This is a genomic window from Rummeliibacillus pycnus (assembly GCF_050459865.1).
GTDB lineage: Bacteria > Bacillota > Bacilli > Bacillales_A > Planococcaceae > Rummeliibacillus > Rummeliibacillus pycnus_B.
In genome coordinates, this window is the sequence record NZ_JBCMNM010000021.1 from 1 (window position 1) to 57,671 (window position 57,671).

Annotated in this window: 59 protein-coding genes (1 of these 59 running past the window's edge); 41 read left to right on the forward strand and 18 right to left on the reverse strand. The window is 34.6% G+C overall.

Features of this window, described 5'->3' with window-relative positions; genetic code table 11:
* Positions 1 to 545 precede the first annotated feature (545 nt).
* From ABE048_RS05370 to ABE048_RS05390, 5 genes are all read right to left on the reverse strand, one after another.
* Positions 546 to 2,072 carry a tripartite tricarboxylate transporter permease gene (locus tag ABE048_RS05370; RefSeq protein WP_430309690.1) on the reverse strand — a complete coding sequence of 509 codons (1,527 nt, stop codon included), beginning with the start codon at positions 2,070 to 2,072 and terminating at the stop codon, positions 546 to 548.
* A 17-nt stretch (positions 2,073 to 2,089) separates the two neighbouring features.
* Positions 2,090 to 2,551 carry a tripartite tricarboxylate transporter TctB family protein gene (locus tag ABE048_RS05375; RefSeq protein WP_430309691.1) on the reverse strand — a complete coding sequence of 154 codons (462 nt, stop codon included), beginning with the start codon at positions 2,549 to 2,551 and terminating at the stop codon, positions 2,090 to 2,092.
* 53 nt (positions 2,552 to 2,604) lie between these two features.
* A complete protein-coding gene (locus ABE048_RS05380; RefSeq protein ID WP_430309808.1) occupies positions 2,605 to 3,573 on the reverse strand; it encodes a tripartite tricarboxylate transporter substrate binding protein in 969 nt (322 codons plus the stop codon).
* Between the two features lie 190 nt (positions 3,574 to 3,763).
* Positions 3,764 to 4,459 carry a response regulator gene (locus ABE048_RS05385; RefSeq protein ID WP_430309692.1) on the reverse strand — a complete coding sequence of 232 codons (696 nt, stop codon included), beginning with the start codon at positions 4,457 to 4,459 and terminating at the stop codon, positions 3,764 to 3,766.
* Complete coding sequence (locus ABE048_RS05390) at positions 4,452 to 6,059, reverse strand: ATP-binding protein (RefSeq protein ID WP_430309694.1); 1,608 nt, start codon at positions 6,057 to 6,059, stop codon at positions 4,452 to 4,454. The genes ABE048_RS05385 and ABE048_RS05390 overlap by 8 nt, the downstream gene beginning before the upstream one ends.
* 144 nt (positions 6,060 to 6,203) lie before the next feature.
* Between ABE048_RS05390 and ABE048_RS05395 the strand changes: the two genes are divergently transcribed.
* The 5 genes from ABE048_RS05395 (at position 6,204) to qoxD (ending at position 11,400) form a co-directional block, all read left to right on the forward strand.
* Positions 6,204 to 6,986 (forward strand): SDR family NAD(P)-dependent oxidoreductase, encoded by a 783-nt coding sequence (locus tag ABE048_RS05395; RefSeq protein WP_430309695.1) that lies wholly within the window; start codon positions 6,204 to 6,206, stop codon positions 6,984 to 6,986.
* A 630-nt stretch (positions 6,987 to 7,616) separates the two neighbouring features.
* The gene (gene qoxA / locus ABE048_RS05400) at positions 7,617 to 8,537 is read left to right on the forward strand and encodes a cytochrome aa3 quinol oxidase subunit II (protein WP_430309697.1); all 921 of its coding nucleotides are present in this window, start codon (positions 7,617 to 7,619) and stop codon (positions 8,535 to 8,537) included.
* Positions 8,538 to 8,567: 30 nt separating this feature from the next.
* A complete protein-coding gene (gene qoxB / locus ABE048_RS05405) occupies positions 8,568 to 10,511 on the forward strand; it encodes a cytochrome aa3 quinol oxidase subunit I (protein ID WP_430309699.1) in 1,944 nt (647 codons plus the stop codon).
* Positions 10,511 to 11,110 carry a cytochrome aa3 quinol oxidase subunit III gene (gene qoxC, locus ABE048_RS05410; RefSeq protein WP_430309700.1) on the forward strand — a complete coding sequence of 200 codons (600 nt, stop codon included), beginning with the start codon at positions 10,511 to 10,513 and terminating at the stop codon, positions 11,108 to 11,110. Before qoxB ends, qoxC begins: the two co-directional genes overlap by 1 nt.
* A gap of 2 nt (positions 11,111 to 11,112) precedes the next feature.
* Entirely contained in the window at positions 11,113 to 11,400 is a 288-nt protein-coding gene (gene qoxD, locus ABE048_RS05415; RefSeq protein WP_430309702.1) for a cytochrome aa3 quinol oxidase subunit IV, read from the forward strand.
* A gap of 42 nt (positions 11,401 to 11,442) precedes the next feature.
* Here qoxD and ABE048_RS05420 read toward each other — a convergent pair whose 3' ends face one another.
* A complete protein-coding gene (locus ABE048_RS05420) occupies positions 11,443 to 12,279 on the reverse strand; it encodes a TetR/AcrR family transcriptional regulator (RefSeq protein WP_430309703.1) in 837 nt (278 codons plus the stop codon).
* Between the two features lie 107 nt (positions 12,280 to 12,386).
* Here ABE048_RS05420 and ABE048_RS05425 point away from each other — a divergent pair, with 107 nt between their 5' ends.
* From ABE048_RS05425 to ABE048_RS05440, 4 genes are all read left to right on the forward strand, one after another.
* The gene (locus ABE048_RS05425) at positions 12,387 to 15,548 is read left to right on the forward strand and encodes an efflux RND transporter permease subunit (RefSeq protein ID WP_430309705.1); all 3,162 of its coding nucleotides are present in this window, start codon (positions 12,387 to 12,389) and stop codon (positions 15,546 to 15,548) included.
* A gap of 208 nt (positions 15,549 to 15,756) precedes the next feature.
* A complete protein-coding gene (locus ABE048_RS05430) occupies positions 15,757 to 16,188 on the forward strand; it encodes a CidA/LrgA family protein (RefSeq protein ID WP_430309706.1) in 432 nt (143 codons plus the stop codon).
* Between the two features lie 12 nt (positions 16,189 to 16,200).
* A complete protein-coding gene (locus ABE048_RS05435; protein WP_430309707.1) occupies positions 16,201 to 16,878 on the forward strand; it encodes an LrgB family protein in 678 nt (225 codons plus the stop codon).
* 127 nt (positions 16,879 to 17,005) lie between these two features.
* Positions 17,006 to 17,293, forward strand: a complete 288-nt coding sequence (locus ABE048_RS05440; RefSeq protein ID WP_430309708.1) for a UPF0223 family protein — start codon at positions 17,006 to 17,008, stop codon at positions 17,291 to 17,293.
* Between the two features lie 59 nt (positions 17,294 to 17,352).
* On the opposite strand, the gene ABE048_RS05445 is transcribed toward ABE048_RS05440, so the two are convergent.
* Positions 17,353 to 17,982, reverse strand: coding sequence for a YktB family protein (locus ABE048_RS05445; RefSeq protein ID WP_430309810.1), 630 nt, complete (start codon positions 17,980 to 17,982; stop codon positions 17,353 to 17,355).
* A 160-nt stretch (positions 17,983 to 18,142) separates the two neighbouring features.
* Between ABE048_RS05445 and ABE048_RS05450 the strand changes: the two genes are divergently transcribed.
* Positions 18,143 to 18,340 (forward strand): hypothetical protein, encoded by a 198-nt coding sequence (locus tag ABE048_RS05450; protein WP_430309709.1) that lies wholly within the window; start codon positions 18,143 to 18,145, stop codon positions 18,338 to 18,340.
* 120 nt (positions 18,341 to 18,460) lie between these two features.
* Positions 18,461 to 19,264, forward strand: a complete 804-nt coding sequence (locus ABE048_RS05455) for an inositol monophosphatase family protein (protein ID WP_430309710.1) — start codon at positions 18,461 to 18,463, stop codon at positions 19,262 to 19,264.
* Between the two features lie 222 nt (positions 19,265 to 19,486).
* On the opposite strand, the gene ABE048_RS05460 is transcribed toward ABE048_RS05455, so the two are convergent.
* On the reverse strand, positions 19,487 to 19,672 hold the full coding sequence (locus ABE048_RS05460) for a DUF5325 family protein (protein ID WP_430309712.1): 186 nt from the start codon (positions 19,670 to 19,672) through the stop codon (positions 19,487 to 19,489).
* Between the two features lie 179 nt (positions 19,673 to 19,851).
* On the opposite strand from ABE048_RS05460, the gene typA reads away from it, so the two are divergent.
* Both typA and ABE048_RS05470 read left to right on the forward strand, forming a co-directional pair.
* The gene (gene typA, locus ABE048_RS05465) at positions 19,852 to 21,693 is read left to right on the forward strand and encodes a translational GTPase TypA (RefSeq protein ID WP_430309713.1); all 1,842 of its coding nucleotides are present in this window, start codon (positions 19,852 to 19,854) and stop codon (positions 21,691 to 21,693) included.
* Positions 21,694 to 21,720: 27 nt separating this feature from the next.
* Positions 21,721 to 22,113 (forward strand): YlaH-like family protein, encoded by a 393-nt coding sequence (locus ABE048_RS05470; protein WP_430309812.1) that lies wholly within the window; start codon positions 21,721 to 21,723, stop codon positions 22,111 to 22,113.
* Positions 22,114 to 22,365: 252 nt separating this feature from the next.
* Here the strand turns inward: ABE048_RS05470 and ABE048_RS05475 are convergent, their stop codons facing one another.
* Entirely contained in the window at positions 22,366 to 22,569 is a 204-nt protein-coding gene (locus ABE048_RS05475) for a YlaI family protein (RefSeq protein ID WP_430309813.1), read from the reverse strand.
* A gap of 14 nt (positions 22,570 to 22,583) precedes the next feature.
* Positions 22,584 to 23,084 carry a peptidyl-prolyl cis-trans isomerase gene (locus tag ABE048_RS05480; RefSeq protein WP_430309714.1) on the reverse strand — a complete coding sequence of 167 codons (501 nt, stop codon included), beginning with the start codon at positions 23,082 to 23,084 and terminating at the stop codon, positions 22,584 to 22,586.
* A 179-nt stretch (positions 23,085 to 23,263) separates the two neighbouring features.
* On the opposite strand from ABE048_RS05480, the gene ABE048_RS05485 reads away from it, so the two are divergent.
* The 3 genes from ABE048_RS05485 (at position 23,264) to pyc (ending at position 28,222) form a co-directional block, all read left to right on the forward strand.
* Positions 23,264 to 23,545: a DUF1507 family protein gene (locus ABE048_RS05485; RefSeq protein ID WP_430309715.1), complete on the forward strand. Its 282-nt coding sequence runs from the start codon at positions 23,264 to 23,266 to the stop codon at positions 23,543 to 23,545.
* A gap of 61 nt (positions 23,546 to 23,606) precedes the next feature.
* Positions 23,607 to 24,776: an FtsW/RodA/SpoVE family cell cycle protein gene (locus tag ABE048_RS05490; RefSeq protein ID WP_430309717.1), complete on the forward strand. Its 1,170-nt coding sequence runs from the start codon at positions 23,607 to 23,609 to the stop codon at positions 24,774 to 24,776.
* An 11-nt stretch (positions 24,777 to 24,787) separates the two neighbouring features.
* Positions 24,788 to 28,222 (forward strand): pyruvate carboxylase, encoded by a 3,435-nt coding sequence (pyc, locus tag ABE048_RS05495; RefSeq protein ID WP_430309718.1) that lies wholly within the window; start codon positions 24,788 to 24,790, stop codon positions 28,220 to 28,222.
* A gap of 91 nt (positions 28,223 to 28,313) precedes the next feature.
* Here the strand turns inward: pyc and ABE048_RS05500 are convergent, their stop codons facing one another.
* Complete coding sequence (locus tag ABE048_RS05500) at positions 28,314 to 29,234, reverse strand: COX15/CtaA family protein (protein ID WP_430309720.1); 921 nt, start codon at positions 29,232 to 29,234, stop codon at positions 28,314 to 28,316.
* Between the two features lie 328 nt (positions 29,235 to 29,562).
* Between ABE048_RS05500 and cyoE the strand changes: the two genes are divergently transcribed.
* The 7 genes from cyoE (at position 29,563) to ABE048_RS05535 (ending at position 36,141) form a co-directional block, all read left to right on the forward strand.
* Positions 29,563 to 30,480, forward strand: coding sequence for a heme o synthase (gene cyoE / locus ABE048_RS05505; protein WP_430309722.1), 918 nt, complete (start codon positions 29,563 to 29,565; stop codon positions 30,478 to 30,480).
* A gap of 94 nt (positions 30,481 to 30,574) precedes the next feature.
* Entirely contained in the window at positions 30,575 to 31,660 is a 1,086-nt protein-coding gene (gene coxB / locus ABE048_RS05510; RefSeq protein WP_430309724.1) for a cytochrome c oxidase subunit II, read from the forward strand.
* 41 nt (positions 31,661 to 31,701) lie between these two features.
* Entirely contained in the window at positions 31,702 to 33,573 is a 1,872-nt protein-coding gene (gene ctaD, locus ABE048_RS05515; protein ID WP_430309726.1) for a cytochrome c oxidase subunit I, read from the forward strand.
* Positions 33,573 to 34,199 carry a cytochrome (ubi)quinol oxidase subunit III gene (locus ABE048_RS05520; protein ID WP_430309728.1) on the forward strand — a complete coding sequence of 209 codons (627 nt, stop codon included), beginning with the start codon at positions 33,573 to 33,575 and terminating at the stop codon, positions 34,197 to 34,199. The genes ctaD and ABE048_RS05520 overlap by 1 nt, the downstream gene beginning before the upstream one ends.
* On the forward strand, positions 34,199 to 34,531 hold the full coding sequence (locus tag ABE048_RS05525; protein WP_430309730.1) for a cytochrome C oxidase subunit IV family protein: 333 nt from the start codon (positions 34,199 to 34,201) through the stop codon (positions 34,529 to 34,531). Before ABE048_RS05520 ends, ABE048_RS05525 begins: the two co-directional genes overlap by 1 nt.
* 197 nt (positions 34,532 to 34,728) lie before the next feature.
* The gene (ctaG, locus tag ABE048_RS05530) at positions 34,729 to 35,649 is read left to right on the forward strand and encodes a cytochrome c oxidase assembly factor CtaG (RefSeq protein WP_430309732.1); all 921 of its coding nucleotides are present in this window, start codon (positions 34,729 to 34,731) and stop codon (positions 35,647 to 35,649) included.
* A gap of 27 nt (positions 35,650 to 35,676) precedes the next feature.
* Positions 35,677 to 36,141 (forward strand): DUF420 domain-containing protein, encoded by a 465-nt coding sequence (locus tag ABE048_RS05535; RefSeq protein WP_430309734.1) that lies wholly within the window; start codon positions 35,677 to 35,679, stop codon positions 36,139 to 36,141.
* A gap of 33 nt (positions 36,142 to 36,174) precedes the next feature.
* Here the strand turns inward: ABE048_RS05535 and ytvI are convergent, their stop codons facing one another.
* Positions 36,175 to 37,230: a sporulation integral membrane protein YtvI gene (ytvI, locus tag ABE048_RS05540; protein WP_430309735.1), complete on the reverse strand. Its 1,056-nt coding sequence runs from the start codon at positions 37,228 to 37,230 to the stop codon at positions 36,175 to 36,177.
* Between the two features lie 205 nt (positions 37,231 to 37,435).
* Positions 37,436 to 37,801: a YugN family protein gene (locus ABE048_RS05545; RefSeq protein WP_430309736.1), complete on the reverse strand. Its 366-nt coding sequence runs from the start codon at positions 37,799 to 37,801 to the stop codon at positions 37,436 to 37,438.
* A 142-nt stretch (positions 37,802 to 37,943) separates the two neighbouring features.
* Here ABE048_RS05545 and ABE048_RS05550 point away from each other — a divergent pair, with 142 nt between their 5' ends.
* The gene (locus ABE048_RS05550; protein WP_430309738.1) at positions 37,944 to 39,005 is read left to right on the forward strand and encodes a CAP domain-containing protein; all 1,062 of its coding nucleotides are present in this window, start codon (positions 37,944 to 37,946) and stop codon (positions 39,003 to 39,005) included.
* Here ABE048_RS05550 and ABE048_RS05555 read toward each other — a convergent pair.
* Positions 39,002 to 39,742: an aspartate kinase gene (locus tag ABE048_RS05555; RefSeq protein ID WP_430309739.1), complete on the reverse strand. Its 741-nt coding sequence runs from the start codon at positions 39,740 to 39,742 to the stop codon at positions 39,002 to 39,004. The genes ABE048_RS05550 and ABE048_RS05555 overlap by 4 nt on opposite strands.
* Positions 39,743 to 39,856: 114 nt before the next feature.
* Here ABE048_RS05555 and ABE048_RS05560 point away from each other — a divergent pair, with 114 nt between their 5' ends.
* Both ABE048_RS05560 and ABE048_RS05565 read left to right on the forward strand, forming a co-directional pair.
* Complete coding sequence (locus tag ABE048_RS05560; RefSeq protein WP_430309740.1) at positions 39,857 to 41,323, forward strand: UDP-N-acetylmuramoyl-L-alanyl-D-glutamate--2,6-diaminopimelate ligase; 1,467 nt, start codon at positions 39,857 to 39,859, stop codon at positions 41,321 to 41,323.
* A 72-nt stretch (positions 41,324 to 41,395) separates the two neighbouring features.
* Positions 41,396 to 41,845, forward strand: a complete 450-nt coding sequence (locus ABE048_RS05565) for a YlbF family regulator (protein ID WP_430309742.1) — start codon at positions 41,396 to 41,398, stop codon at positions 41,843 to 41,845.
* Positions 41,846 to 42,162: 317 nt separating this feature from the next.
* Here the strand turns inward: ABE048_RS05565 and ABE048_RS05570 are convergent, their stop codons facing one another.
* Positions 42,163 to 43,062 (reverse strand): glycerophosphodiester phosphodiesterase, encoded by a 900-nt coding sequence (locus ABE048_RS05570; protein ID WP_430309743.1) that lies wholly within the window; start codon positions 43,060 to 43,062, stop codon positions 42,163 to 42,165.
* Positions 43,063 to 43,192: 130 nt separating this feature from the next.
* Between ABE048_RS05570 and ABE048_RS05575 the strand changes: the two genes are divergently transcribed.
* Positions 43,193 to 43,465 carry a YlbG family protein gene (locus ABE048_RS05575; protein ID WP_430309744.1) on the forward strand — a complete coding sequence of 91 codons (273 nt, stop codon included), beginning with the start codon at positions 43,193 to 43,195 and terminating at the stop codon, positions 43,463 to 43,465.
* A gap of 83 nt (positions 43,466 to 43,548) precedes the next feature.
* Here the strand turns inward: ABE048_RS05575 and ABE048_RS05580 are convergent, their stop codons facing one another.
* Positions 43,549 to 43,938, reverse strand: coding sequence for a DUF7147 family protein (locus tag ABE048_RS05580; protein WP_430309745.1), 390 nt, complete (start codon positions 43,936 to 43,938; stop codon positions 43,549 to 43,551).
* Positions 43,939 to 43,992: 54 nt separating this feature from the next.
* On the opposite strand from ABE048_RS05580, the gene ABE048_RS05585 reads away from it, so the two are divergent.
* From ABE048_RS05585 to coaD, 3 genes are read left to right on the forward strand one after another with little or no spacing between them, the layout of a single operon-like run.
* Positions 43,993 to 45,417, forward strand: coding sequence for a hypothetical protein (locus tag ABE048_RS05585; RefSeq protein ID WP_430309746.1), 1,425 nt, complete (start codon positions 43,993 to 43,995; stop codon positions 45,415 to 45,417).
* A 39-nt stretch (positions 45,418 to 45,456) separates the two neighbouring features.
* Positions 45,457 to 46,032, forward strand: coding sequence for a 16S rRNA (guanine(966)-N(2))-methyltransferase RsmD (gene rsmD / locus ABE048_RS05590; protein WP_430309747.1), 576 nt, complete (start codon positions 45,457 to 45,459; stop codon positions 46,030 to 46,032).
* Positions 46,022 to 46,522 carry a pantetheine-phosphate adenylyltransferase gene (gene coaD, locus ABE048_RS05595; RefSeq protein WP_430309748.1) on the forward strand — a complete coding sequence of 167 codons (501 nt, stop codon included), beginning with the start codon at positions 46,022 to 46,024 and terminating at the stop codon, positions 46,520 to 46,522. The genes rsmD and coaD overlap by 11 nt, the downstream gene beginning before the upstream one ends.
* A 416-nt stretch (positions 46,523 to 46,938) precedes the next feature.
* Here coaD and ABE048_RS05600 read toward each other — a convergent pair whose 3' ends face one another.
* Entirely contained in the window at positions 46,939 to 47,853 is a 915-nt protein-coding gene (locus ABE048_RS05600) for a hypothetical protein (protein WP_430309749.1), read from the reverse strand.
* Positions 47,854 to 47,971: 118 nt separating this feature from the next.
* On the opposite strand from ABE048_RS05600, the gene ABE048_RS05605 reads away from it, so the two are divergent.
* Positions 47,972 to 49,030: a SepM family pheromone-processing serine protease gene (locus tag ABE048_RS05605; RefSeq protein WP_430309750.1), complete on the forward strand. Its 1,059-nt coding sequence runs from the start codon at positions 47,972 to 47,974 to the stop codon at positions 49,028 to 49,030.
* Here the strand turns inward: ABE048_RS05605 and ABE048_RS05610 are convergent, their stop codons facing one another.
* On the reverse strand, positions 49,031 to 50,230 hold the full coding sequence (locus tag ABE048_RS05610) for a nucleotidyltransferase (RefSeq protein ID WP_430309751.1): 1,200 nt from the start codon (positions 50,228 to 50,230) through the stop codon (positions 49,031 to 49,033).
* A gap of 126 nt (positions 50,231 to 50,356) precedes the next feature.
* Here ABE048_RS05610 and ABE048_RS05615 point away from each other — a divergent pair, with 126 nt between their 5' ends.
* The 10 genes from ABE048_RS05615 to ftsL form a co-directional block, all read left to right on the forward strand.
* Positions 50,357 to 50,890, forward strand: coding sequence for a YceD family protein (locus ABE048_RS05615; RefSeq protein WP_430309752.1), 534 nt, complete (start codon positions 50,357 to 50,359; stop codon positions 50,888 to 50,890).
* A 24-nt stretch (positions 50,891 to 50,914) separates the two neighbouring features.
* On the forward strand, positions 50,915 to 51,088 hold the full coding sequence (gene rpmF, locus ABE048_RS05620; protein WP_102692762.1) for a 50S ribosomal protein L32: 174 nt from the start codon (positions 50,915 to 50,917) through the stop codon (positions 51,086 to 51,088).
* A gap of 157 nt (positions 51,089 to 51,245) precedes the next feature.
* Complete coding sequence (locus ABE048_RS05625; RefSeq protein WP_430309753.1) at positions 51,246 to 52,007, forward strand: enoyl-CoA hydratase/isomerase family protein; 762 nt, start codon at positions 51,246 to 51,248, stop codon at positions 52,005 to 52,007.
* 53 nt (positions 52,008 to 52,060) lie between these two features.
* Positions 52,061 to 52,450 (forward strand): transcriptional regulator, encoded by a 390-nt coding sequence (locus ABE048_RS05630; RefSeq protein WP_430309755.1) that lies wholly within the window; start codon positions 52,061 to 52,063, stop codon positions 52,448 to 52,450.
* A 326-nt stretch (positions 52,451 to 52,776) separates the two neighbouring features.
* Entirely contained in the window at positions 52,777 to 53,679 is a 903-nt protein-coding gene (locus tag ABE048_RS05635; RefSeq protein ID WP_430309756.1) for a ketopantoate reductase family protein, read from the forward strand.
* Positions 53,679 to 54,068, forward strand: coding sequence for a DUF3397 domain-containing protein (locus ABE048_RS05640; RefSeq protein WP_430309815.1), 390 nt, complete (start codon positions 53,679 to 53,681; stop codon positions 54,066 to 54,068). Before ABE048_RS05635 ends, ABE048_RS05640 begins: the two co-directional genes overlap by 1 nt.
* 76 nt (positions 54,069 to 54,144) lie before the next feature.
* On the forward strand, positions 54,145 to 55,761 hold the full coding sequence (gene bshC / locus ABE048_RS05645; protein WP_430309757.1) for a bacillithiol biosynthesis cysteine-adding enzyme BshC: 1,617 nt from the start codon (positions 54,145 to 54,147) through the stop codon (positions 55,759 to 55,761).
* 423 nt (positions 55,762 to 56,184) lie between these two features.
* Positions 56,185 to 56,616: a division/cell wall cluster transcriptional repressor MraZ gene (gene mraZ, locus ABE048_RS05650; protein ID WP_430309758.1), complete on the forward strand. Its 432-nt coding sequence runs from the start codon at positions 56,185 to 56,187 to the stop codon at positions 56,614 to 56,616.
* A gap of 22 nt (positions 56,617 to 56,638) precedes the next feature.
* Positions 56,639 to 57,577 (forward strand): 16S rRNA (cytosine(1402)-N(4))-methyltransferase RsmH, encoded by a 939-nt coding sequence (rsmH, locus tag ABE048_RS05655; protein ID WP_430309759.1) that lies wholly within the window; start codon positions 56,639 to 56,641, stop codon positions 57,575 to 57,577.
* Between the two features lie 14 nt (positions 57,578 to 57,591).
* On the forward strand, positions 57,592 to 57,671 hold the 5' portion of the coding sequence (ftsL, locus tag ABE048_RS05660) for a cell division protein FtsL (RefSeq protein WP_430309760.1). Its footprint extends 292 nt past the window's final position; only the first 80 of its 372 coding nucleotides appear in the window; its start codon is at positions 57,592 to 57,594; its stop codon lies off the right edge, out of view.

Below are 57,671 nucleotides of genomic sequence, written 5' to 3' on the forward strand. Positions count from 1 at the left end.
CTGTCTCGCTTTCCCGCAGGTAAACATTGCTCCTGCATCGCTTCGCTAGCTTCGTCGCAGAAAATTCTTCTTGCTCTTGCAGATCAAAAAGAATTTTCGCTAACTCCACATCAACAAAGATAGCTATACAAGATTTTTATTATAAATTTTTATCTATTTTTACTTTATCAGTACCCTAAACGTAGTAACAGGAGATTGAAGCCAAGCCCGTGGAAAGTACCATCTGTAGTGGAACATCCAAATCTGAATAGTTAAAAGTTAATGTGTTGAAATGTTCATATTTAAAAACTGAAAATAGATTTATGAGATTGATTCGTTTAGATATTCCAAGATTGATGTGGTAACTGATGAAAAGTTCCCAATTGAGCGGAACATCCAAATCTGATTATTGAAAAGTTAATCTGTTGAAACATACGAATTTATAAACCGAAAATGGTTTAATGAAATTAATTTATGTAACTTAGACAAAGGAGTAGATATAAAACGAATCAATTATCTACTCCTTTATTCATGCATGATTTGATTAAAAGCATAATTTTCACTGCTTATTCTTCTTCATTTATAACAACATTTTTTCCTTTCATTTTCATAAGTAAAGGAATTAATATCCATGCAGCTGCAGCAATTAAAAAAACAAGTGACAATGGTTTTGAAATAAAAATACTAAAATCACCATTTGAAATAGTAAGGGCACGACGCATATTATTTTCAATCATCGGTCCCAATACAAGTGCTAGAACAAGCGGTGCAACAGGAAAATCATTTTTAACAAGAAAATAACCAAAAATACCGAAAGCGAGAAGTAAATAGAGATCGAATGTTGTATATTGCACTGCATAAACACCAAAGAAGGAGATTGCCACAATGATTGGAAGTAAATATTTTTTTGGGGTTTGAATCACCTTAGCAAACACCCTTACTAGTGGCATGTTTAATATTAATAGCATTAAGTTTCCTATGAACATACTAGCTATTAAGCCCCAAGCAACCTGAGGATGTTCATCAAATAATAATGGACCTGGCTGAATATTGTACATGATTAAAGCGCCCATTAAAATAGCTGTCGTACCTGATCCAGGGATACCTAGAGTTAGTAGTGGAATCATTGCTCCTCCAGAGGCTGCATTATTGGCAGATTCAGGGCCAGCAACTCCAGCAATGTTGCCTTTACCAAAAGAATCAGGATTCTTGCTGAATTTCTTTTCGGTAATATATGAGAAGAAGGATGCTAGCGTTGCACCAGCACCTGGTAATACGCCAATAAAAAAGCCAAGTAATGAACCTCTAGCAATAGGTGCAGCACTATCTTTCAAATCCTGCTTTGTTGGTAAAATTCGATTGATTTTAGCAATAGCTCCATCTTCCCCGTCACGTTCAATAATCGTCTTAAAAACTTCTCCAAGAGCAAATAAACCAACAGCAATTGTTAAAAATTCAAATCCAGAATATAAAATGGGTAAGTCAAAAGTGAAGCGGGCAATGCCTGAAACTGCATCAATGCCTACTGTACCAAGCATAAGGCCAATTACTGTCATAATTAATGCCTTTGTAATCGACTTACCGGCTAATCCACTTACAGCAGCTAAACCAAGTAACATCAGAGAAAAATACTCTGCAGGACCGAATTTTAGGGCAACGTTGGATAAAGGTTCAGCTAATAAAATAAGCCCAATTAATGAAACAATTCCAGCACAGAAAGAACCAATAGCAGCGATGGCTAAAGCGGCGCCAGCTCTACCTTGTTTGGCCATTTGATAGCCATCAAGTGTTGTTACAACAGAAGATGATTCACCTGGTGTATTAAGTAAAATAGATGTTGTAGAACCACCATACATAGCACCATAATATACGCCAGCTAATAATATAATGGAGCTTGCAGCAGCATCTGTAGTTGGCATACCAGATGTAATGCTAGCTGTCACAGGTATCAATAATGCGACACCACTCATGGGTCCAATACCAGGTAAAACGCCTACAGCAGTTCCTATAACTACCCCTATAAAGGCAAATAATAAATTATGCCATTGAAATGCAATACTAAATCCGTCTAATAAAAATTGTAAAGTGTTCATCGTTTTGCTCCTTTCCTTTAAAATGTTGGAAAACCAGGTAAAGAACCACCTAGTAAATTCGAGAAGAAGAAATATACGCCTACAGAGAATAAGGTTGAAATAAGGACTGAATAAACAATCTTCCCGCGCTCCATCGTTTGAAATGTAACAAGAAGAAATAAGAATGTGGAAAGAATATAACCAAGTTTTTCAAGTAAAAAGGCATATAAAGCAGCGCTAATAAAAATAATCAAAAACTTTTTAATCTCTAACTTTGTAGATTCTTTATCTGAATCGTTCTTATATGTCTTTACAACAAAAGTTTCATAGATAAGTCGCATACTAAGTAAAATCAATATAATGCCTAATCCGATTGGAAAAGTCTTTGGACCAACTGTAGAACCATAAGCGCTATTAGAAATGCGGAAACTTTCTACAAAGAATAAAATCCCAATAACCAAGAAAATAATACCAGCATATCGATCGAATGTTTTATTCAAAATCATGCACCTCCGATTAAGAAGAGACGACTGAAATAGTCGTCTCTTGTACATTATTTTTGCATTTTTAAAGCAGTCAATAATTCTACAATAACTTTATCTTGTTCCTCTAAGTAAGTGGTGAAATCATCAGCATTACGATATTCACTTTCCCAACCATTTTTTTCTAACTCAGCTTTCCATTCCTCTGTTTCAACCATAACTTTTAATTTTTCTGACCAATAATTGAAAGCAGCATCAGACATATCTTTTGGTCCAAAAATGCCACGCCAAATTGTAAATTCAGCATCTACACCACTTTCTTTAAAGGTTGGTACATTTGCTAATTCACCTTTTAAACGTTCAGATGAACTAACTGCTAATACACGGACATTGCCAGATTTAACATAGGTAGCAATAGTTGAAGCATCAGTTGCAATAACATCGGCATTATTACCAAGTAATGCAGCAATGGCTTCACCACCACCATCATATGAAACATACTTCACAGAAGCAGGATCAATACCAAATTTGAATGCAGGTAAAACTCCAACCAAGTGGTCCATAGACCCTGGTGCGGAACCGCCTGCCAGAGTAATAGATTTTGGATCTTTTTTAATAGCATTTAGTAGATCCTCTAAAGTTTTATATGGTGAATCTTTTTTAACAACGATAGCACCATAATCTCGCGTTAATTGAGCTAGAGGTCGAGTATCCTTGTAGCCATATGGGCTATTTCCTTCTGCTTTATCATGATTGATTAAAATTGGTGGAGATTTGACCATTAACATGTAATCGTTTTTAACTTCTTTTGTTGCGAATTGGGCCATAAATACAGCACCACCACCGCCTGGTTTATTTTCTACTTGAATCGGTTTTTCAATTAATTTTGTATCATTCATCGTTTTTGCAATGGAACGTGCAGTTAAATCCCAACCACCTCCAGCTCCTGATGGTGCTACAATAGAGATATTGCTTTTTGGATAATCAGATTTTGTAGCAGATGAACCACTGTTTGAATTACTAGATGAACAACCAGCCATTCCAATTGCAAATGCTCCCATCAAAGTAATTGATAAAAGTTTTTTAAACAATTAAATACCCCCCTATGAAATAAAAAAAGATGATAGCGTTTTCATAACGCGTATCATCAATTTATCAGATAATTTAAACGATTTGGTGTTTTGGTGATAAGCTAGATAAGTAGCATAAAGATGATTTTGTCCATAAAATTTATGAACGTTTAAAGAAGTATCTTCTTTCTGGACGACCAACTGTTCCGTAGATTAATTCTGTAAAACCAAGGTCAACAGTAATAAAAAACTCTAAATATCTCCGTGCTGTTGAACGGCTAACCCCAATTTCTTTTGATAATGTTTCTGCAGTCACTCCATCTTCAACTGATTCTAAATATTCCAATACTTTTCTTTTAGTAATTGAATCAATTCCTTTTGGAAGAGCCAAATCTTCCATCATCTTATTTGGAGTAGAAGTGCGATTCCATATAGTATGAATTGTATCCTCATTCATAGTGCCTTCCGTCATTAATAATTGATATTTTGCCCTGTAGGATTCTAAGCTTTCTTTGAACCTTTTAAATGTTACAGGTTTCAATATGTAGTCAACAACACCTGTTTTATAAGCTTTTTTTACAATTTGGCTTTCGGAAGCAGCAGTGATAAAAATAATATCAATATCTTGTTTTTGGCTTTGTATCATTTCTAAAAGATTGGTTCCTAAAGTATCTGGTAAATAAACATCGAGTAGTATTAAATTTGGAGAAAATGCAGAAAGCCAATCAGAGGCCTCTTCACCAGTAGATGCACAACCAATTACTGTAAAACCTGATATTTTCTCGATAAACCGCTGATGTATTTTAGCAATGCGTGGATCATCTTCAATAATTAAAACTTCAATATTCTCATTCATGCGAAATGCCCCCTAGAGGTACTGATGTAATAAATAGTGCTCCATTTAAATCTCCTTTTTCTAAATAAACGGAACCATTTAACTCCATTAATATTTCAGACACTTTTGTAAGTCCATACCCACGATTTTCTTTAGCTTTAGTTGAAATTCTTTGTTTAAATAATGAGTTAAGAATATTTTCGGGAATTCCATCACCACTATCTTCTACTTCCATTACGATTTCTGTTCCATTTTCGAAGATTAAAAAGCGTACAATTCGTTCTTTTTCAGGTAACCGTTCAACAGCTTCAAAGGCATTTGTTATTAAATTTCCAATAATCGATACGAAATGATATTTATCTAGATGTTTAGGAAGCTTTGACAAATTGCTATCTTCATCCAAGATAAAACGTATTTTTAATTCTTTAGCACGATTATAGAAACCAATAATAATACCGCAGATGTATGGATCATTTAGTTTTGTTGTAATAATTTTGATTAGTGATTGATGTTCTTCCGTTTCCTCATGAATTAGCTCTAATGCTTCATCATAAGAATGTAGTTGAATTAATCCAGAAATAGTATATAAGAAATTTTTATATTCATGTGTTTGTGAACGTAATGCTTCAGTATATTGCTTAACTTGTGAAAGTTCTATAGCTAACTGATCAATTTCGGATTGCAAGCGAAAGCTTGATACCGCTCCGACAATCTTGTCTCCTATTCGTATTGGAATTCTATTAACGATTGTTTGTTTTCCTAGAATATGCATCGGTCGATCTAGTTGTTTATCTCCAGTAACAAGTATATCTAGTAGTTGTGAATTCGGGATGATTTCATTGATTGAACGACCAATAAGTGAAGTTTCTGCAGATATCGAGAGGGTATCACTCGCAGCTGAATTAATCATTGTGATTTTACCTTCTGCGTCTACCATGATAATTCCTTCGCGTACTGATTCTATTAAAGTATTTCTTTGGGTTAGTAAATTCGCTATCTCAGCAGGCTCTAGATTAAACATCACTTTTTTGATGTTTTTAGAGAGAATGTTTGATCCAACAATGCCAATAAGAATGGCAATAATGACTATATATGCGATATTATCCACATACTCTAGGAAAACGCTATAAATATTTTTCTTTAAAAAGCCTACAGAGATAATTCCAATTATATTACCTTCTTTATCAAGAACAGGAGCTTTTCCTCTAATGGCTTCACCGAGTGTACCTTCTGCTTCAGAAATGTAAGATTCCCCATTTACTAAAGCTCTCTCATTATCATCTCCGACCATTTTATGCCCAATTCGATCTTTTACAGGGTGAGCGTAACGGATACCACTTTTGTTGCCGATTACTACGTATTCAGCATTCGTTTCCATTCGAATCTTTTCCGCGATGGGTTGCAGTATCTTAGTGGGATTAGAGGAATGAAAAGCTTCAATAACATCTGAGCGATTTGCAGTTGTTTTTGCAATACTAAGAGCTTGGGAGCCAATTTGTGTTTCTATTGCTTTTGATATGGTAAAGTAAAATAAAATTCCAATAACAGTAGCTAAGAATGTGACAAATAGTGCACCAAAAAGGAAAATCTTTCGCTGTAGATTCATAGTACTCAAAATCATCACTGCCTGACCTTAAAATATTGAAAAACATATTATCTAAATATTTGGATTAATTATAATTATCTTACATTTTTTCTTGCTAAAAGAAAAGATAGGGTCACTTAGACTATGATAATTATATTTTAATACTAGGGAGAGAAAGAAATGGAATTGGGATTAGAAGGAAAAGTTGCAGTTGTGACTGGAGCAAGTAAAGGCATTGGTCTTGCAACTGCAACTAAATTAGCATTGGAAGGTGCAGATGTTGTTATTTGTGCAAGAACAGCGTCAGCACTTGATGAAGCGGCTAAAAGTATATTAGATGAAACAGATAAAGAAGTGCTAACTGTAGTAGCTGATGTTACAAATGAAGAAGATTGTCAAAAGGTTATTGCAAAAGCAGTAGAGAAATTTGGTAAGTTAAATATATTGGTTAATAACGCTGGTACTTCAGCAGCTCATTCATTCTTAGATGTAGATTCTGATTATTGGAAAAGAGATGTAGATTTAAAACTATTTGGCTCAATCTATACATCTAAAGCAGCGCTACCTCATATGGAACAAGCAGGTGGTGGTGCCATTGTCAATGTCACGGCAGTACTTGGAAAAACACCACCAGCATCATCACTCCCAACAACTGTTAGCCGCGCTGCAGGAATGGCTTTAACAAATGCAATGAGTAAAGATGTAGGGGCAATGAATGTACGCGTTAATACAGTCTGCATAGGATTAATTCGAAGTGCACAAATTGAACGAAAATGGCAAACTGATGCGCCTGAATTGACTTGGGAAGAATATTCAAGAAAAGTGGGCAAGTCAATTCCGCTTGGACGGATAGGAGATACAGAAGAAGCAGCTAATGTAATTACATTTTTAGTCTCTGACGCAGCTTCTTATGTAAGTGGTACTGCTATAAATATTGACGGAGGATCTGCTCCAGCTTTGTAATAATAGAATTGATTTTGAGCTAATATCATTTATTGTGACGAATGTTGCTCAAATGGAGAAAATAGGAAAACTTCACATGAATATTACAAAAACTTAACAAAAATAAAAAATGATAGGTGAAATCATCTGTAACTAAATTTACGTTACAGATGATTTTCTTTTTTCGGAAATATTGATTTTGTATAATTTAGGAAATAAAGTGATGAATTTCATTTACAACATTGTTTATTGTAGGATTTTTTTTAATACTATAGATTCATATTTAAAATGTGTCCACATTTTATACAAATTATGTCCACAAAACGTTCAAATAACATTGAATTAATTATGATATTGGAGAACTTTTTATTTTTTTATTAAAAATATGGGCGTATAATGTCAAATGAATCTAGCGAGAGATTGAAAGTCCTCAGAAGGAAAAGGTGCGAAAACTTGGGTGCCTACTTTTCACTATATAGAGTGTAAGAATAGTTAACTATCGTCCGTTCATATGACAGGAGCTATTAAACCATTGAGTGAATTTCATATGCTTACACATCTATAACTGTAGCTAATCTTCAACCAGAAAGCTAATTCAATAGATTTTAGAAAGACAATTGTTTTAATTGTTTTTTGAGAAGGGAGTACATTATGAAGAAAAAAGTGCTTATTATGCCTGCTGTTTTGGCGTTCATGACTATGATATTATCTGGATGTCAACCATTAATGATATTCGATACAAAAGGGCCAAATGCGAAAACTTTATCAAATACAATCATCTTTTCTATATTAGTGATGGCGTTTATCTTATTGGTTGTATATGTATTGTTTGTCTTCATGTTGTCGAAATATCGTGCATCTAAACAACCAGCAGGTTATGAACCGCCACATGAAGAGGGTAGTACAAAGTTAGAAATTATATGGACGGTTATTCCAATTGTTATAGTAACTGTTTTATCCGTTGTAACGGTATTTACAACATCAAAAGTTGAACATCAACAAACAGGTTATGACAACAAAAAACCGCTTGTTATTTATGCATCATCTTCAGATTGGAAATGGCACTTTAGCTATCCAGAACAAAATATTGAAACAGTTAATTATGTAAATATCCCAACAGATCGTCCAATTGAATTTAGATTATATTCATTTGGTCCAATTACAAGTTTCTGGATTCCACAGTTAGCCGGTCAAAAATATGCCATGAGTGATATGGTAAATAAACTTCACCTTGCTGCGGATGTAGAAGGGTCGTATATGGGTCGTAACTCTAACTTTAATGGTGAAGGTTTTGCGGAAATGGAGTTTGAAACTCAAGCAATGTCACAAGATAAATTTGACAAATGGGTAAAAGATGTAAAAGCAAATGAACCAAAACTAACTGAAGCAAAATTCAATAAATTATTAAAAACACCATTTGTAGGACGTGAAAGTTTCTCTTCTACACACTTATCATTCAGTCCAGCTCCAGAAATGGATATGAGCAAACATGGTGAGTCACACAAAAATGATTCACACAATATGGATGATATGAAAGGCATGGATATGAAAGGCATGGATATGTCTAAATAATAGAAATGAGGCAAGAAAGGAGTTACACACATGAACATGGAAGAATTATTCGCTCCGATGAAAGAGCCGATGATTTTGGGTGCAGCAATTAGTATCGTTGTTGGCGCTATTGCCATTGTTGTTGGATTGACCTACTTCAAAAAGTGGGGCTGGCTTTACAAAAACTGGCTTACTACTGTTGACCATAAAAAAATTGGTGTCATGTATATCTTAGTAGCATTGATTATGCTATTTAGAGGTGGAATTGATGCATTATTAATGCGTGCACAAACATCAGTTCCTGAAAACAAATTGCTTAACGCAGAGCATTATAATGAAATTTTCACAACACATGGTTTAGTCATGATTCTATTCATGGCAATGCCATTTATCATAGGTTTGATGAATGTCGTTGTACCACTTCAAATTGGTGCACGAGATGTGGCATTCCCAAGATTAAATGCACTTAGCTTCTGGTTATTCGCAGCTGGATGTGGATTATTAAATGTATCATTCATAATTGGGGGATCACCAAACGCAGGTTGGACATCTTATTTCCCATTAGCAGGTACTGAATTTAACCCTGGCGTTGGTAATAACTATTATGCTTGGTCTTTACAAATCGCAGGTCTTGGTACTTTAATGACTGGTATTAACTTCATTGCGACAATCGTGAAAATGCGTGCACCAGGTATGAAATTAATGAAAATGCCAATGTTCACTTGGTCAGCATTAATTACAAATGTTATTATTACATTTGCATTCCCAGTATTAACTGTAGCACTTGCATTGATGACTTTAGACCGTCAATTTGGTACTAAATTCTTTGCTATGCAAGATGGCGGTATGGATATGCTTTGGGCTAACTTGTTCTGGGTTTGGGGACATCCTGAAGTTTATATCGTTATTCTACCAGCATTTGGTATTTATAGTGAGATTATCTCAACATTCTCACGCAAAAACTTATTTGGTTATAAATCAATGGTAATGAGTATGGTTGTTATTTCATTACTATCATTCATGGTATGGGTTCACCACTTCTATACTATGGGACATGGTGTAATGGTTAATAGTATTTTCTCTATTACAACAATGCTTATAGCAGTTCCGACAGGTGTTAAAATATTTAACTGGTTGCTAACAATGCGACACGGGAAAATTACATTTACAACACCAATGCTTTGGGCATTAGCATTTATTCCTATCTTCACAATTGGTGGGGTTACAGGGGTAATGCTTGCAATGTCAAGTGCGGACTATCAATATCATAATACAATGTTCTTAGTTGCTCACTTCCACTATGTATTAATCCCAGGTACAGTATTTGGGGTATTAGCAGGTTATCATTTCTGGTGGCCAAAAATCTTTGGTTTCCGTTTGAATGAAAAATTAGGTAAATCAGCTTTCTGGACTATTGTAGTAGGTTTTAATGTAGCCTTCTTCCCACTATTTATCTTAGGTTTAGATGGCTATGCACGTCGTATGTACACATACTCAGCTGACACAGGTTATGGTCCATTGAGTATGGTATCGTTCATTGGTGCTATTGCAATGGCTGTAGGCTTTATCTTAATTTGCTATAACATTTACTATAGTTTCCGTCATAGTCCACGTGATGAAAATGGCGATCCATGGGATGCACGTTCTCTTGAATGGGCAACTCATAGTCCAGTTCCAGAATACAATTTCGCGGTCGTACCAAAAATCAATCAATTAGATGAATTCTGGTATGCGAAAAAAGAAGGACGAGATATTACAGCAGGTGAATACGAACGTATTCATATGCCAAACAACAGTGGCGCTCCAATGTGGATGGCTGGTGTAATGTTCTTATTCTCATTCTTCTTCGTATTTAGTGTTTGGTCTCTAGTAATCGTATTTGGTGTTTTAACATTAGGATTTATGGCTTATCGTTCATTTGAAAAAGATGATGGTCATTATATTGAAGTGGCTGAAATCGAAGCAACTGAACGTCGATTGAGAGGTGAAAAATAATGTCAAAAGTAAACAAATCAGTTCCATTAGAATACAGCACAGAAGAAAATGATTTAAAAATCTTTGGTTTCTGGGTTTTCCTTGGTGCCGAAATAATCCTCTTTGCGACATTATTTAGTGTGTATTTTTCATTAGTTGATCGCACAGGTTCAGGTCCAATAGGTAAAGAATTATTTGAAATGCCACCAGTATTGTTAGAAACTTTTGCTCTTTTAACTAGTAGTTTCTTAATTGGTTTAGGTGTTCACGCAATGCGTATTGGACGTACTAAAGCAATGATGGTATTCTACATCTTAACGTTATTACTAGGTGCAGTCTTCCTAGGCGTTGAAGTTAATGAATTCCTAACATATATTCATGATGGTGCTACAATTCAAACAAGTGCCTTCCTGTCTATTTTGATGACTTTACTAGGTACTCACGGTCTCCATGTAACATTCGGTCTATTATGGGGAGCAAGTATCTTAATCCAAGTTAAAAAACGTGGATTAAATGCAAAAACAGCAAATAAAGCATTTATCTTCTCTCTATACTGGCATTTCCTTGATGTTGTATGGATCTTCATCTTCAGCTTTGTTTATTTGAAAGGAGTGTTGTAATAATGAAAGAACTATTTCCAAAAGAGCATGTAATGGGCTTTGTGGGTTCTCTTGTTTTAACACTCTTAGCATTGACTGTAATAATGTTTAAAGATATGTCTAACACTGTTGCTATTACAATTCTACTTGTAACAGCTGCTGCACAAGCAATTGTACAGTTAGTATTGTTCATGCATATCGGTGAAACAGAAGATAAGAAAGCTTTATACATTACAATTATTTACTCAGTAGTTGTAGGTTTAATCACTGTATTCGGTACATTGCTTGCAATGGTTTGGGGATATATGTAGAACCACATAAAAAAGCAGCACAACAATTGTTGTGCTGCTTTTTTACATTTCATTGCAAAATTGCTTTAGTAAAACAGAGAGCCATCTCAAATGGTTATTCGTCATTAAATTAGATGACATACCTAGTAGTAATGCTTTACGAGGATGTTCCCTTTGTAATTCTTCAATGATTAAATCGAATGTATCTATTGTAAAAGAATCGCTTGCATAATCTTCTTTACAATTTTCTATTTCAATTATTATATCATTTTTTTGAATATTACTGATGTGACGAGTTTTTTGTTCATACATTTCTTTCGTTATTAAGGTTTTTAACTTAGCGTTAACAAGTACATCAATGAAGTTTACCAAATGTTTGCTTAATTCATAATAGTTAATTGACTGTTTTTGGATTACAATGAATTCCGCATAACCTTTCATCAGCCCTCGGATACATATTAGTAAATCAAATTGGCTATCTTCAATTTGGGAACTATAAACCTCTCTAAGCAACAACAAAGTCATATTGTCAGCAATTAGGAAATGTTTTTGTATTTTTTCCGTCACATCATGATCCACAATACTAACAAGCTCGCGAAAATGAGTTGAGATAAAAGGTGAATTTTTTTCGAATAACTCAAAAGCCGATAAAAAATATTGTGTTAGTTTTTCTTTTGGCTCTACCTGTAAACTTAATATGTTTTGAAACTTTGATGTCATATCTTTGATGATATACTCAAAAATTGCAATAAGAAGTTCCTCTTTTGATTTAAAAGAGAGGTAAAAAGCTCCTTTTGATATGCCGCATGCGTTTGTAATGTCTTGGATAGACGTAGAGGCTATTGTTCGCTCTGATAAGATCTCCATAGATTTTTCAATAATTAGATCACGTTTAGACATATTTTCACTCTTTCTATAATTCTTCCTATTATATGGTTTGACTTTTGACTAGCTAGTCATTATTATATTGAATTGTGACCAGTAAGTCAAAAAAGGACGGTGTATGAATGAACTCGCTTATTAAATTTGTTTTGAAAAATAAACTGGCAGTATGGCTCCTTTCGATTATTGTCGCTGTTGCCGGGGTATATTCAGGACTTAAGATGAAGTTAGAAACATTACCTGATATTACAATTCCAGTTGCAACGGTAACAACAGTTTATCCAGGTGCAACACCAGAGCAGGTAGCTGACGATATTTCAATCCCATATGAAAAAGCAGTGAATCATCTAAAGGGTGTTTCAGCTGTCTATTCCAATTCATATCAAAATGCTTCAAGTCTACAAATAGAGTTTAAGTATGGTACAGACATGAAAGAAGCAGTTAGTAATATTAAGGAAGTATTAGAAAAAGTAGAACTTCCAGAAACTGCTCAAAAGCCAACTGTAGATCGTGTTAATATCAATGCTTTCCCAGTTGTAGCTTTAAGTGTTGCAAATAAGGATCAATCTATTGCAGATTTAACAAAAACAACTGAAAACTATTTCGTACCTAAATTAGAAGGTATTGATGGCGTTGCATCTGTATCAGTAACTGGTCAACAAGTAGATAAAGTTGAACTAACTTATGACCAAAAGAAATTAGCGAAATATGGTTTAACAGAAGATACGATTAAGCAATATGTAAAAGCAATGGATACGAAAGTTCCACTAGGTATGTTCCAATTCAAGGATGAAGAACAATCAGTTGTTGTTGATGGTAAAATGACAACAATTAAAGACTTGAAAAACTTAGAAATTCCCGTAACAATGCAAAGCTCAAGTGCAAATTCAGCAGCTGCTAAAGCACAAGCGCAAGCTGCACAGGCACAAGCATCTCAGGGTGTAGCAGGGGCTCAAGCAGCGCTACAAGCTCCACAAGCGAGCCCATTTGTAAAATTAGGTGAATTGGCTTCCATCAAAGTAGTTGGTGAAGTCGAATCTGTTTCCCGTACAAATGGTAAACCAGCAATATCTGTACAGGTAGTAAAATCTCAAGATTCAAATACTGTCAATGTAGTAAATGATGTTAAAGATGAAGCTAAGAAATTCGAAAAAGATAACAAAGGTATGGACATTGAGGTAACACTAGACCAAGGTCAACCAATTCAAGACTCAGTGAATACGATGTTTGATAAATTGTTATACGGTGCAATCTTTGCATTCATCATCATCATGTTATTCTTGCGAAATTTCCGTTCAACGATTATTTCAGTTGTATCTATTCCGATGTCGTTATTAATTGCAGTAACTGTATTAAAACAAATGGATATTTCATTAAATATGATGACATTAGGGGCTATGACAGTAGCAATAGGTCGTGTAATCGATGACTCGATTGTTGTTATTGAAAATATTTATCGAAGAATTTATCTTGAAGGCGAGAAATTACATGGTAGAGCTTTAATTCGTGAAGCTACTCTTGAAATGTTTAGACCAATTTTATCTTCTACAGTGGTAACAATTGCCGTGTTCTTGCCACTTGGATTAGTTGGAGGGATGGTCGGAGAGTTATTCTTACCATTCGGTTTAACGATGGCATTTGCGCTAATCGCATCTCTATTAGTTGCCATCACAATTGTTCCAGCCTTAGCACATGCATTATTTAAAAAAGAACTGTATGGCAAAGTACAAACTAAAAAAGAAGAGCATGGTGCATTAGCAAGAGGTTATAAACGCATTCTATCATGGGTATTAGACCATAAATTAATAACTTCTATAGGATCGATTGTAATTCTTGTAGCAAGCTTATTCTTGGCACCATTAGTTGGATTTAGTTTCTTACCAGATGATCAACAAAAAATGGTATACCTAACTTATACACCTGAACCTGGTGAAACACGTGATAAAGTGATTGATGATGTAGAAGTAATCGAAAAAATGATTATGGATAAAAAGGATGTTAAGACAGTCCAATCATCGATCGGCGGATCTAATCCAATGATGCCTGGACAAACAAATGGCGCTTTAGTCTATGTCATCTATGATACTGATACGAAAAACTTTAGTAATGTAAAAGAAAAACTTATTAAAGAAGTTCAAGGTGCTAATCAAAAAGGTACATGGAAAAGCCAAGACTTCTCATCTTCAGGATCAAGTAATGAGCTTTCATATTCAGTCTACGGTAACACAGTAGAAGATATCAGACCAGTAGTAAAAGATATAGAAAAAATTATGAAAGATCAAGATAATTTGAAAGATGTTAAATCTTCATTAACTGAAAATTATACCGAAAAAACATTAGTGATTGATCAAGACAAAGCAAAAGTTTTAGGATTAACAACAGGACAAATTGCGATGGCGATTAATCCAAATACACAAACTGAAGTTTTAACAACAGTCACAAGAAATGGTAAAGAACTTGATGTCAATGTTCATAAAGAGGCAGCTTCTCCAGATAAATTCCAAGAAGTGCTAGATGAAGAGATTGATACACCTGTCGGTAAAAAAGTAAAAGTGTCAGATGTTGTTGATGTTAAAGAAGGCACAACTTCAACACAAGTAAACCGTAGTAAAGGTAAAATTTATGCTAGTGTAACAGCAACTGTTACATCAAAAGATATTACAAAAGCATCTTCAGGAGTTCAAAAAGCAATTGATAAATTAGATTTACCAAATAATGTAGAAGTTAATACGGGCGGAGTTACAGCAGATATGAAAGAAGCCTTCACTCAATTAGGGTTAGCGATTGCTGCTGCGATTGCCATTGTATACTTTACATTAGTCGTAACATTTGGTGAAGGATTAGCTCCTTTTGCTATCCTATTCTCATTACCATTTACAGTAATTGGTGCACTTGTTGCTTTATACATTTCAGGTGAAACAATTAGTGTATCTTCCATGATTGGGTTATTGATGTTAATAGGGATCGTGGTAACAAATGCGATTGTATTAGTAGACCGCATCATTCATATGGAACATGCTGGTAAAACAATGCGTGAAGCAATACTTGACGCAGGTGCAACACGGTTACGTCCAATCTTAATGACAGCCATTGCAACAATCGGTGCATTAGTTCCATTAGCAATGGGTGCTGAAGGTGGCGGCCTAATTTCTAAAGGTGTAGGTGTAACTGTTATTGGTGGTTTAATCAGTTCAACGATTTTAACATTGTTAATCGTTCCACTTGTATATGAATTAATTTCAAAAATCCTGAAAAAAGACCGTGCACACGAAAATAAAGAAGATTAAAAAATTACTAGGTACTTTGCTAGCTTTTGTAGAATATTCTACAAAGGCTAGCTTTTTTTATGGTTCTATACTATCTGCTGATGAGTTTACAAAAGCGAGAGGCAGGAGAATAGCTGAGGTTGCTAGTTAGATAGAAAGATAGGAAGTAGACAATTTTAGAAGATTCTGATAAGTTTTTGTATATTAGAAAATGGAGGGGTGTTCTGTTATGCAACAACGTGGATTGATGTTTTTGAGAATAATAGGGCAAATTGTAGTTTTATATTTATTATCTGAATTTGGAAAGTGGTTAATGGCAATTTTACATATTAAATTTCCAGGAAGTATCGTAGGGCTAATCATTTTATTTATTTTATTAATTTCAAGAGTAATTCCTGAGAGTTGGATTGCCAATGGAGCTGAACTGTTGCTTGCGTACATGATGTTATTTTTTATCCCAGTGACAGTGGGAATTGTTAAATATCCAGAATTAATATCAGGGCAAGGGATAATCATTATCGGAATCATTTTAGTAAGTACAATAATCTCAATCATTGCTTCTGGAAAAATAACACAATTGGTAGAGGTTCAAGTAGAAAAACAAAATGAAAACCATAAGGAAAAAATCAAAGAACCTTCGTTTGAAAATATCCAACAATAAGGGAGACTTAATATGCTAGCAATCATCATCTGCATTGCCACTTTAGCTGTATTTTTTCTTATGAAAAAAGTGTACGAACGTTATTACCATCCAATTCTATTCCCAGTGTTTACATGTGCGATTTTGATAGTTGGAGTTTTATTGATATTCGATATTCCATATGAAACCTATATGATTGGAGGACAGTGGATTGATCGATTCCTTGGGCCTGCTGTAGTTAGTTTAGCATTACCATTGTATAGACAAAGAAAATTAATCAAAAAGAATTATATGGCAATTGTTACTGGGATTACAGTAGCAATGAGTGCAAGCGTAGGAACTGTATTGGTATTAGCAGAATTATTCCAACAAAAAAATGAGTATATAAAAACATTGATTCCAAAATCAATAACATCACCTGTAGCAATGCAGATTAGTAATGTAATAGGAGGTAATCCAACATTAACTGCTGTGTTTGTCATGATTACGGGAATTATCGGAGCAGTGTTTGGGCCATATCTCTACAAAATATGCAAAATTGATACCGAAATTGCGAGAGGGGTTGCAATGGGGAGTAGTGCACATGGGATTGGAGTAGGAAAGCTTACTGAATACGGTGAAAAAACATTATCTATGGGATCGGTTTCAATGACGTTGACAGCAGTTGTTGGTGCAATCTTGATACCACTTTTAATGACAATATTTTTTTAGAATAAAGTCATTTCCCAGGGAATATACTACTAACAGACGAGAAAGGTTGCAGTCCATTTCCAATAGCGTTTACAATAGTATTGTGAAACACTTTGGTATAATACCATGATGAAAGTAGGTAATTTATTTGGAATATTCATATCCATTTTCAATCGATTGGTCTAAGAATGAAATTGTCGATGTGATTGCATTTTTTCAAACTATTGAAAAAGCATACGAAAAGGGCGTAAAACGTGAAGAAGTATTATTAAAGTATCGTCGTTTTAAGGAGATTGTACCTTCAATGGCAGAAGAAAAAACCATTTTCCGTGAATTTGAAGAAGAAAGTGGTTATATAAGTTACGATATTGTTAAACAAACGAAAACAAGTCCAGATGGCACAATTATTAAAGGTATTAACAAACACGGAAGATAATAAAAAGCAATCGGTTTACTCAGTAGTAGAGAATTTACCGATTGCTTTTTATACTATTATTATTTGTTTACCATAATGTTATAAATTGGTAATAGCGCGTCGAATGTATCGTCTACTACCCTAGAAAATTCTTTCGCAGAAAGTTTTATTGCTTTTTCCTTTGGTAATTGAAGACCAATTAAGAATTCTCCTTTTTTTACATCGCGTAAACGCGTTAAAAGTTTTTCTAATGAACCATCGTTTATTGCTTCACCTAAAAGAATTCCAGTTGGAGCGAAATGATCTCCAGAAATATAAAACGTTTCTGGAAGTATGGTAAAGGAATCAAGATTTTTTAATAAATTTTCAGCTATTTCTTTTTTAGTAGGAGCTTCATAAATGGCGCATAGAAGGATAAAAATATGAGATTTAAAAAGTCCTATTTCAAAGTGCGGCAGTGCTTTATACCCGCGTTTATTTGTGGCGAATGCTACCCAGCTATCGATTGGCGGGTTCACTTTTCGTCTTGCGTGTTTTGCTACATGTGGAAAAAATTCATCTCCTGTTTTAGATGAGATGTATGTAGAATAAGTTGTTCCAAGTTCCTCAAATTTAGGACGTACATTCGTAATGAGTGCTGCCATACGTTGTTCAAGTCCAGGTGTTGTAAAGACTTCAAAGTCTTTGTTAGTCCATTTTACTGTCACTATTTTCTCTCCTTTTTTAACTTTATGTTTATTTTATTTGAAAAATGGGAAAAAATCTTGTAGAAGGACTTACCATTCTTCGTACAGTGAATATAATGTAGAAAGTGGTCAGAAAATTCTTTCTTCTTATCATTTAAACATCAAATTAAAGGAGCTGATCATCATGAAACAAGTCGTTCATATTATTCGTAAAGTGGATTTTGAAAAGCAATATATAAAAGGTCTTCATTTAGAAGTGGATTATGAATTAGCTACACTGTTTGATGCGCTGCAATTGAATGATACTGAGCAAATCGCACAAAGTAAAGCGAGATTGGCTGAAATTCATATGGAACTGGAGGCATTCCATGCATTCGCCTAGAAATAACGCAAAAAATTTAAGGTGACACTTGCTTATCATTATGAGAAGCAGGTGTTTTTTTTGGTATAATATACAAAATATGAAATGTACTTTGTTTTTTCGAGGAAAGGTGAGGGAATAATGAGTATTGCTGAAGTACATGAATTTGCAAAGGCTATCATTATGGAAGCGGGAGAACGTATCCGTAGTTCATTTTCTGAAAAGTGGGTAATTGAAACGAAAGCGGATGCAAATGATTTAGTGACAAATATTGATCGCGAAACAGAATTATTTTTCATTGAAAAAATAAAAACGTTTGATTCAACTCATAAAATTTTAGGTGAAGAGGGAATGGGCGAGAAAATTGATTCGATTGATGGGGTAGTATGGATAATTGATCCGATTGATGGAACAATGAATTTTATTCGTCAACATCGGAATTTTGCAATTACAATTGGTGTTTATATTAATGGAATTGGAAAACTAGGGTATATTTATGATGTGATGAGGGACCAATTATACTATGCAAAACAGGGCCAGGGTGCCTATATGAATGAAGTTCCTTTAAAACCTCTTCAAGCAATTTCCTTAAATAAAGCAATTATTGGATTAAATGCTACTTGGGTGACTCCTAATAAGAGAATCGAGCATGAGCCTATGATTGACCTAGTTCATAAAGTACGTGGGACAAGATCATATGGTTCAGCTGCCTTAGAAATTGTCTCTGTTGCTTGTGGGAGAATGGATGCATATATATCTCTTAGATTATCTCCTTGGGATATTGCAGGTGGTGTAGTGATTGCTAATGAGGTAGGTGCTATAGCCAGTAATTTAAAAAATGAACCTATCAACTTATTAAAACAAGATACTTTTATCGTGGCTAATCCTACGATACATAGTGAAATTATTGATGATTATATTCAACTGAAAAATGAAAATAAATAATTAAGGGATTGTCCTTGAAGTTGAAGAAACCCAACTTTTGAAGGCAATCCCTTATCTTATATCCATATTCATATGCCAACTTCTTAATAGCTCTTATGACACATATTAAAGTGCTAAAATAGCTATCTACCTCAAACACCCTATCAGTCGACAACTGTGTGTTTTCTACCGAAAAGGCTTTTCAAGTAGTTACCGAAGTTGGAATAGCTATTAATAATGAATTTATAATAAGCCTTGATCTCGGAATTGGCGTTTTGTTTTAAAGGCTAGACCGAAAACAACACAAACTGCTATAATACCACCGATAATTCCTAAAGTACTACCTAAAGCTATTGCCCAACCAATAGAACACATAGCTAAAACCCCTGCAAGGGCAAAGATAGCCATGACGAATTTTGCTTTATTCATAACAATCCTCCAAAAAATAATTATAATTCTATTGTTAAACTAAATACTAAGATTAGCAAGGTTTTCACTTGTAAAAAATAAAAAAGTTGAAAAAGACATGTAAAAATAAAACACAAAGCTATTTTTTATGTTATAATAGCACAGTTATGGACTCGAAAAAAACAATGTGGAGTGGAACAATGACAAATTTAAGAGAAGATCTCAGAAATATAGCAATTATTGCCCACGTCGACCATGGTAAAACAACTTTAGTCGACCAATTATTAAAACAATCAGGTACATTCCGTTCAAATGAACATGTTGAAGAACGTGCAATGGACTCTAATGATATTGAACGTGAACGTGGTATTACGATTTTAGCAAAAAACACTGCAGTTCACTACGAAGATACTAAAATCAACATCTTGGATACACCAGGACACGCCGATTTCGGTGGTGAAGTTGAACGTATCTTGAAAATGGTAGATGGCGTTTTACTTGTAGTAGATGCTTACGAAGGTTGTATGCCTCAAACTCGTTTCGTGCTTAAAAAAGCATTAGAACAAAAATTAACACCAATCGTAGTCGTAAACAAAGTTGACAAAGATTCAGCTCGTCCTGAAGAAGTTGTTGATGAAGTAATCGACTTACTTATTGAGTTAGGTGCAGATGAAGATCAATTAGAATTCCCAGTAGTTTTCGCTTCAGGTGTGAACGGTACTGCTTCATTAGATCCAGATCCAGCTAAACAAGAAGAAAACATGAAATGCTTATTCGAAGAAATTATCAGTCACATCCCAGCACCAGCTGATACTCGTGAAGAACCTCTTCAATTCCAAGTTGCATTACTTGACTATAATGACTTCGTAGGCCGTATCGGTATTGGTCGTGTTTTCCGCGGTACAATCGCTGTTGGACAATCAGTATCTCTAGCGAAACTTGATGGTACAGTGAAAAACTTCCGTGTTACGAAAATGTTTGGCTTCTTCGGTTTAAAACGTGAAGAAATTCAAGAAGCGTATTCAGGTGATTTAATCGCTGTATCTGGTATGGAAGAAATTAACGTTGGTGAAACTGTATGTCCACAAGATCACCTAGAGCCACTTCCTCCAATGCGTATTGATGAACCAACTTTACAAATGACTTTCTTAGTAAATAACTCGCCATTCGCAGGTCGCGAAGGTAAATGGGTAACTTCACGTAAAATTGAAGAACGATTACTTTCTCAATTACAAACTGACGTTTCTCTACGTGTAGAACAAACAGATTCTCCAGATGCATGGACAGTTTCAGGCCGTGGTGAACTTCACTTATCAATCCTTGTTGAAAACATGCGTCGTGAAGGATACGAATTACAAGTATCAAAACCAAAAGTTATTATTAAAGAAATCGATGGTGTAAAATCCGAACCAGTAGAACGAGTACAAATCGATGTACCAGAAGACTGTGTTGGTTCTATCATTGAATCATTAGGTGACCGTAAAGGTGAAATGCAAGATATGATTAACGAAGGTAATGGACAAGTTCGTTTAATCTTCATGGTACCTGCTCGTGGCTTAATCGGTTATACTACTGAATTCATGTCACTTACTAAAGGATTCGGTATTATTAACCATACATTCGATTCGTATCAACCAGTAGCAACTGGTCGTGTAGGTGGTCGTCGTAATGGTGCGCTTGTTTCTATGGAAACTGGTAAATCTACTACTTATGGTATGATGCAAGTAGAAGACCGTGGTATATTATTCGTAGAACCAGGTACTGAAATTTATGAAGGTATGATCGTGGGTCAAAATACACGTGATAACGATATTACAGTTAACATCACAAAGATGAAACAAAAAACGAATGTTCGTTCAGCTACAAAGGACCAAACAAACGTTATTAAAACACCAAAAATCTTAACACTTGAAGAAGCATTAGAATTCTTAGATGATGATGAATACCTAGAAGTTACACCTGAGTCAATTCGTCTTCGTAAACAAATTCTAAACAAAAACGAACGCGAAAAAGCTGCTAAAAAAGTACGTAACGCAGAATAATAATTTTCGCTAGACGGGAGGATGTTGATCTTGTTTAAGTCCGGTTTATTGTTAAAACTGAATTTTACTCAAGTTGCTGCATCTACTTTAACTGATGGACACGATCAAGTATTTAATCGTATGTCCGGTGTTGCTCGTTATATTTACGAAAATGCACCAAGCTATACAGTAGCAGGTTATATTCTATTAGCAGTTATTTTCATATTAACTGCAATAGTGTATCATCTTGGATTTGCAAGATCATCATTAAAAGCATGGCAAACAGCCGTGATTTATGTATTCTTATTTGTAGGGTGCATTATTTTAACCTTCTTAGCATTCTTCTTACCAATGGTAGAAGGATTAATAGTGGCAGCCTTAGTATTAATTCTCTACAAAGTTCGTTTACGTAGAGATAAGAAAAAAGAAGCTGCTTCTTAAGAAAAAGAGTTGTCCATTTTCGGACAACTCTTTTTTGATACTATAAAATTTGTTGGGGTCTTTACCTAGTTTGGTGGATTATAGTAGAAAAGTAAAGGTGATTGCCAACACACTCATGTACATGACGAATTGCTTTCGGTACAAATAAGTGGAAAATGCTGCGGTGCGTTAAATGAATTTTAGGTCTTACCCTAACATTTTTACATAGAATCAAAAAAAACAGAGCATTATTCTAAATGCTCTGCTAAATTTCTAAAATTCTTCGTCTGCCTGAACTGCCTTTCGGATAAAACGAAATTTACCGGTTGCTAGCCTTGCATTCGTTTTTTCGGTAATTCGATCGTGACAAGTTGGACACATAAAAGTGTGAATAGGACGATTGCGTAATTTTTTTGCTATTGGTGAGAAATCAGGAAGTTCGTTAACAGTATCACAGATTACGCATTTAACTCGCATCATAATTTTCCTCCTTATTCTACTTGCATGCCTACGATTCCTTTAATAGGATTTTCGTAGTTGGAGCCATCTCCTAATAGTAAGTAGACAGGGCCATTCTCTTTTAGCATTTTACCATCTTTACTAAATTGGAAAATAAGTTTTTTCGCATCTTCAATACTAAAACGATATTGTGAACCATCGTGTGTTTCAAATACAACTGTCTTTGCATCTTCTTTTGGTTCAGCATTAAGAATGAAAGGTTCAATTTTTATACCGAAAGTACCAGTCATCATATCTTTGCGGTCAAATTTACGTTCAGTTTTCAAAGTCGGTGGGAAAGTTGCACCCTCCATAATTTCACGAGACCAGAATTTTCCTGCTTTTTCGATATATTCTTCATCAGGATCTACCTCTACTGGCTTTTCGATGAAATATGTTTCTAAATTTAGCTTACGGTCATCAAAAATCCAAACTGTAGAATCTAATGTAATTTGAAAGTTGACTTTACCTTTAATTTGAATGATGGATTCCATAGGTTTTTCCTCCTCAGATGTTACATTCCATTCTTTAGTATAACGCTTTTTATCTACAGATAGAAAGAAATAATATTATCATTCTCATTTTGAAATATAGATGCTTGCATTTTTTCTTTGCAAAAGATAAACTTTATTAAGATAGAGTTGAAGAAATATCAGGTAATGGGGGCGTCCTCATGGATACAAAATCACAAAGTTCGTATCAGGAGAAAGCATTGGAACTCCTAATTGCCGATGCGGAGAAAATAGCAAAATTAATTAGAGTGCAAATGGAACATTTAACAATGCCACAATGCCCTTTGTACGAGGAAGTTTTAGATACGCAAATGTTTGGTTTATCTCGTGAGATCGACTTCGCGGTTAAGCTAGGCTTGCTTGAACGTGATAAGGGAAGAGAAATTCTCGATTCACTTGAAAAAGAGCTGTCTGCATTACACGATGCATTCACAAAAGAATAAGAAAAAACTCAAACACAAAGCTGTTTGGGTTTTTTTGCTAGATAATAGATGAGGTAAAAACATGAAAACTTATTTCAAAAAATATATGAAGTACTTTGACTACCCTTTGTTTTTTACATATGTTTTACTATGCCTATTTGGATTAGTAATGATTTATAGTGCAAGTATGTTCTGGGCTGTTAATACTCTACAAACAACGCCAGATTATTTTTATAAAAAGCAATTGATGAATTTGACTATTGCGGCTGTCGCCTTTTTAATAGGTTTTATAATTCCTTATAAGCGGTATAAAGATAGAAAAATGATGATGTTGATTATTGCAACCATGCTTACTTTGTTGATGTCGGTATTTTTATTTGGTTATAGTCCAGATAATTCAGGTGCAAAAAGTTGGCTTAATTTTGGATTTGCAAATTTTCAACCTTCTGAACTTACAAAACTAGGAATTATACTTTATTTTTCAGCTTTCTTTGCAAAGAAAAAAGAGACTGGAAAATTAGATATTATTAATGAGTCAATTATGCCTCCTTTATTGGTTTTTGGTACGGCTATTCTATTCATAGGATTAGAGCCAGATTTAGGAGCTATTGGATTAATTACATTAATAGCACTATCAGTAATGGCTGCAAGTGGCATGAAATTTTCTACTTTTAGTAAAATTATTGGGTGGTTAATAGGTTTAGCGGTTATTGGCTTGATTGGTTTATTTATTTTCAAAGATTCATTCTTTACTGAACGCCGAATGGGACGATTAAAAGCATATCTTGATCCATTCACAGATGCTGATGCATTTGGTTATCAAATAGTAAACGGTTATTATGCAATTGGTTCAGGTGGTGTTAAAGGATTGGGATTAGGCCAATCTGTGCAAAAATTGGGGTATTTACCCGAACCTCAAACGGACTTTATCTTAGCAATTATTTCAGAAGAGTTAGGGACATTTGGGGTTGCTATTGTATTATTTGGATTAGGATTCATCGTTTACAAAGCAATGCGTATTGCGATTAAAGCAAAAGACCCAATGGCACGTATGATTGCTGCAGGTATTGGAAGTTGGATTGGTATTCAAACTTTCATCAATGTAGGCGGATTAAGTGGCATTATTCCACTAACTGGTGTACCACTACCTTTTATTAGTTATGGCGGAACGTCTGTAATTTTGTTATCTTTAGCTATGGGGATTTTAGCGAATGTCTCCATGATGGTTAAAAAAGATAATAATCAAGACTAAGGGGGATTTATATGCCGATTAATAAAATTCTAGTAGCCAATCGTGGTGAAATTGCAATTCGAGTTTTTCGAGCTTGTACAGAATTAAACATTCACACGGTAGCAATTTATTCAAGAGAAGATAGTGGTTCATTTCACCGTTATAAAGCGGATGAAGCGTATCTTGTTGGGGATGGTAAGAAACCAATTGATGCTTATCTAGATATTGAAGGAATTTTACAAATCGCAAAAGAGTCAGGAGCAGATGCAATTCATCCTGGCTATGGTTTTTTGTCAGAAAATTTAGAATTCGCAAAACGATGTGAAGAAGAAGGTATTATTTTCATTGGTCCAACTTCAAAACACTTGGACATGTTTGGAGATAAAGTAAAAGCAAGAGAACAGGCTGTTGCAGCTGATATACCAGTGATTCCAGGTACAGATGGACCAGTTGATTCGATAGAAGAAGTATTAGCATTTGGTGAAGAACATCAGTATCCGTTAATGATTAAAGCAGCTCTTGGTGGTGGCGGTCGCGGTATGCGCGTTGTACATAATGCAGAAGAAGCACAAGAAGCGTATGATCGTGCAAAATCGGAAGCAAAGGCAGCATTCGGTTCTGATGAAGTATATGTTGAAAAATGTATCCTGCACCCAAAGCATATTGAAGTACAAATTTTAGGAGATAAAGAGGGGAATCTTGTTCATTTATACGAACGAGATTGTTCGATACAACGTCGTCATCAAAAAGTAGTTGAAATTGCACCATCAAATTCTATTTCACATGAATTACGTGAGAGAATTTGTGATGCAGCTGTAAAATTGATGAAAAATGTAAGCTATATAAATGCAGGAACAGTAGAATTTTTAGTTGCGGGAGATGATTTTTACTTTATCGAAGTAAATCCTCGTGTCCAAGTTGAACATACAATTACAGAAATGGTAACAGGGATAGATATTGTCCATGCACAAATAAACATCGCAAACGGTTACACATTGCATGGTGATGTGATTAATATTCCTGAACAATCCAAAATTCCCTTATTTGGCTTTGCTATTCAATCTCGTGTAACAACAGAAGATCCACAAAATAATTTCATGCCAGATACTGGAAAACTAATGGTTTACCGTTCAAGCGGTGGTTTTGGTGTTCGTTTAGATGCAGGTAATGGATTCCAAGGGGCAGTTATATCACCACATTATGACTCATTATTAGTGAAAGTTTCAACATGGGGGAATACATTTAAAGAAGCTGCTGCGAAAATGGATCGAAATTTACAAGAATTCCGTATTCGTGGTATTAAAACAAACATCCCATTTTTAGAAAATGTCGTAAGACACACTAAGTTTATCGATGGTAAATTCGATACAAGTTTCATTGATTCAACACCTGAATTATTCTTATTTAAACCTGCACGTGACCGCGGTACAAAATTACTTAGCTATATCGGTAATGTAACGATTAACGGTTTTCCTGGTATAGAGAAAAAACAAAAACCGATTCATCCAAAACCGCATAAACCTCAAATTGAACGTTTCCAAACAATTCCATATGGAACAAAACAGATTTTGGATGAAAAAGGGCCTGAAGGATTAGTGAAATGGATTCGCGAACAAGACGATCTTTTACTAACAGATACGACTATGCGTGATGCACATCAATCATTACTTGCAACGCGTGTTCGCTCACATGATTTGTTTGAAATTGCAGATGATACTGCACAAATTATGAATAATTATTTCTCACTTGAAATGTGGGGGGGTGCAACCTTTGATGTTGCATATCGTTTCTTAAAAGAAGACCCTTGGGAGAGATTAATTACATTACGTAAAAAAATACCAAATGTATTATTCCAAATGTTATTGCGCGGTGCGAATGCAGTTGGATATAAAAACTATTCAGATAACCTAATTAAAGAATTTATACAAAAGTCTGCAGATGCGGGAATTGATGTATTCCGTATTTTCGATAGCTTAAACTGGATTAAAGGAATGGAAGTGGCAATTGACGCAGCAAGAGATGCAGGGAAGATTGCTGAAGCAGCAATTTGCTACACTGGCGACATTTTAGACGACTCTAGAGCGAAATACACGGTTAAGTATTATAAAGATATGGCGAAGCAATTAGAGGCAGCTGGTGCTCATATTCTGGCTATTAAAGACATGGCTGGACTATTAAAGCCAGAGGCAGCTTATCGATTAATTTCAGAATTAAAAGAAGCAACAGATTTACCTATTCATTTACATTCACATGATACAAGTGGTAATGGTATTTATTTATATGCTAAAGCAGCGGAAGCAGGAGTAGATATCGTTGATACAGCTTTAGGTTCAATGGCAGGTTTAACATCACAACCAAGTTCAAATAGTTTGTACTATGCGATGAAAGGTAGTAATCGTCAATTACGTGCAAATATCGAAGGTTTAGAAAAACTTTCATACTACTGGGAAGATGTTCGTAAATACTATAAAGATTTTGAAAGTGGTATGATCAGTCCTCATTCTGAAATTTATGTACATGAAATGCCAGGTGGCCAATATAGTAACCTGCAACAACAAGCAAAAGGAGTAGGACTAGGTGATCGTTGGGAAGAAGTAAAGAAAATGTATTCTCGCGTAAACTTACTATTTGGCGATATCGTCAAAGTAACGCCATCATCTAAAGTCGTTGGCGATATGGCATTATTCATGGTACAAAATGAATTAGATGAGCAATCCGTTTTGGAACGTGGTAAAACAATTGATTTCCCAGATTCAGTAATTGAATTCTTCCAAGGTTACTTAGGTCAACCTTATGGCGGTTTCCCTGAAGAATTGCAAAAAGTCGTATTAAAAGAACGTGAGCCAATCACAGTAAGACCTGGTGAATTGTTAGAACCAGTCGATTTAAAAGAAATCCGTGATACTTTATTTAACAAATACAATCGACCAATTACAAGTCATGAAGTATTAGCTTCAGCACTTTATCCAAAAGTGTTTGAAGAATATATGGAAACAGCAGGGAAATTCGGCAATGTATCTGTTTTGGATACACTAACATTTTTATATGGTATGAAGCTTGGAGAAGAAATCGAAGTAGAGATTGAAAAAGGGAAAACATTAATTGTTAAATTGGTATCTATTGGTGAGCCTCAACATGACGGTACACGTGTTCTTTATTTCGAACTAAATGGACAACCTCGTGAAATTGTCATTCAAGATATGACAGTTGAAGTAGCTGGAGAACGCAAGCCAAAAGCGGATCCATCTAATGCTGACCAAATTGGCGCAACAATGCCAGGTACGGTATTAAAAGTGGTTGTTTCTCCTGGAAGCCATGTAAAACGTGGTGAACATTTACTAATCACTGAAGCAATGAAAATGGAAACGACAGTACAAGCACCAAAAGACGGTGTGATTAAAAATATTTTTGTAAATGCAGGAGATGCTATCTCAACAGGAGATTTACTAATCGAAATGGAATCATAAGAGCTGAAGGCACCAGCTAAGCAAAAATTTATTATCTAGTAAAATGAAAAAACGACTTTCAAATTGAAAGTCGTTTTTTTTACGAGAAAGATTAATCAACTTTATTAGTATTGCCGCTTCTAGAAATAAGAAGAATCATATAACACAGCAATCCGAATAATAGTGAGATAAAAAGAGTATGTGATAGTGCAATAATAAGATTTAAGCGTGTTAATACAATACCCATACCAGCAATAACTTGAAGACAAACAATAATAAATGCTATAATCCACCCCACATATAGAACACGTTGGTCTCTATAATGTTTTACGACATGAATTAGAATAATGAATATCCATACAAAAATTAAAGCCGCAGCAAGTCGATGTCCCATTTGGACCCACTCATAGAAGTTTTCCGGTAGTCCAACTGAATTATTGTGACAGAGTGGCCAGTCAGGACAGATCAAGCTTGAATTGGTGTGGCGAACAAGAGCCCCTGTATATACTACAAGATATGAGTAAATGGTTACTCCAATTGTATGCCATTTTAATGTACGCCCAATATGTACACTGTTTACATTAAATTTCTGATCGACCTCGAAAATAATTAAAGTTAGCAATAATACCGCAGCAAAAGAAATAAGAGAAATACCAAAATGTAATGCTAAGATGAAGTCACCTTGTCCCCAAAGCACTTGTGCAGCACCAATTAATGCTTGTGCTATTAAAAAGAATAAGGCCATAAAGGATAGAAATTTTACCTCGCGAACATGTCCAAGCTTTCTCCAAGACCAAAAAGATAAAATGAAAATTAAAATGGATACAGAGCCAGTCACTACGCGATGAGAAAATTCAATAAGTACTTCAGGTGTAATATGTTTTGGTATTAAAGAACCGTTACAATCGGGCCAGTTTCTTCCACAACCCATACCACTATCTGTTTTTGTAACGAGTGCTCCGCCTAACAATATAAGCAGCATTCCAATTGTTGCAGCAACAGCAAACCACTTCATGTATTTACTTTGTTGCATGATAAATTGACACCTACTTTGAATATAGTAATCACTTTTTTTGGTGATACCTGCAGTTTTGATAATATCGAAAATATAGTCAAAATACAACTTGTAAAAAGTATTGATATTTCTAACTGGAAACCATTTCACAAATTGTTCATAATTTCGTATGAGAATCTTCACAATATTTGTATATAAAATGATTTACTATAGATATGTTGTGTTAGAGCTTCCGGTTCCCTATAGCCTTCGACACGAAATTTAACTTTTCGTCTAGAAAAAATAACTGTTTTTAGTTATAGTAGGGTTAACGGATTGTGCTTATCAAATTGAAAGGAAGGGTATAATGTCTAATAGTCGGGTATTGGCTACCAGTAGAAATAGTACGCCAGATACAAGTTCCTTTGTGAAAGATTTCCTAGCACTTATCAAAATTGGAATCGTTAATTCGAATTTAATAACCGCTTTTACGGGGCTTTGGTTAGCATTTCAATTTACAGACAGACACTTCTTACAGGAATTGGATATATTGTTCTATGCAATAGTAGGATCTGCTTTTATTATTGCAGGTTCTGGTGCGATGAATAATTATATTGACCAAGATATTGATCCTGTAATGACGCGAACAAAGTCAAGACCAACAGTTACTGGTAGATTCACACCTAGATTTGTTATGACTGTAGCACTCATCCTTCTATTTGTGGGTGAAATTTTGTTATTTATGGCATCATTTGCTGCCGGTGTATGGGGACTTGCAGGAATAATAAGCTATGTAATCTTATATTCAATGTGGTCAAAAAGAAGATTTGTAAGTAACACAATTGTAGGAAGTATATCCGGTGCAATACCTCCTGTTATCGGTTGGGCTGCTGTCGATCCTACTCTAGGTTCTGGTGCTTTTGCGTTATTTTGTATTATGTTTGCTTGGCAACCACCGCATTTCTATGCTCTTGCAATGAAGCGAACAGAGGAATATCGTGCTGCAAAAATACCTATGTTACCCGTGGTTAAAGGTTTTGACAGAACGAAAAAGTCTATGCTAATTTGGGTTGTATTGTTATTTCCACTTCCGTTTTTATTAACGAAGTTAGGATTAGGATTTATTATTCTTGCAACTGCATTGAACCTTGGTTGGCTAATTCTTGCAATTACAGGTTTTAAAGCCAAAGACGATATAAAATGGGCAAACAAAATGTTCGTTTATTCTTTGAACTATATGACCATTTTATTTGTTTCAATGATTATCTTTTCTGTCTTTAGCTAACTTTGGGATTCTTTCTTATTAAGAATTCATATAGAACAACCACAGTCCTGGTTACACATGAAATACAACAAAGAAAGAGGGGTTTAATTAAGCTATGATGAAAGGGCTTAAAAAGTGGCGTCTTTTTGCAATGTTAACAGCACTTATTGTTTTCCTTTCTGGTTGTGGTAAAGATTATTTATCAACTTTATCTCCAGCAGGTGAAGTAGGTAAAGAACAATATAATCTAATGCTTTTATCAACTGCAATTATGACGCTTGTTATTTTAGTAGTAGTAGTAATCTATGTACTTGCAATAATCAAATTCCGACGCAAAAAAGTTGGGGAAAATGTTATTCCTAAGCAAGTAGAAGGTAGTACTACACTAGAAATTATTTGGACTGCTATTCCAATTATTTTACTTCTAATTTTAGCTGTACCAACAGTTGCTCTTACTTATAAACTCGCTGATACAAAAGCGATGGATGCAAAAGTTGCTGAAGGTCAAGCAAAACCTATTACTGTCAATGTAACTGCAAAATTATATTGGTGGCAATTTGAGTATCCAAATCAAGGAATTGTTACTTCACAAGAATTAGTTGTACCAACAGGTGAAAAAGTTTACTTCAACCTTACTTCAGGAGACGTAAAACATTCATTTTGGATCCCTTCAGCTGGTGGTAAAATGGATACAAACGTTGATAACGTCAACAAATTTTACTTAGAATTCGATAAACAATCAAAAGATCTTGAATCGGGTGTATTCTACGGTAAATGTGCTGAACTTTGTGGTCCTTCCCATGCATTAATGGACTTTAAAGTAAAAACTTTAAGCAAAGCTGATTTTGATAATTGGGTTACTAAAATGAAAGCTTCTGATAAACAAGTAGCTACAGGCGATCTTGAAAAACAAGGTGAAGCATTATTTAAAACTAGCTGTATCACATGTCACGCTACTTCAGGTGTAGGTAAAGGTACTGGTATTGCACCTAACCTTGCTTCATTTGGCGATCGTACTCGTGTTGCAGGTGTACTAGATCATAACACTGAAAATATCAAAAAATGGATTAATGATCCACAATCCGTTAAACCAGGTAATACTATGCCTCAACCTGAAAAAATTAATAACGGTAAAAAATTCACAGATCAAGAGCTTGATGCTTTAGCTGCCTACTTAATGGGCTTATCTGTAGAAAAATAATTGAGAAATTCTATTTGAACATTTTGAAGGAGGTTAAGGTTGTGAGCTCAACTGCAAAGAAAAAGGGCTTTGGCGCAACTATTTGGGACTATCTAACTACAGTAGACCATAAAAAAATCGCCATTCTTTACCTTATTGCCGGTACGCTTTTCTTCGTAATCGGTGGTATTGAAGCTATGCTCATTCGTATCCAACTTGCAAAACCTAATAATGATTTTGTAAGTGCGGGTCTTTTTAATGAAATTATGACAATGCATGGTACAACAATGATTTTCCTTGCTGCTATGCCATTGCTATTCGCATTTATGAACGCTGTAGTACCATTACAAATTGGTGCACGTGACGTTGCATTTCCATTCCTAAACTCTTTAGGTTTCTGGTTATTCGTATTCGGAGGTCTGTTCTTAAACCTTTCATGGTTCCTTGGTGGAGCACCTGATGCTGGTTGGACTTCTTATGCATCTTTATCTTTAGCATCTCCAGGGCATGGTATTGACTTTTATGCTATTGGTTTGCAAATTTCTGGTGCAGGTACATTAATCTCAGGGATTAACTTCCTTGTAACAATTATTAATATGCGTGCTCCAGGTATGACATTTATGCGTATGCCATTATTCACTTGGACTACTTTCGTAGCAAGTGCTTTAATTTTATTCGCATTCCCTCCACTTACTATTGGAATATTCTTTATGATTTTTGATCGTATGTTTGGAGCAAACTTCTTTGACCATACTATGGGTGGTAATACAATCATCTGGGAACACTTATTCTGGATTTTCGGTCACCCTGAAGTATATATTCTTATACTTCCTGCATTTGGTATTTTCTCTGAAATATTTGCTGTATTCTCTCGTAAACGCCTATTTGGTTATTCATCAATGGTATTTGCGACAATCTTAATCGGTTTCCTTGGCTTCATGGTATGGGCTCACCATATGTTTACTGTTGGTCTAGGTGCAACTGCAAACGCTATTTTCGCTGTTGCAACAATGGCAATTGCAGTACCAACTGGTATGAAAATCTTTAACTGGTTATGTACTATGTGGGGCGGTTCGATTAAAGTGACAACTCCAATGCTTTATGCACTTGGGTTCATTCCATCATTCGTAGCAGGTGGGGTTACAGGGGTAATGCAAGCAGCAGCTCCTCTTGACTATCAATTACATGATTCATACTTTATCGTAGCTCACTTCCACTACGTTATCGTTGGTGGTGTTGTATTAGCATTACTAGCAGGAACACATTACTATTGGCCTTTAATGTTTAACAGAATGTTAAATGAAACACTTGGCAAAATTACATTTGTCTTCTTCTTTGTTGGTTTCCATTGTACATTCTTTTTACAACATTTCTTAGGTTTAATGGGTATGCCTCGACGTGTATTCACTTACCTACCAAATCAAGGTTTGGATACATTTAACTTTATTTCAACAATTGGCGCATTCCTAATGGCAATTGGTGTAATAATCTTAGTTATTAACGTTATTATCACAACTATTAAAGCAGAACCATGTGGTCGTGATCCATGGCGTGATGGACGTACCCTTGAATGGGCAATTCCACAACCAGTACCATACTATAACTTCAAACAAACTCCACTTGTTCGTGGATTAGATACTTACTGGATTGAAAAAATGGAAGGAAACAAAGAAGGAATGTCATATGCTGAACCTATTTCAGATATTCATATGCCAAACAACTCTTTTGTCCCTATCGTAATGGTATTTGGTTTATTCGTAGCAGGTTTTGGTGCACTGTATCACCCAGATGCTGATAAACCATGGTCTTTAGCTTTATTAATCATTGGTTTAGCAATAACTGTTCTTTCAATGGCATATCGTTCACTTAAAGATGATTTAGGTTACCATATCTCTAAAGAAGAATTAATGAATGAAAAAGGGGGTAACAATTAATGGATTTGAAAACTAAATTTACCCCACAATCTTGGCCTGAACATCCAGAACAATCAACTGTTGAAGGGAAAAATAAATTCCTGGGTTTTTGGATCTACATTGCAAGTGATGCAATTCTATTTGCAACTTTATTCGCTACATTCTTAGCTCTTAAAGACAAAGGGCCAAGTGGCATGGAGTTTACTTCTCAAAACCTATTTGAATTACCATTAGCATTCATTATGACAATGTTACTGCTAACTTCTTCTTTAACAAGTGTGTATGCAATGTATCATATGAAAAACTATAATTTCAAAGCAATGCAAGCTTGGTTAGCTATTACAGTTCTTTTAGGTCTTGCATTCTTAGGTTTTGAAATCTATGAATTTAATCACTATGTACACTTAGGATTTACATTTACTCAAAGTGCTTTCGGTTCTGCATTCTATACATTAGTAGGTACTCACGGATTGCATGTAGTTATCGGTTTAGGATGGTTTATCTTATTAATGATCCGTAATTCAAAACGTGGATTAAACCTTTATAATGCACCTAAGTATTTCATTGCATCACTATATTGGCACTTTATTGATGTTGTTTGGGTATTCATCTTCACTGTAGTTTACTTGATGGGAGTGATGAAATAATGGCACATGACATACACGTAGAAGCTAGAAGCGAGGCAGCTTACAAGCAAAGTCGCCGTAAAGCTGGTCAAGCGATGCGTAATCAAGTAACTGTTTTTGCGTTAATGATTTTCTTGACTTTTATCGCATTTGCTGCAGTTCAAGCTGGATTTTCATTATATCTAGTAATACCTATTATTTTATTATTCGCTGGTGTTCAAGTAGGACTTCAATTGTATTACTTTATGCACTTAAGCGAAAAAGGTACAGGGATTATTCAATTCTTTATTTATTCAGGTGTACTTATTTTCTTCCCAATGATTCTTACTTTTATAACAATCGTTTGGATATAAAATAGGTCTTAAAGACCGAGTCTATTCAAAATAGGCTCGGTCTTTTTTTGATGAGGAGAATGATATATTTAGTTAATAGATTTTTCAAATGGCAACTCTCTTATGACATTTCAGACGGAATTGTCAAGATTCGTTCATTGCTGTTTTGATGTAAGCACTTTATAATGAAGTTATTGAATGTAAAGGAGCGAACTTCGATGCCTTTGAGTATTTTTGGATTTCGAGCAATGTGGAGCCCAACATTAATTGGTGTATTGGTGTTCTTTACCGTGTTATATTTTTTAGTGACAACCAAATGGAGAAAAGACTTTAAATATAGTGAGCCTTTAAAAAAGGGTGAGGCAATTTCATTTGTTTTTGCAATGGTTATGTTATATATCATAATCGGATCACCAATCGATTTAATGGCACATATCATGTTTACAATGCATATGGTTCAAATGGCTTTCTTACTATTATTTATACCTATTTTCTTTATTATCGGTATCCCGAATTGGTTATGGAAAAGTATGATAAACTTACCTTATGTAAAACCGGTATTCCATTTATTAACTAAACCAATGGTTGCTATATTTATCTTTGTCTTTCTGTTCTCTTTCTACCACTTACCATCCGTTTTAGATTATATTAAATTGGATGAAACATTACATGGCATTTATACTTTTGCTTTATTTATGTCATCGTTGTTTATGTATTGGCCTTTGCTAAATACGGTTGAGGGTGAGCCTCGTATGAAAGATTTGCATAAATTTTTCTATATAATAGCAAATGCAATTTTAATTACACCAGCATGTGCGTTAATTATTTTTTCTACTACAGCATTCTATGCAACGTATACTGATGGAGAAATGTGGATGAAAGCAATGGCACTATGTGTACCAAGTTCAACTTTAGAAGGTCTCACATTATCAGGACCAGAATTATTTACAAATATGTCGCCGGTTGAAGACCAACAACTTGGTGGTGTAATCATGAAGATTATCCAAGAGATTATTTTCGCATGTATTCTTGGACGAGTATTTATCGTGTGGTATAGAAATGATCAAAAAAATGCAGATCAAATGACAGAAGAAGCGTTAAAAGAAAGACAACGTTTATATGCAAATCAAATTCATTAATTAAATTAGATTGTTAGGAGTAAAAAGATGAGTGTACCTATTTTACCTACGATTAGTACCTCTTTCATCGTTCTTAGTGCAGTACTAATTGCGATTGGTTGGGGACTTATTAAACAGAAGAAGGTTGAAGCACATAAGAAAACGATGATTGCTGCTGCAATTTCAGCGTTAACATTCTTTATTATTTATATTTCGAGAACTGTATTTATCGGAAATACTGCTTTCGGTGGTCCCGAACATTTAAGAATATACTATACAATATTCTTAGTTTTCCATATTATTTTAGCTACTTCGGGTGCAGTATTTGGTATTATTACGTTAATCTCAGGATTTTCAAATAAACTAGACCGTCATCGTAAAATTGCACCAATTACAAGTATTATTTGGTTCTTTGTTGCGATTACTGGAGTTGCTGTTTACTTATTGCTTTATGTATTTTATACGGGTGGTCCAACTACATCCCTTATTAAAGCTATATTAAATAATCACTAAATAAAAAAAGACTAATTTCTTAAACTAAAGAAATTAGTCTTTTTTATTAACGGTAATCCAGCTTTTTCTAAATTGTTGGATTACTACCACTAGAATCGCAATAAATGGACCTATAACAAAGCCAACAAAGCCAAACATTTGAAGTCCAGCATACATACAAATTATCGTTGTAAGAGGTGGAAGTCCTAGGTGATTACTAGTTACTTTTGTTTCAAGGATCTGACGTAGTACTAATACTACAATAGATAAAATAAATAGAATAGTTCCCTCGAAGGTTTGTCCATTAATCCAACAAATAATAGCCCAAGGAGTTAATACCATCATTCCGCCAAATATTGGGAGCAAATCAACAAACCAAACAAGGATTGTCATTGGAATAGCATATCGTGGTGTAATCCAAAATAAAGTACATAATGTAACACAAAAAATGACAACACTCACAATCAATTGAGCTTTTAAAAAATCAAGGGTACCTTTTTTTAGATGTTTGAAAAAAACTTCCGCCGATGAATTTCCTTCTAGGTGTAACCATTTTTTAAAGGATTTAAGGATATTCGGAACTTCTAGCATTGAGTAATATAAGGCTAAAAAATAGATGAAAAGCTTAAAGATTACTGATGGTACTCTTTGAACTAAGTTGAGTAGACGGTCTGCTTGAATATATGTAGTTACGTATTTTTGCAAACTACTCAACATTTGTTCAATCCATTGCTGTATAGAAAGTATAATGGGGCGAGGTAAATCATGCGTGATATTTGTTAATTTCGATTGAAAATAAATATATCTTTCATTGATCGAATCCAAAAACTGTGGTATCCATTGAGAGAATCCAACAAATTTAAGAATTAATAGTACGTATAATAAATAGCAACCTATGAGCACTATTATGCTGAAAATGGAGAAAAAGATAAAGACTACAAAGCGACGAGATTTACTCCACTGCTTTGAATATTTATTAATTAGTGGATTAAAACAAAGTGCTGTGATAAATGCTAAGAGAATTGGCTGTGCATAGAATATTGCAAATAGAAAACTTAAACCAAAAATGAACCATGGAAAGAATTTTGTGAATATACGCTGTAAAATCATCCTAATCACCCATATATATTTGACAGTGATAGTATGAGGAGTTTTTTGAAAATCATGCTAATAGATAGAGCTTTTTCAATTTTTATTTCTTCTTATTTCTATACAGTTGTGGTGGTTAAAATCTTACTTTATCATTTGATATATAAATAAAAGCCGTACAAAATGTTATAGTAAACATTTTAGTACGGCATAAGGCATAATTGCATTAAGCTTGAATTTTAAATTGATCTAGTTCTTTTGAAAGTGATGCTAATACTTCTTGGCAAGTTTTTACCAAATTAGCAGGGAAGATTTCGTCTTCACCATATTCAACGCCATGTGGGAAGTAGTGTTTTCCAAGAACAGGTTTTAATAAAGTAATGTTGGAATCGTTTGAACCGTTGTCGCCATCTTTTGTATAACCAAATACTCGTAAATAGTAAGTACCTTCTTGTACTTCAAATTTTCTATCCCATGTAACTCGTTCGTAATCCCAACCAGTAGCACGGATTAAGCGATGTTGACCCATTAGATCATCAAGTAATGTAATATGTGCAACTTTGTTTTCAAGTCCAGTATTTTCAAAATACATTCTAATATCCTCCTTCGACACTTCTGTACATTATACGTTCCATTTTATAATAGAGCAAAATGGAACTGGTTGCAATGACAACATTGTGAATCCTTCTATGTAATTGGTATAATAAAGATAATAAAAAATTGGAGAGATAAATTTGAAAGCTTTTTTTAGAGTACTAATTATTTTAGCGGCACTCTTAGTCGTTTTTTTCTATATAAATCAACCAGTTAAAGAAAATGAACCATTAGCACCTAATTCAAATGGTAAGGTGATTCCTCAAAAAGAAGCACCAGATATTAATAAATCAACAGTTGAAAGACCAACTAAAGGGCTATCAACATTAGTTGGCCATTCAACTAAAAAGCTACAAGAAAAATTAGGAAAGCCAGATCGAATAAGTCCTTCAGCATATGATTTTGACTGGTGGGTATATCAAAAATCACCAAGTAATTATATTCTTGTGGGCGTTGAAAATCGTAAAGTAAAACAAGTCTATATGACTGGAAAAGATTCTAATGCAGCTCCATTTAAAATTGGTCAAGGAATAGATGAATTGTATCGTAATACAATTACAGATACGGAAGTTAACGTGAAGATTAAAGATAATATATATACTTTTATCTTAAATGAAGAGGATTTACAGTCCCGTATCTTGGTCATGTATGATGGATTGTATGCTCAATTATATTTTGATGCAATTGATAAAACGTTAGAAGCAGTTCGTTACATCGATGGTGAAACGCTGGTTAAACAACATCCATATGATATGACTTATGTGGGAGATTTAATAACACCATCAGTTCCATCGTCATATAAGCAAGAAGAAATTGATCAGGAAAATAAAAAACAATTATTTGAATTAACGAATGTGTATCGACTTCAAAAAGGTTTACCAGCACTATTGTCAGAGGAAGATTTAAATGAGTTAGCAATGGCGCATAGTGAAAAGCTTGCAGTCAATAAAATTTCACAAGAAGAACAAGGAAGTGATGTATTTAAAGATAGATTAAAAAATGCGGAGATACAATTTAACTCTGCTGGAGAAAATGTTACAGAGGATTATTTAGATGCGCCAGAAGCAATTAATGGACTTTTAAATTCAGAAAAGCATCGTGATACCTTATTGAATAAGAATTTCAATCAAATAGGTACAGGTGCTTTTGGAAAACATTTTACACAAGTTTTCATCCAACGTGATCAAACAAACCAAAATTAATTATTATCAGGAAATACAAATGTTCCAGATTCCAAAGAAAAAACATTTCTTATATGCAGCGTGAGATGGTGTTGTTGTGCTATTTCCGCTGCTTTTTTTTGAATTAATGGGCGTACACTATTTAATAATGTCAAAAACTCGGAATATTGGAGCACTTTAATAAGTTCTGCATCGTTCTCTTGATGTGGATCACCTGTCATGACACCAGGTACATCTTTATAGTACTCGATTAATACATTGGGTAATGTTGCACCTAAAATGACAGCAGTTAAATCGCTACCACCTCTACCAAGAGTCGCAATCTCACCTTCATTCGTAATTCCTTGAAAGCCAGGAACAACTATACAATCATAGTTGTTTAGGGCGGATAAGAGCGCTTCTTCATTTATTTCAATAATTTCAGCATCTCCAAAATTATTGGTTGTAGTTATACCAAGTGGAGCACCATAAAGCAGCAAATTTTCTATTCCAGACTGTTTTAGTTCTGAAGATAGAACAGCAGCGGCAATAAGTTCTCCACATGCAGCTACTAAATCCTTCGCTTTTGTCGAAGTATTTAATGCATCAGTTATATTCAATAAAGTATCAGTAGCATAAGCATCACCAAATCTGCCCATAGCAGATACGACAACAATTGATTTACCATGTTCTTTTAGAGCTCTTTTAATATGGAGAAGGCAATGCTTACGCGAAGCTTTTGACTGCATAGCAATTCCGCCAAATTTTTGAATAATCATTTTGTGACTCCTATCTCCTCGTGACATATTCTGCATGTTTTTCATACGATATAAGTGGTGAAGGGGTTATAGTAATGTATTCATATTTCATTAAAAGGTGCAGGAGGAGCATAGTTGATCTTGGCAGAACTGTTAAAAGAATGGCCATGTGAATTAGAATGCGGTTCTATACGTACTGAAATTAAAGGAATTACCGATAGAGCAAGTGATGTTAAGCCAGGTGACATATTTGTTGCAAGAAAAGGAAAAAAATTTGATGGATGGGATTATAAAGAACTGGCGATACAAAATGGGGCTGCAGCTATCGTACATAATCGATACGAAGCAAAAGCCAATCTGCAGATTCCAGTTATTTGGGTACCTAATTGTTCAACTTTTTTATCGTATGCAAGCAAAAAACTGTACGGTGCTTATGATGAACAACTTACGATTGTTGCGGTAACGGGAACAAATGGAAAAACGACGGTAACTCATTTTATAGGTCAATTATTACAATCTTTGCATGTCAATGTAGCCGTTCTTGGAACTGTAGGTGTATTTATTAATGGAAAGAAGCAAGCTGTGAAATTGGAACCATTAACAACACCATTAGCGACAGAATTATATAAAATTTGTGCTTATTGTGTTAGTCAAGGCGTTACACATCTAGTCATGGAAGCTTCATCCCTTGCATTATCTGAACATCGGCTTGACAACTGTAATATTGATATTGGCGTATATTTAAATGTAAGTAGGGACCATTATGAAGAACATGGTGGTGAAAAATATTACCTTGCAGCTAAGAGAAGATTATGCCTATTTTCTGAGCAAATTATCGTTAATATAGATGATGCATACTGTAAGCAACTAAGAATGGAGCATCCAATAGTTAAAACTTTCGGAAAGAGTTTATTAGCAGATTGTAGTATTATCCATGAACAAAAAATAGAAGATGGGACGCAATTACTTATTCAGGATCATGATATACCTATTGATGTAATGATCCCTTTTCAAGGTGAGTATTTGCAATATAATGTACTGGCAGCAATTACAACAGTTACTGAATTAGGATTTTCCCTCCAGGAAATTGCCGAGCATACTAGAAAATTAACATTGCCAGCAGGAAGAATGCAAGAAATTGAAAATACACTTGGATTTCGAATAATCATTGATTACGCACATACGCCAAGTGCATTAGAGGCTTTATTAAGTGCACTACGATTGCAATCTTCAAAGAAATTAGTGGTTGTCTTTGGTTGTGGAGGGGATCGAGATCAAGGAAAAAGGATTGAGATGGGAGAAATAGCTGATGCGTATGCAGATTATATTTGGCTTACTGATGATAATCCAAGAGGGGAGTCATCCAGTGCTATTTTGAATTCTATAGTAAAAGGAATTCACATGAAGCCATATAGAATGGAACCGAATCGCAAAAAGGCTATTCAAAATGCTATTAATAGTTGCAAACAAGGCGACATCTTAATCATTGCAGGAAAGGGCCATGAAGAAGGGCAAATCGTAGCAGGACAGATTTTTCCCTTTTCAGATGAAAAAGTTGTAAAAGAAATCGTTACAATGCTAGAAAAAAATCAAAAAAGTTAATAGTAATAATCCTCTAATCATACAAGTTTTCATAGAATCTGTTATGATAAGAGTAGATTGGGGGAAATAACGATGATGATGACTTCTGACTGGGCTTTGATTCTTGAAGAAATAGAAGCGCTGAACGCTATGATCCGTTCCTCCGAACAATATGCGAACCTTCAAAAAGCGCATGAGGCAGTTTATATAGATGCCGAACTTGTTCGTGAAATTTATGATTTTCAACGGATGAAGGAACAGTATGAAGATGTTCAACGGTTTGGGAAATACCATCCAGATTATCAAACGATAATGAAATCAATTCGTGTGAGAAAACGTGAACTTGATGTTAATGATAAAGTTTCCAAACTTAGAATTGCAGAGAATGACTACCAAGATTTATTGGATGAAATTAGTTTACTAATTGGAAAAACAGTCTCAGAAGCTGTTAAAGTACCTGTAAGTAATCCATTCTTCCAATCTGGTTCATCATGTAGTAGCGGAGGATGCGGTTCAGGTGGCAGTTGTTCTTGTTCTGCATGAGAAAAGTTCTAAGTACATTTCATGAAAGTTTTCTAATAAAGTGGAAGTGAATGCCCCTATACTCAGTACCTAACAAATTGCTCTAGGACAAATAAGATTTGCCGGAAAATCGGCTACCGATACTCATGTTTTGAGTGTTAACGGGAATTTTTTATGAGACGAAGCTAGAGAAGCAATGCAGGCACAAAATAAGGAAGATAGGTATTGGGGCGAAAATCTCATGAATGTTTTATTGATAATAAAAAGAGGTTTCTACATTTTGTAGAAACCTCTTTTGTATTAAAACTGAATATCTAGTTAATCTAATCTGTTGTCTATTATAGACTTACAACTTTTACTGCTAAATCAGGGCGATCTGTAACAATACCTCTTGCACCTATATTTACTAATTTCTTCATAGTTAATGCATCATTGACAGTCCAATAATGAACTGGAATATTTAAGTCACTTAAAAATTGAATGAAACTTTTATTATCTAGTGAAAATACACCATATTTTTCTGGAATTTGGAAAATATCAACTTTAGGATGATATAAATGACCAAATTGACTTGTGAAGGAAGTATAAGCTTTTCTTACTTCAGCCTGTCCTGCGCCTAATGCTACTTTATTTTGAGCGTAGAGATTAAAACGGTCAATTTGTTCATCATAAAAGCTTGTAACGACTACATTATCTGCTACATCCATTTCTTCGATTAAACGCCATAATTTAGAAGGCATAAGGCCACCTTCATATGTATCCGGCGCGTCTTTCATATCAATATTTATGAACTTATCTGGGAACTTGTTCAATAATTCACGTAACGTAACGATTGATTCAAATTCATCACGGTAAGAAAGGTAGCCATCTAAATCAACAAAATTATATCCAAAATTAAACTTACGTAATTCTTCTAATGTTAAGTCAGCTATACGACCAGTACCATCACTAGTACGATCGACATAATCATCATGAGATACAACGATTTCTTCATCTTTAGTCAGACGTATGTCAATTTCAAATCCATCTACACCAATTTCATCGGCTTTATGAAATGCTGCCATTGTATGTTCTGGTGCTATATGTGATCCGCCACGATGTGCTAAAACTACTGGATGCTCATAAGATAAAGCATCTTTACTTTCACGTTTTTGTGGTTTAGAAAGAGCCTTGGATCCTGCCCAAGCTGCTGCACTTGCCGCAGCAATTGCGATTGCTACTTTCGTTTTCTTTCCCATATTAGTCCTCCTCAGAATGCAGACTTATTGTTCTATTATAACGGATTATCCTCTATCCTGTCAGCTAAACTTGGTTGCGTGAAAATTCGAAGCTATGGTATTCTTGTTGGTAAGAAAAGAGGGAATCTAAATGAAAGACCGACAAGGCTTAATCGTATATGTACATCACTTAAAACAGGCTAAATCAATGCGCCGATATGGGCATGTACATTATATTTCTAGAAGACTAAAATATGTCGTTTTATATTGCAATCAAGAAGATATTGAAAGTACTATAGCTAAATTGACCCGTCTTCCTTACGTGCGTGAAGTCTTACCGTCTTATCGTCCATTTGTTTCTTCTGAGTTTGAAAATGCCAAACCAGATAAAGCAAAAGAGTATGATTATAAAACGGGTCTATAAAGGATTAACAATTTTTGTCGATATAAAGATGGAATAGTAAATTTTATCTAGTTGCAAAATAGCTTTATCAAAAAAATAAGTAATTAGTGCAATGATGGGATGTAGTGATAAAGACGCAATATACCGATCAAATATTGGTAATATAGATCTTTTTCAGCATAAATTGAGGAATGCTTAACATCTAATGTAATCAGTAATTGATCCAATTCTTTTACAGTTTCCTCAAAAATTTCTAAACGTTTTGAAGGCTTTTCAGTCGAATAAGGAATTCCTTCTCGGCAAATATAAATCGGTGTAAATTTACTGTCACCAACTGGTTCAAATGCAGTAGCGATTGATGCTACTTTTTTATCACCAATGGTTGCAGTGAAAACAAAGGTACGACTAATACGACGCTTATTTGTTTTCATAAGTTCACATAGTTCGTAAACGTCACCGTAGCCTTCTCCAAGTTCTATGAATTGTTGAATCATATATCATACACGTCCTTTCTTAACACATAGTATCATGATTTGGAGGATTAGCACATGAAATTTGCAGCCAGTTTATTTTCCATACTGCTATTTTTAAATGGTATTATGTTGACGTTTCAGTACCATGTCTATTCTGATCAATTGAAAGAAGAAGACAAGGCCATTCACTATAATCAAGATATTGACATTGTTTATCGTAAAGGGAAACTGATTGTTAATCATCACTTAAGCTCTTTACCGAATGAAAGCTTGAAGTTTGTATGGCCAACAAAAAGTGTATCGAAAGCTTGTTCTTCACATGATAAGAGCAATTGCAATCGTTTAAATAAAACACTTACCGGTCTTCAAGCAGGAAAAACAGAAGAACAAACAGTATCTTATGTAATTCCAGTATCCAAAAAAGGATTGAAATCAGGACAAATTCTACAAGATGTTTTCTTAACATTACAAAATGGTACACCTGTACACACAACTGTACATATTAGCGATGAAACTCGTTCAGGTGGCCAATGGATTACTGGATTACCTGAAGTGGATAGTAAATCAATGAAGCTTGTTCAATACACCATGTTTAGTGGAAATGGACCTGTAACATCTTTATATTGGCAAAAAAGTAAGATGAAAGAAATATTTACGAATGATCAGATGACTCTTTACGGAACGAATGCAATATCTGGTGATTTAGCCAATTCACTAAAGGGGCTAGAATTTGAGAACTTTGAGCATGTAGCCATCATAGAAACAAATAAAAAGAGAAAATCTGCTGGTCGTATTTTGTTTACTTCTGAACTGAATGAAAAAACACTTGAACAAAAAGTAATCTTGTCACAAATACACCAACTATATAAATTTGATACTACTCCATCATGGGCACCAGAAATTGTGGCTTCATTTTTAACAGATCGTACATTGGGGTCTGAAAAAGCAAAGAAAATGATTGCTGTGTTAAAAAATTACATGAATCAGGCTCAATTGACGGAATGGAAAAAGGGTTTAGAAAAAATGCAAGGTAAAGAAGTGACAACTACTAATCTGGATCAATTATTAACTAAATCCATCAATTTAAAAACATCTTTCTTTACTATGAATGCAAATAATGGTAATACATTGGCACCTTTATTATTTGAAGATAAACGCCCAGTGTATATAAATGAATTGCAACAAAAAAATCTGCAAGTTATATTTAAAGATGGACGTATTCTATATTCTGTTAAACCAATATTGATGAATCTTGGATATACTTCAAAGGTTGGAACACATGGGTTTTATGTAAAGAGTGATACACGCTCATTTAGATTCCCTATGGATGAACCATTCTACGTGTATAATAATCATCGTTATGATACTATATCTCAACCAATCGAGAAATATGGTAATGATTATTATGTAGAAGAAGCTTGGCTAGTTCGATTATTCCTAGTAAATATCGAAAAGTCAGATAAACGAATTGATATTAAAACAATTAAGAATGAGCAATAAGATACGCCAATATTTATAGTTATAAAGGTTTGGTGAATAATGAGAGTAATTTCAGGTGAGCGTAAAGGAATGCCTTTAAAAGCTGTTAATGGTACAACAACGCGTCCAACAACAGATAAAGTAAAAGAGTCCTTATTCAATATTTTAGGGCCATATTTTAATGGCGGAATTGCGCTGGACTTATTTGCAGGAAGCGGCGGATTAGGTATTGAATCATTAAGTAGAGGAATGGATAAAGCAATCTTTATCGAAAAAGATGGACGAGCATTCCAAAACTTAAAGGAAAATATCGCGAAATGTCGTTATGAAGATCGAACTGAAATCCATAGAAATGATGCAACTCGTGCTTTAAAAATATTAATAAAAAAAGAAGTACAAGCAGATTTGATTTTTTTAGATCCGCCGTATAAAAAACATCAATATTATGAGTTGATTCAGGATATTGTATCAAACGGTGTAATTTCGAAAGAGGGAACTATTGTCTGTGAGCATGATAAAGAGATTGAGTTACCAGAATCATTCTTTAATTTTCATAAAGTAAGAGTGGAAAAATATGGTGGTACCATTATTTCATTCTATCGTCTTGTCGAGGAAGAAGGAGATTATGTTGGATAAAATCGCTGTTGTACCGGGAAGCTTTGACCCGATTACCAATGGACATTTAGATATTATTAAACGAGCTGCGGATATTTTCGATGTTGTATATGTTGCAGTTATGAATAATTCGAGTAAACATCCATTATTCGATGTTTATGAACGTATGAATTTAATTGAACAAGTTACAAAACATATGCCGAATGTAAAAGTAGACTCTTCTTCGGGATTATTAATTAATTATGCGAAGTCAAAAAATGCAAATGCAGTTGTACGTGGTTTACGTGCAGTATCTGACTTTGAATATGAAATGCAAATAACTGCGATGAACCGTTTTTTAGATGAACATATTGAAACCTTTTTTATCATGACTCAAAACAAATATTCATTTTTAAGTTCTAGCATTGTGAAGGAAGTTTCACAATATGGTGGAGATATCCATGGCTTAGTTCCTGATATTGTTGAAGAAGCTCTTAAACAGAAATTTGAGCAAAAATCCAATCAAAAATAATAAAATAGCTGTACAAAACTGTACCCCAATTGTTAGACACGTTTATAACAATTGGAGGTGCATTTTTTATGGGGAAATTTACACTGGAAAAGTTAAAAAAGATGAAAATTTATAATTAAAATCTGGTATAGCTATCTTTGTTGATGTGGAATTAGCGTAGCGATGCAGGAGCAATCTTTACCTGCGGGAAAGCGAGACAGTTGAGACCCCAAAGTGCAATTAAGGAACGGAGTCTAAGAACGCCACGTCCTGTGGCAACGACTCCGTGACCAACATCCTGTTGCCCCGAGGAGGCTCATCGCTCGCCCGCGGAAAGCGCAGCTGATTCCACTTCACGGAAAAGCAGATATATACTATAAATATTTTTAATACTCCACTTTTTCAGTGTCCTCATTATCCTACTGGCAAATTTTTCGCTAATGAGAAATAAAAAATATCCAATATAAAATTGGAATTAATACTGTTTGGAAAAGTCGTGTATATACATAAGGAATCATGGATATTTGTGCTTCTTTTGCTAGAACTGCTACTTGTAAATGTATACTCAGTCCTTGCATTGACAAAATTGTAATTACAATTAATTCTAGCCAATTAGAATTAGCAAATAAGCTTTGTGAAGCATCTAAGCCTGATGTCATTTCAAGGAAACTATATAGAGAGAGCATAATGCTATTAGGTAGTTGATGAACAAATCGCAATAAAGTTTCTGTTAATACAAAACTAATGGTTGTAAAGAAAATAACTGTAGCGGCTACGAGTAGAACAGTGGGTAAGCTATTTTTGATACTTTCAATTAATGGTGATGTAATGGCATCTTGTTGATGGGATAGAATAGGCTTAGAATTTAATTTTCGAAATTTAAGAATAAAAATAGCTAGCATGACAATATTAACAAAATGAATTAGTGCGAGCATATACCAACCACTACTAGGGTTATTTAGTATTTCAACACCAACAAAACCAACAACAAAAAGTGGACTTGGAGCATGGCAAATAGCTAATAGTAGTGGAGCTTCTTTTTTTGTGATTTGTTGTTGTTTATACAAAAAGCTAATAGTAGCTGCGCCGGTAGGAAAACCACCTAATGCACTTAGAAAATAAACTTGTAAATAAAATCTCCATTTTGAACGCTGTGGTATACTGGAAACATTTGATAAACGTAAAAGCCATTGAGTTAGTATAAGATACGGAAGTAAGTATGGAAATAAATGATCAATAAAGAGCTCCATACCTTTATCTGCACCTTCGTGGGCTAGTCCAGGTTGTAATAGTAATAAAAGAATAAAAAGCCAGCATATCAATATATTGCTGTAGTGTAATACGATGTACATCATCCATTCTTATGATTTTATGAAAAAAGGAACTAGTGATAAACTAATACAATCTAAGCGAACAAATTTTCTAGAATATCGTCATATGATATGACTAAAGTTGTTTGTTATTTGGGAGGTGTACTTATTGAATTTAAAAAGGTTTTTAGCGCTCATTATTTTAACAGTGCTAATAATTCTCGGATTTGTTTACCCGATGCATTATTATATTATGCAGCCAGGCGGAGCATATGATTTAGATAACTATGTAAAAGTAGATCATGCTGATGAGCCTGGTAGAGGAAAACTAAATATGATGACTGTGGCAATGTCTGTGGCAACCCCATTTACTTATGCTTTAGCACATTTTAGTGATGAAAAGGAAATTTTAAAGGATAGTCAAGTGCGTAGTCCAAATGAAAGTGATAAGGATTATAATACCCGCCAGCTTAAACTGATGTCAGATTCTCAATTTAATGCAAAATATATAGCTTATAAAAAAGCGGGTCTTGACTATACGATTCATTATAACGGTGTATATGTTTTCTATGTCGTTGAAAAAGGTGCAGCAGATGGGATTCTACACACAGGCGACAAAGTAATTGGTATTGATGGACTAGAAATTCATAAGCATACGGAGCTTGTAAAATATTTAGATACCAAGAAAATGGGTGACACAGTAAAAGTTAAAATTAATCGTGATGGCCTGACTTTAGAGAAAACAATTAAGTTAAAAAAAATACCAGGATCTCAAGGGAAGGTTGGTCTGGGGATATCATTTGCAGATAGCACTTCAATTACAACAAATCCTAAAGTAACCATCAATGCACAAGATATTGGTGGCCCATCAGCTGGTTTAATGTTTACTCTAGAAATCATAGATCAACTCACAAAAGGTGATTTAACGAAAGGGTATAATATAGCCGGCACAGGTGAAATGCTTGAAACTGGTGAAGTGGGACGTATTGGCGGAATCGATAAAAAAGTAATTGCGGCAAATGATGCAGGCGTTGAAATTTTCTTTGCTCCAAATGATACATTACCTGCAATTGTAAAGAAAAAGAATCCTGGTATCCAAACTAATTACCAAGAAGCTTTAAAAGAAGCAAAAAAATTAGGTACGAAAATGAAAATCGTACCCGTTAAAAATGTAGATGATGCATTAAATTATTTAGAAAAGCTTCCAGAAAAGAAATAATCATAATCGAATGGGCGGGATATTATAATCCAAGCCCATTTTATTTTTTCCAAGAGATAGCATATATAAATCAGTTGCATGAATATCCTGTAGTAACATCGAATCAGTAGAACTTGCAGCACGACTAATAATTGGTAATGTGAAAAATTTTTTTCGTTCAGATAAATAACGTTGCCCATTTTGGGTCATACCAAGTAAGCGAATATAGCTAGGAAGATTCGCTGATTTTAGCTGTTGCCATGTAAAGTTAGTAAAAATATGAGTAAGCATTCGCTGTATTCTTGTCCATGTATATCGCTTAGATTTTACTTTTTGCATAAAGTTATTAAAATCCTGGCATTCCTTCGCAGCTTGTATAATCAAGAATTCTATTCCTTCAGTAACTTCAGCGTAAGATGCAATTTGTTCCGGTGTAAGACGCAGAATGGAAAATCTCAAATAAGGCCAAAAAAGTTCCCAACTGGCAAAATGCTGATATTCTTCGTACCAATCCTTTAATGTATTGTATGATGTATTTGGTAAATACGGCTTGATACTCTGTATGGAATGTTGCTCCTGGATGGTTTGACGAATACCTGTTGCACTAGCGATAGTCGTACCATCTTGTATCGCATCATGGTAACCTGCTTGTACACGTTGGATTGTAATTGGTTTTATATGCGTTTGATATTTTTGGGCAGTTTCTACGTAATGATATCCAAGAATATTATTAGGCTTTGTTAAATCAGCGTATGTATGCTCGCTGTTTGGGATAAGCTTTTGATAAGCTGTATTTAAAGCTTGAGGATAGCTTAAACCGGTTTTAACTAATTTTTGAATATTTTCTTGAAACGCACTATTCTTGTTCTCTAAAAGGCTGTGAGTATGCAAAAAAGGCGCAATATCTCCTTGTTCACTTCCAAAAGATAAATAATCACATTGTAATGCTTCAAGTAACATGACACCACCCTTAGCAAAATCACTTGCTTGAGCTGTAGCATAAACGTATGGTAGTTCAATGACTAAATCCACACCACTTGCTAGTGCCATCTTAGTTCTAGCCCACTTATCGACAAATGCTGGCTCACCACGCTGCAAAAAATGACCACTCATTACTGCGATTATTACATCTGCATCTGTATGTTCTCGTGATTGTTTGATATGATAGAGATGTCCGTTATGAAATGGATTGTATTCAACAATTACACCAGTTGCAATCAAATCTTCACCCCGTTTATACTTAGTAATATGATTATACGAGGACTTTTGTCTAGTGACAAGAAAATATCTTGACATCTATAAATTAGCATTATATAATCAACTTTGTTGTCTTGAGGTGATAAACGTATGAAATGGGCAATCCCACAATTATCTAAATATCGCCAAAACGGGATGCCAATTGACGAAATTGTTCAATTGGGCGGACTAATGCGTCGTAATACGGACATTCGCCGTAGTACACCCGTTCATGTAAAAGGATTTTGCACTTTTGGTGCAAGTCAAATGAACTGTCATTTCCAATTGACTGGCACACTTACACTTCCTTGTTCACGAACTTGGGAAGATGTCGAGTTTCCTTTTGATATTGAATCAGATGAAGTTTTTAGCTGGTCTGATGAAATAAATGCAGATGAATATGATAATGTTCACCCTGTTGAAGGAGAAGTAATTGATGTTGACCCTGTATTAGAAGAACTAATTTTATTAGAAATTCCATTACAAGTGTTCAAAGAAGGTGCTGAAAATCCAGCTCCAAAAAATAAAGCCGATTGGTCTTATTTAACGGAAGATGAGTTTTTAGGTCAAAAAGAAAAAGACGCACAAAAAACGGATCCAAGACTGGCTGCTTTAGCTAAGTATTTTGATCAAACAGACGAATAACCGATCTGTAAGGAGGTGCCATCAATGGCTGTACCATTTAGAAGAACTTCTAAAACTGCGAAACGTCAACGTCGCACACACTTTAAACTAGCTGTACCAGGTATGGTTGCTTGCCCAAACTGTGGTGAACTTAAATTGGCTCACCATGTATGTAAAGCATGTGGACAATACAAAGGTAAAGAAGTTGTGAGCAAATAATTCAGTATTTGTTCTAAAAAAGACTACTAGAGAGACCATGGCTCTCAAGTGGTCTTTTTTTAGTTGTTTTTTGGATTCCTATTATTTAAAAGCGAAATATACCTATTTATGATAAAATAATTGATAATTTCAAAAATTACACAAAGGGGATTAAGACATGTCATATTATTTTTCAGAATCAGATGGTGTATTAACGTTTACGATTAACCGTCCAGAAAAACGTAATGCGATAAATGATGCAGTGATGGAAGGATTTAAAGAAGTTATTGCGTATGTACATACGCATGAATCTGTACGCTTTTTAGTAGTTACCGGTGAAGGAGATAAAGCTTTTTGCTCAGGAGGGGATTTAGCGGAATTCCATAATCTTCATAGTGAAGGACAAGCTTTTGGCATGCTAAGTAAAATGGCTAAAATTTTGTATGAGCTTGCAACTTTACCAGTACCGACGATTGCGCTAGTTAATGGTACGGCAGTTGGTGGAGGTTGTGAAATTGCAACAGCATGTGATTTTCGATTAGTTAAAAAAGGAGCAAAATGTGGTTTTATACAAGGAACACTAGGTATTACTTCCGGATGGGGTGGCGGAACATATTTATTTGAAAGAGGCTTGCGACATGATCGAGCTCTGAAAATGTTAGTAGATGCAAAAGCATATCCAGCAGAGCTACTTTACGATATAGGCTTTGCTATGCGTGTTTTTGATAGTGATAAAGAACAAGCATTAGCAGAATTTATAGAAGATATGAAGAAAATTCATCCTAGTGTCCACAAGGCATATAAAGAAATGGAGTTACGGAAATGGCGTGAACGTAATTTGTTTGACCGTGTTATGGATGAAGTCAAAACATGTGCAAAATTATGGGAAGGCGAAGAACACCATAAAGCTGTAAAACAGTTTCTATCAAAAACAAAATAACTTCTAAACTTGAAAAACTCGCATATAGTAGTAAAAAATGCGAGGTGATATGTATGGAATTAAAAAAGCGTAAAGACCAATGGCTACAACAAGATGATGACCGTCTAGCACAAATTGTGCTACAGGCAGTCAGTGAAGGACGCTCGCAATTAGCAGGCTTTCAAGAAGCAGCAGAGGCTTTAGGTAGAACCAAACAAGCATGTGGATTTAGATGGAATAAAACATTACGCAAAATACATGAAAAGGATTTAGATAATGCAAAATCTCAGCCAAAACAAATGATGAGAACACATTTAAAGCAAGCGTTAACAAGTTTTGATCAATTATCAGAAGCTTATTTTGAGTTGAAAGATGACTATGATCAACTTCAACATAATTACTCGGAACTGATTCAATGGCTTGAAACTGGTACGCTATATTTAAAAAAGGAAACATCTGAATAGATGTTTCCTTTTTTCTCGAAGAAATACAATTATAAATTGCTGATGTTCTAATTTTATAGAAATTTCCCAAAAGGAAACGTCAATTTATACAACTAAAACAGCATGAGTATCAGCAAGAAATAGATATCTTTAATCTAGCTTCAGAACGAATTATAGATGAAATAATAGCATCAGAAAATATTCGAATAGCACTTATTAAACTCTTAGATCATTTAGAGTCAAAGGAAATTCTAACACCATATCGAAAACATCCAGTATAATAGCTACAAGGTCCGCGTATTTTCGGTGGATCTTTTTTGAGTAAAGTATAAAGAAGAGGTGTGCAAATGCGTTTTGTTATCGTTGGAGGAGGAGCCGTTGGACTTGTTATGGCTAATTACCTCGCGCAACTTGGATATCCAGTAGAACTTCTTGTTCATTCAGAAAAGCAACGATCGGCAATTGAAGATAACGGTGTTGTATTTACAGATTGTCATGGAAAAAAGAAAGTTCGTCATTTTGTTGTGAGAACAAATTTATCAGAATTACACCAACAAGCAATCTGGATTATTGCGGTAAAATATCATCATCTAATGGACTTAAGACCATTATTTAAGCAATTGCCAGAAGAGACAGAACTATTATTTATTCAGAATGGCATTCGACATATCGAGTTTGCACATAAGCTAAAACAGCATTCAATTTTAATGGGATCTGTGGAATTTGGGGCTGAAAAAGTTGATGATAATAGTGTCATACATCGTGGTAAAGGCGCTTTGAAAATAGCAAATTATAGAGGTCAACAATTTAATGTGGAAAAGTATTCATCCATTATATCACCTGAATTTCCAATTATAATAATGGATGATTACCGTAAAATGTTGTTACGAAAAGCACTATTGAATTGCTTTGTGAATACGCTAACTACAATACTAAGAGTGAAAAATGGTGAACTTATTGAACAACCATTTAGTTTAAAAATTTTGAAGCAATTATATCAAGAAGTAATGACCGCCTTTCCGGAACTAAAATCTCAGCTTTCGTTTGAGGATGTTTTCAATGTTTGTAAAAATACTGCAGAAAACACATCTTCAATGCTTGCGGATTATATGAATGGAAGAGTAATGGAGATTGATACCATAATAGGTGGCATCATCGATTTGGCACAACAAAAAGGCTGTGCCGTACCTATGCTATCAACTTGTTATTCACTATTACTGGCGATGCAAGAAGGTGGTGTTAGACATTGATGACGATTCTATCCATTTTCTTGAATATTTTCGTGTTATGTCCGTTTCTCTTTTTAGGGATTCTATATGTAATGTTAAAAAAATTCACTAAAAAAACAGTGAATCACTTTGGTAGGGCTGCGGATATAACAACCCTTATTTTATTTTTTTCAATACCAGCTACAGTAAAATTTTTTTGGTCCTTTGATATAGGATTTATGGTATTAATTATTGCAATAATCATTGCGATGGTGTTTACCATTATTGAATGGAGAATAACAAAGGAAATAGAGATAATACCGTTATTTCGTAAGATATGGCGTTTTTTATTTTTAGCCCTTTCATCTACATATATTACAGTATTACTTGTGGGAATAGTCCAAAAAATAATCATACATATAGCAATGTGAGCGTATTTTTTTATAAAGCGTAATGTAAATGCTATACTTCAATATAGTTAACTATCATAGAGGAGTTTACAATATTATGAAACTGGAGCAAATTGAGATTCCTGTAACGAATCCTTTACTAGATGATTATCTTAATGGGAAATCGTCTTTATTATCATTTTTTCATTATCCGAATAGGGAAGAATCTTTTTCACAACGGTTAAAGGATTTAGAAAATCATCCTATTCGTCGTAGACAATTAGTATCTATAATTCGTGATTTTATGGAGCCTTTAGAAATCTCTAATAAGGCAGAAGAACATTTACGAGAATTAGAGGATCAAGCGGTAGTTATTGTTGGAGGACAACAATCTGGATTATTAACAGGTCCTTTATATTCTGTTCACAAAGCGATTTCAGTAATTTTGTTAGCGAAAGAGCAGCGGGAAAATCTAGGGGTTCCAGTTGTACCTGTTTTCTGGATAGCTGGAGAAGATCATGATATTGATGAGATTAATCATACATTCACAGCAGTAAACGGGCGTTTAGAAAAACATATTTATGGTGAACGCTCGAAAAAGAAAACAATGGCGTCTACCACAAAATTAGATGTTGAAATAACAAGAAAATTCATCAACGAAACTTTTAAACAGTATGGAGAGACAGCTTATACTGAAAACTTATTAGCGAAAATTGACGCTATACTACTAAAAAGTACAACATACACAGATTTCTTTGTCCAAATTATGAATTGGTTGTTTAAAGATGAAGGATTATTATTTATCGATGCTGCCAATCCAAAATTACGTGAATATGAGTCTCCTTATTTCGAAAAATTAGTTCAACATGCAGAAACAATTGCAGATGTTGTAACTATTCGAGAAGCGGATCTTGTAGAATTTGGATATGGTACACCAATCGGTGCTACTAAAGAAGCTGCAAATCTTTTCTATGTAAAAGATGGCGAACGTTTCTTATTAGAACGACATGACGGGAAATTTATTAATCATATGGCAAATGTTCAATTCACAAAAAGTGAAATGCTAGAACTTGCTAAAGAAAATCCAACTTGTTTAAGTAATAATGTTGTTACAAGACCGTTAATGCAAGATATGGTATTCCCTGTACTTGCGTTTATTGGAGGACCTGGCGAACTTGCATATTGGTCTACCTTAAAAGACGCCTTCGAAACGTTAGAAATGAAAGTGCCAGTTTTTGTGCCGCGAATGAATATGACCATTGTCGATCGACAAGTACAGCAGATACTTGATGAGTTACAAATTTCTGTAGCTGATGCTATTGAAGGAAAAACAACCACTTTAAAATCTTCTTTTGAAAATGAAGTGTATGATGTCAGTGCAAAAGATGCAATTGAACAAACAAAGCAATTACTGCAAACACAGTATGATGGATTGCAGGAACATTTAAGCAATAGCAATGTTCATTTGGGCAAATTGGTTGATAAGAACTTATCGATTCATGAATCACAACTAGACTTCCTAATGCGTAAAATAGAACAAGAAATCTTGTTAAAATATGATGTGAAAATAAAAAAATATCGTACAATTGAAGATCGTATACTACCAGGTGGTGGTCTTCAGGAGAGAACATTTAATCCATTCCAGTTTATGAACGAATATGGCGAAGATCTTGTGAAAGATATGATGGCATTACCATTCTCAATGAATGGTAAGCATAATGCAATCTTTTTATAACGATTGAACTAGTAAAAGAGAAGGAATCTGCTTAATTTTTTCTTTAGGTTCTATATCATTTGTTGGTCGAAGTGAAGCAGGTGCATTCATCGAAACAGATTCGTTAGATACTTTCGAAGTATGACCAAATATTTAACGTAGAATTTATCTTTAATAAAAATGTAATAAAAATCAAAAAGCTATCTCATTGAGATAGCTTTTTTCTATGAGAAAAGTAACAGTGCAATGGGAAGCTTAATAAAAGTATTCTACAAAATACGATTGAACGGCATAAATTATCTATTAACAATTGAAAATGTAGACTGAAACAAGATTTTAAGTACAATTTACACATTTTTATAATTTAGCTTGGAATTGTTTATGAATTAGTGGTGGAATGTGGGGGAATGTGGTAATCTATTTTCATATAGTGGGGTGAGTACCATGTTCATGGGGGAATATCAACATAACATCGATGCAAAAGGCCGCTTAATCATACCAGCAAAATTTAGAGAACATTTCACAGAAGGTTTTGTTATTACTCGAGGATTGGATCAATGTTTGTTTGGTTATCCTATTGAAGAGTGGAGAAAACTAGAGGAAAAGTTGAAAAAGTTGCCTGTTACAAAAAAAGATGCGCGTGCATTTACACGATTCTTCTTTTCTGGTGCAACAGAGGTAGAAATTGATAAGCAAGGCCGTATTAACATTCCCATGAATTTACTCTCATATGCCCATGTAGAAAAAGAATGTGTTATTCTCGGCGTGTCTAACAGAATTGAAATTTGGGCACAGCAATCTTGGCAAGAATATTTTGCAGCATCTGAAGATTCGTTTAACGAGATTGCTGAGAATATGATTGACTTTGATATATAACAACAAAGAGGAGGATTTTCAGTTGTTCAATCATACGACCGTATTACTGAAAGAAACCGTAGATGGATTGAACATTCGTCCTGACGGTATATATGTGGACTGTACATTAGGTGGTGCTGGCCATAGTGAGTACCTCGTTAGTCAATTATCTAATGAAGGACGCCTCATCTGTTTTGATCAAGATTTAACTGCTATTGACAACGCAAAAACCCGTTTAGCTCCGTATATTGATCGTGTAACTTTTGTCCATTCAAACTTCCGCTATCTGAAAGAAGAACTAGCCAATTTAGGAATTTCTAAAGTAGATGGGGTTTTATACGACTTAGGGGTTTCATCACCTCAACTTGATAATGCTGAAAGGGGTTTCAGCTACCATCAAGATGCACCTCTTGATATGCGTATGGATACAACGGCAGAACTAACTGCTTATCATGTTGTCAATGAGTGGGATTACAACGATTTAGTTAGAATTTTTTACCGTTATGGAGAAGAGAAATTTTCAAAACAAATTGCTCGTAAAATTGAAGAGGCAAGAAAAATGCAGCCGATTCAAACTACAGGTGAATTAGTTGAATTGATTAAAGAGGGAATTCCAGCGGCAGCAAGACGTAAAGGTGGACACCCTGCAAAACGTATCTTCCAAGCAATTCGAATTGCTGTGAATGATGAATTAGGAGCAGCAGAAGAATCTTTACAACAAGCGATTGATGTTATTAATGTAGGTGGACGAGTTAGTGTCATTACTTTCCATTCGCTTGAAGATCGACTATGTAAAACAATATTCAAAGAAGTTTCATCATTACCAGAATTACCACCTGGTTTACCAGTTATTCCAGCAGAGTTAGCACCAGCTATAAAACTTGTCACTAGAAAACCGATATTACCATCGGATGAAGAACTAGAAGCAAATAATCGCGCACGCTCTGCAAAACTTCGCATTGCTGAAAGAATAAAAGACTAAGAGGAGTTGATAACATGGCACTACTAGATCAGAAGGAACAGCATATATACATTCAGCAACCAGACATAACTGAAAAGCTTGTCCCAAAAACTGA

Excerpts from the sequence above, each read along its gene's own strand:
- ABE048_RS05370 (WP_430309690.1), bottom strand. The coding sequence starts at position 2,072 with ATGAACACTTTACAATTTTTATTAGACGGATTTAGTATTGCATTTCAA.
- ABE048_RS05380 (WP_430309808.1), bottom strand. The coding sequence starts at position 3,573 with ATGGCTGGTTGTTCATCTAGTAATTCAAACAGTGGTTCATCTGCTACA.
- ABE048_RS05385 (WP_430309692.1), bottom strand. The coding sequence starts at position 4,459 with ATGAATGAGAATATTGAAGTTTTAATTATTGAAGATGATCCACGCATT.
- ABE048_RS05390 (WP_430309694.1), bottom strand. The coding sequence starts at position 6,059 with ATGATTTTGAGTACTATGAATCTACAGCGAAAGATTTTCCTTTTTGGT.
- ABE048_RS05395 (WP_430309695.1), top strand. The coding sequence starts at position 6,204 with ATGGAATTGGGATTAGAAGGAAAAGTTGCAGTTGTGACTGGAGCAAGT.
- qoxA (WP_430309697.1), top strand. The coding sequence starts at position 7,617 with ATGAAGAAAAAAGTGCTTATTATGCCTGCTGTTTTGGCGTTCATGACT.
- qoxB (WP_430309699.1), top strand. The coding sequence starts at position 8,568 with ATGAACATGGAAGAATTATTCGCTCCGATGAAAGAGCCGATGATTTTG.
- qoxC (WP_430309700.1), top strand. The coding sequence starts at position 10,511 with ATGTCAAAAGTAAACAAATCAGTTCCATTAGAATACAGCACAGAAGAA.
- qoxD (WP_430309702.1), top strand. The coding sequence starts at position 11,113 with ATGAAAGAACTATTTCCAAAAGAGCATGTAATGGGCTTTGTGGGTTCT.
- ABE048_RS05420 (WP_430309703.1), bottom strand. The coding sequence starts at position 12,279 with ATGTCTAAACGTGATCTAATTATTGAAAAATCTATGGAGATCTTATCA.
- ABE048_RS05425 (WP_430309705.1), top strand. The coding sequence starts at position 12,387 with ATGAACTCGCTTATTAAATTTGTTTTGAAAAATAAACTGGCAGTATGG.
- ABE048_RS05430 (WP_430309706.1), top strand. The coding sequence starts at position 15,757 with ATGCAACAACGTGGATTGATGTTTTTGAGAATAATAGGGCAAATTGTA.
- ABE048_RS05435 (WP_430309707.1), top strand. The coding sequence starts at position 16,201 with ATGCTAGCAATCATCATCTGCATTGCCACTTTAGCTGTATTTTTTCTT.
- ABE048_RS05450 (WP_430309709.1), top strand. The coding sequence starts at position 18,143 with ATGAAACAAGTCGTTCATATTATTCGTAAAGTGGATTTTGAAAAGCAA.
- ABE048_RS05455 (WP_430309710.1), top strand. The coding sequence starts at position 18,461 with ATGAGTATTGCTGAAGTACATGAATTTGCAAAGGCTATCATTATGGAA.
- ABE048_RS05460 (WP_430309712.1), bottom strand. The coding sequence starts at position 19,672 with ATGAATAAAGCAAAATTCGTCATGGCTATCTTTGCCCTTGCAGGGGTT.
- typA (WP_430309713.1), top strand. The coding sequence starts at position 19,852 with ATGACAAATTTAAGAGAAGATCTCAGAAATATAGCAATTATTGCCCAC.
- ABE048_RS05475 (WP_430309813.1), bottom strand. The coding sequence starts at position 22,569 with ATGCGAGTTAAATGCGTAATCTGTGATACTGTTAACGAACTTCCTGAT.
- ABE048_RS05480 (WP_430309714.1), bottom strand. The coding sequence starts at position 23,084 with ATGGAATCCATCATTCAAATTAAAGGTAAAGTCAACTTTCAAATTACA.
- ABE048_RS05485 (WP_430309715.1), top strand. The coding sequence starts at position 23,264 with ATGGATACAAAATCACAAAGTTCGTATCAGGAGAAAGCATTGGAACTC.
- ABE048_RS05490 (WP_430309717.1), top strand. The coding sequence starts at position 23,607 with ATGAAAACTTATTTCAAAAAATATATGAAGTACTTTGACTACCCTTTG.
- pyc (WP_430309718.1), top strand. The coding sequence starts at position 24,788 with ATGCCGATTAATAAAATTCTAGTAGCCAATCGTGGTGAAATTGCAATT.
- ABE048_RS05500 (WP_430309720.1), bottom strand. The coding sequence starts at position 29,234 with ATGCAACAAAGTAAATACATGAAGTGGTTTGCTGTTGCTGCAACAATT.
- cyoE (WP_430309722.1), top strand. The coding sequence starts at position 29,563 with ATGTCTAATAGTCGGGTATTGGCTACCAGTAGAAATAGTACGCCAGAT.
- coxB (WP_430309724.1), top strand. The coding sequence starts at position 30,575 with ATGATGAAAGGGCTTAAAAAGTGGCGTCTTTTTGCAATGTTAACAGCA.
- ABE048_RS05520 (WP_430309728.1), top strand. The coding sequence starts at position 33,573 with ATGGATTTGAAAACTAAATTTACCCCACAATCTTGGCCTGAACATCCA.
- ABE048_RS05525 (WP_430309730.1), top strand. The coding sequence starts at position 34,199 with ATGGCACATGACATACACGTAGAAGCTAGAAGCGAGGCAGCTTACAAG.
- ctaG (WP_430309732.1), top strand. The coding sequence starts at position 34,729 with ATGCCTTTGAGTATTTTTGGATTTCGAGCAATGTGGAGCCCAACATTA.
- ABE048_RS05535 (WP_430309734.1), top strand. The coding sequence starts at position 35,677 with ATGAGTGTACCTATTTTACCTACGATTAGTACCTCTTTCATCGTTCTT.
- ytvI (WP_430309735.1), bottom strand. The coding sequence starts at position 37,230 with ATGATTTTACAGCGTATATTCACAAAATTCTTTCCATGGTTCATTTTT.
- ABE048_RS05545 (WP_430309736.1), bottom strand. The coding sequence starts at position 37,801 with ATGTATTTTGAAAATACTGGACTTGAAAACAAAGTTGCACATATTACA.
- ABE048_RS05555 (WP_430309739.1), bottom strand. The coding sequence starts at position 39,742 with ATGATTATTCAAAAATTTGGCGGAATTGCTATGCAGTCAAAAGCTTCG.
- ABE048_RS05565 (WP_430309742.1), top strand. The coding sequence starts at position 41,396 with ATGATGATGACTTCTGACTGGGCTTTGATTCTTGAAGAAATAGAAGCG.
- ABE048_RS05570 (WP_430309743.1), bottom strand. The coding sequence starts at position 43,062 with ATGGGAAAGAAAACGAAAGTAGCAATCGCAATTGCTGCGGCAAGTGCA.
- ABE048_RS05575 (WP_430309744.1), top strand. The coding sequence starts at position 43,193 with ATGAAAGACCGACAAGGCTTAATCGTATATGTACATCACTTAAAACAG.
- ABE048_RS05580 (WP_430309745.1), bottom strand. The coding sequence starts at position 43,938 with ATGATTCAACAATTCATAGAACTTGGAGAAGGCTACGGTGACGTTTAC.
- ABE048_RS05585 (WP_430309746.1), top strand. The coding sequence starts at position 43,993 with ATGAAATTTGCAGCCAGTTTATTTTCCATACTGCTATTTTTAAATGGT.
- rsmD (WP_430309747.1), top strand. The coding sequence starts at position 45,457 with ATGAGAGTAATTTCAGGTGAGCGTAAAGGAATGCCTTTAAAAGCTGTT.
- coaD (WP_430309748.1), top strand. The coding sequence starts at position 46,022 with ATGTTGGATAAAATCGCTGTTGTACCGGGAAGCTTTGACCCGATTACC.
- ABE048_RS05600 (WP_430309749.1), bottom strand. The coding sequence starts at position 47,853 with ATGTACATCGTATTACACTACAGCAATATATTGATATGCTGGCTTTTT.
- ABE048_RS05615 (WP_430309752.1), top strand. The coding sequence starts at position 50,357 with ATGAAATGGGCAATCCCACAATTATCTAAATATCGCCAAAACGGGATG.
- rpmF (WP_102692762.1), top strand. The coding sequence starts at position 50,915 with ATGGCTGTACCATTTAGAAGAACTTCTAAAACTGCGAAACGTCAACGT.
- ABE048_RS05625 (WP_430309753.1), top strand. The coding sequence starts at position 51,246 with ATGTCATATTATTTTTCAGAATCAGATGGTGTATTAACGTTTACGATT.
- ABE048_RS05630 (WP_430309755.1), top strand. The coding sequence starts at position 52,061 with ATGGAATTAAAAAAGCGTAAAGACCAATGGCTACAACAAGATGATGAC.
- ABE048_RS05635 (WP_430309756.1), top strand. The coding sequence starts at position 52,777 with ATGCGTTTTGTTATCGTTGGAGGAGGAGCCGTTGGACTTGTTATGGCT.
- ABE048_RS05640 (WP_430309815.1), top strand. The coding sequence starts at position 53,679 with ATGACGATTCTATCCATTTTCTTGAATATTTTCGTGTTATGTCCGTTT.
- bshC (WP_430309757.1), top strand. The coding sequence starts at position 54,145 with ATGAAACTGGAGCAAATTGAGATTCCTGTAACGAATCCTTTACTAGAT.
- mraZ (WP_430309758.1), top strand. The coding sequence starts at position 56,185 with ATGTTCATGGGGGAATATCAACATAACATCGATGCAAAAGGCCGCTTA.